The sequence below is a fragment of the Nocardia sp. NPDC056064 genome (genome assembly GCF_042266925.1).
In the GTDB taxonomy this organism is placed as follows: domain Bacteria; phylum Actinomycetota; class Actinomycetes; order Mycobacteriales; family Mycobacteriaceae; genus Nocardia.
This window is the reverse complement of record NZ_JBHJWO010000001.1, coordinates 4,813,955-4,871,625: the sequence shown is the minus strand read 5'-3', so window position 1 is coordinate 4,871,625 and position 57,671 is coordinate 4,813,955. Positions and strand designations below refer to the sequence as shown.

Here is a 57,671-nt window from a genome sequence, read left to right as displayed (position 1 = left end):
TGACCTGCTCGTTGGACTTGGCCAGACTCGACATCAGCAGACCGAACACCACACAGCACACCGCGGTCATCGCGATGTCGATGTACAACTCGATGCTGCCGTTCGGGATCAGCGAGCCCGCACCCGGCGGCTTCTTGCCGACCAGGGTGATGCCGATCAGCACCGCCGACTGCAGGAACGCGACCACGCTGAACACCGCGATCTTGGCCAGCAGATACGCCGAGGGCATCAGCCCGACCGCGCGTTCGCGCTGGAAGATCGACCGCTCACCGACCAGATCACGCACGCTCAGCGTGGCACCCATGAAGCAGGCGCCGAGGATGAGCACCACCAGCAACTGCTGGGTCTCGCTGCCGCCCGAGCGCGCGAAGGACCCGTCGGCCTGGGCGACGAGCGCGCCCGCGGCGAAACCGTTCTTGCCCGGCACCACCAGCGACAGCGCGCCGAGGATGAACGGCAGCACCACCAGGAACACCAGGTAGCCGCGGTCGGCGAAGATCAGCCGCAACTGCCTGCGCGCCAGCGTGGAGAACTGCCGCATCCCGTTGGACTGCGGTGGCGCGCCCATGCTGCCGCGTTGCGGTGGTGCCGGCGGTGGCGGCGGCACATAGGCCTGGCGGGAGCGATAGGCCGCGAAGGCCTGGTCCGGATTGGCCGCCACATTGGCGAAGATCTCGGCCCAGTCGCTGGTGCCGAGCGCGGCACCGACGCCACCGGGATGCCCGGCGAAGGCGGTCTTGCCGCCGGGGGCCAGCAGCACCACCTGGTCGCACATGTCCAGGCAGGCCACCGAGTGGGTCACCACGATCACCACGCGACCGGCGTCGGCCAGCTCGCGCAGCATCTGCATCACCTGGCGGTCCAGCGCCGGGTCGAGGCCCGAGGTGGGCTCGTCGAGGATCAGCAGCGAGGGGCCGGTGAGCAGCTCCATCGCCACCGAGGCGCGCTTGCGCTGACCGCCGGAGAGCCGGTCGACGCGGGTGTCGGCGTGCTGGGTGAGCGAGAGCTCCTGCAGCACGCCGTCGATCACCTGCTGCCGGTCGGCCTTGGTGGTGTCGGGCGGCAGCCGCAGTTCGGCGGCGAAACCGAGAGCCTGGCGGACGGTGAGCTGACGGTGCAGCACGTCGTCCTGCGGGACCATGCCGATACGCGAGCGCAGCGCCTCGTACTCGGCGTGCAGGTTGCGGCCCTCGAAGGTGACCACACCGCCGGAGGGCTGGGTATTGCCCGCGATCAGCTTCGACAGCGTCGACTTGCCCGCGCCGGAGGGGCCGATCAGCGCGGTGAGCGTGCCGCGGCCGGCCTGCATGTTGACGTCGACGAGCAGCTGCTTGTTGCCCTCGACGGTGAAGCCGACCCCGTGCACCGTCAGGCCCAGCTCGGCGACCGGCTTCTGCCGGTGCGTCAGCGCGCCCTGGTTGACGACGAAGTCGATGTTGCCGATGGTGACGATGTCGCGCTCGCGCAGCACGGTGCGCTGCTGACGGTGACCGTTGACGAAGGTGCCGTTGGCCGACCCCAGGTCCTCGATGGTCAGACCCTCCGCGGAGGACACCAGGCGCGCGTGCCTGCGCGAGGCCAGCGGATCGTTGACCACGATCTGGTTGTCGGAGGTACGGCCGATACTCAGGCCGCCTGCGGGAATGCGGTCACCGCGGGCGACGGGTTCGGTCGAGGCCGCCTTGCGCACCGGCGGCAGCATCGAGGAGTCGGCGCGGCGGGTCATGTTGATGTTGTCCTGCGGCGCCTTCGGTTGCGAGGGCAGCTGCGAGGTCGGAACGTACTGCGGCGGTTGCTGCGGCCGCTGGGCCTGCGGATTCGGTCGCGCGGGCGGCGGGAACTGCGGACGTTGCGGCGGGCGTGGCTGTTGCTGCTGCGGTGCCGATTGCGGCTGCGACGGCGGTGCGAGCACGGTGGCCGCGTGCCGCGACCCCAGCGCGGCCGGGACCAGGTGCAGCAGCGGACCGCTGATCGCGTCGCCCAGACGGACCTGGGTGGGACGGTCGATCGACACGGGCTGGCTCAGCCTGCGCGCGTCGACGAAGACGCCGTTGGTACTGCCGTTGTCGGCGAGCACCCAGGCGCCGTTCTGGAAACGCAGGGTGGCGTGCACGCGCGAGACCAGCGGACTGTCCACGAACAGGGTGACCTCGGGCGCCCGGCCCATGGTGATCTGCTGGCTCGCTTCGAAGACTCGTTCGGTTCCATCATGGCGCACGGTGATGGTCTGCGCCCCCGGTGAAGACATGGAGCGGATACTATGCCATCGCCCGGACATCGGCGGTGCCCCCGAGACGGCTTCAGTGCCGATCCGGTGATCGACCTGCACACGGATCCGGCCGACCAGGGGGATAGATGCCGAAAGGCCAAGTGTTCGTTGTGATCACCGCCGTGCTATGCGCGCTGGCCGGTGTGGGGTGCACGCGAGCGGTCGACGGCCACGGGGTCTCGATCTACGACGACCCCTTCCAGGTCGCCGGTCTGCCCACCACCGGCGGACCCAACGGCCCACGTCCCGGCGTCCCCGACGCCGATCTCACCGCCACCAACGGCGACGACGGCGAGGTAGACCAGCTGGCCCTCAACGCGATCGCCGACATCCAGGCGTACTGGCAGTCGGTCTTCGGCACCGAATTCCGCGACCAGACCTTCGACCCGGTCCAGAAACTCATCTCCTGGAACGCGCGCGCCCCGCGCAGCCAGGCGGTCGAGTTCTGCAAGGAGACCACCTACCACCTGGTCAACGCCGCCTACTGCCGCAGCGACAACTCCATCGGCTGGGACCGCACCATGCTGCTGCCCACCATGAGCGAGACCTTCGGCCAGATGTCGGTGGTGATGGTGCTGGCCCACGAATACGGCCACGCCATCCAGACCATGGCCGGGCTGGCCACCAAGAAGACCCCGGTGCTGGTCAAGGAACAGCAGGCCGACTGCTTCGCGGGCGCCTTCATGCGCCACGTCGCCGAGGGCAAATCCGAGCACTTCACCATCAACACCTCCGACGGCCTGAATTCCGTTCTCGCCGCGACTGTTTCGATCCGCGACTCCGACCCCGACGACCCGGAGAGCGTGCACGGCTCGGCCTTCGAGCGGGTCACCGCGGTGCAGATCGGCTTCACCGACGGCCCGCGCGGCTGCAAGGGCATCGACTCCGACGAGATCGAACAGCGCCGCGGCAATCTCCCGCAGAGCTTCTCCGGCGACACCGGCCGCGGCGAGTACCCCATCTCCAAGGACAACCTGGTCGAGCTGAGCAAGGCGCTGCAGGCGATCCTGCCGGTGGAGGACAGCCCCAGCTACGACTACTCCGGCGCGCGGATCGACTGCGCCGACGGCGCCGCCACCGAACCGGTCACCTACTGCCCCGCCACGAACGTGATCGCCACCGACGTCGCGGGCCTGGCCGAACGCGGCGCGGTCGACACCGAGGACGACGGCCCGCTGCCGGTGAAGGTCAGCGGCGACTACAACGGCTACGTCGTGTTCATCTCCCGCTACACCCTGGCCGTGCAGCAGAGCCACGGCCAGGCGCTGACCGGCGCGAAGACCGGCCTGCGCGCCGCCTGCCTGTCGGGCGTGGTCACCGGCAGGCTCGCCGAGCCCGACCGCCCGGTCAGCCAGGGCGATATCCAGCTGTCCGCGGGCGACCTCGACGAAGCGGTCTCCGGCCTGCTCACCGACGGTCTGGCCGCCAGCGACACCGAGGGCAACACCGTCCCCAGCGGTTTCTCCCGCGTCGACGCCTTCCGGGCCGGTGTCCTCAGCGGCGAGACCACCTGCCTCTCCCGCTACAGCTAGACCTCAGCCGAACGGGGGCGGGGCGGCGGGTTCGTAGCGGAGGACGCGGTTGCCGATCATGACCTCCGTGCCCGGGACCAGCACCATCGGCTGGTTCGGGGTGAGGCGGATCCAGTCGCGGTAGCCGGGCAGGCGGGAGCGGGTGCCGTTGGTGGAGCCGCGGTCGAGCAGTTGCACGTCCCAATTCACCAGGTGCACTTCGGCGTGCGCGCGGGACATGCCACCGGAGGTGTCGTCCACACGCAGCGGGATCAGGCCGCGCTGGGCGGCTTCGGAGTTCTCCGGGTCACGGCCGATCACGGCGTCGGCGGCCAGCAGGAAGGTCATCCCGTCGTCGAGGACGAGCATGCCCAGCGGGGGCCGCACGACCTCCGAGAGCGCCTGGGTCTGGTCGACCGGCATCCCGCACACGGTGCAGAACGCCGCGCGCGGATCGCTGGGATGGGCCCGCGCGCACTTGAATCCCATCACCTTGACCGCGAGCACGGTCGAGCGCGCGGTGGCTTCCAGCCTGCGCTGCAGGTCCGGGTCGGGTTCCGGGGCGGGATTGGTGCCCGCCTGCCGGGTCTCGGCGTGGTGCGGGTCGACCGTGGCGTGGGCGGGCCCGGTCGCGCTGGTGACCGCGTCCATCATCGAGGTCGCGGGCTGCATTCCGGTCGCGGGCGCCTCGGCCGGTCGCGAATCCTGCTGCGGCGCGGGCGGTTCCCGGTCGATCCGCGCGGTGGGCGGCGGCGGGCGACGGACCGCGCCCGCGGGTTCGGCGGTCCGCACCCGGCTGCGCACGTCGTTGGACCACACCACGGCCCCGCCGGCCTGGGCGATGCCCTCGACCAGCCAGCCGATGCCGCGCTCCGGCGGCAGGTCGGGAATCCGGCCCTTGGCGTCGTCGATGAACAGCGCGACGCCCCTGGCGGGCTCGGAGGCCACCCGGTCCACGGTGAACGCCGCGTCACTGCCGCGGTAGTACTCCGGGCCATGTTCCCCGGCGAGCACGGCCGTCACCGCGCCGTGCAGGAAGATCGCGATACCGCCGTTCTCGGCGGCCGAGAGCACGCCGAAATCGATCGGCACGCCGGGCGAGATCTGCTCGGCGTACTTCATCAGCCAGCGGGTGGCCTCACGCGCCACCACCGAACCCGGACCGCCGGGCGCCTCGTCGGCCGCGGCGCGCACCAGCTCCGCCAGCGATTCCAGCGCGAGGGCGGCGGTGTCGCCCGGGCCGGGTCTGCCCTGCCCCCGGTGCGCCACCACGATCACCGCGCCCGCGACGTGCGCGACCGCGTGACTTCCGGGCACCACTTCGACCTGCCGATCCCTCACAGGTATCGGCCTCCACCGGAACCACACAGCAGGGTCGTCGCCATAGCTCCCAGACTATGGCAAAGGTCCAGACATAGGTCCCCCTGGGCGGGATTCCTCCGGTAACTTCACAGGTATCGCGCGAGAACGTCGAGGGGGCGCTGTGATGAGCTGTTCGACCAGGATCCGGCTCGCGGCCGCGCTCTGCTGCGCCGCGCTCGTCACCCTCACCGGCTGCGCGGTCGGCGGCACGGCGGTGCCCGGCGAAGCCGATGTGCGCGGCCTGGAGACCGGCACCTATGCCGTCGATCGTCATCATTTCGACGACAAGGCCGGCACCAAAGGCGCTCTCGTGGAAGGCATGCGGATGTCGGCGGCCGTCGCACCCGCGGTCCGTATCGATTCCTCGCTGACCTACGGGCGCGGTGGTGCCGTCGCCGGGGATGTCACGCGCGCACTGGATTTCGTCGCCAATGTGTCCAGACCCGTTCTGGAGAAACGCAAGTACGTCACCGGTTACGCCGCGCTCGGCGCCGACAAACCCGACCCGGCCGACTCCACACGTCCGCCCGCCGACGCCACCGCCGTCAGCGTCTTCGTGCTGCGCTTCCCCGACACCGCGGCCGCCACCCTCGCCGCGCGCGAACTCGAGGACGTCGACCTGGCCGTCTCCCCCGACAACCGCAAGCTCACCTCGACCCGCTATCCGGCCGCCTACCTGCACTGGCGCCCCGGCGTCGCGACCGTCGGCGCGTTCCACGCCTACGAGCAGTTCGTGATCTCGCTGTTCATCCAGCGTCCCCGCGCCGAGGCCACCGACCTGACCGACTGGGTCGACCGGGCGCTGGCCGCCGAACTCGCCCAGCTGTCCCGGTTCACCGCCACCCCGGCCGACAAGCTCGCCGACCTGCCGGTGGACCCCGACCGCCTGCTGTCGCGCGCGATCGTCGAGGACCGTCGCGGCCTGCGTCCCGACCAGAACGTCTTCGGTGTCTACAGCACCAACCACCTGGTCAACCGCGCCTACGACCAGACCACCCGCCAGGAACTCGTCGACAGCACCGGCGCCGACCAGATCGCCGTCGTCGACGGCGGCTCGATCACCCGCACCCGCGACCAGGCCGCCTCCGAAGCCCTGATGAAGGGCCTCATCGACAGCTCCGACCGCTACGACCCGCTCCCCGCCCCCGGCGATATCCCCGGCGCCCAGTGCCTGAAACTGCGCACCCCGGAGGACGACACCGACAACTACCGCTGCTACGTCCCCTACAAGCGCTACCTGGGCATCGTCAGCGCCGAACGCGAACCCGAAGTCCGCCAGAAGATCTCGGCCCAATACGCCCTCCTCGCCAACAGCCTGTGACCCGTTTGTCCGGATCGCGGTGGCCGCTCCCGACCGCTCGGCACGCCACACGATCGTCACCGGCACCGGGTCGTCGGGGCTGGTCCGTGCGGGGGTCACACACCCGGTGACCCGCGACTTCGTCGGACCGGTGCCGTACGATTCGGCCGACGACCGATTCCGGGGAGGGAGATCGACGTGGGAATTCCTGTTCCAGCCAGGGCTGCGTGCGCCCTGCTCGCGGCCGTGCTCGCGACGGGGATGATCGCCGGTTGCGACTCCGGCCCCGACGCGCACGCCGCCACCGACCCGCCGGTCGATCTCACCACCCTCGACGTCGGCAACTACGCCACCGAACCGCGTGAGGTCGGGGTGGTCGCCAATCAGGACCAGGCCCGCTTCATCGAGGCCGAGCGTCTCGGCGACCATGTGCCGACGCCCGCCGACATCGACCCGCGATTCATCCACACCAATCCCACGATCGCCTCGGTGTTCCTCGATCCGGAGGCCGCGCTCGGCAAGATCATGGCCGTCGACCGGTTCGCCGAGGCCGCGCCCGATTTCATCGGCGGATTCGTCAGCTCCGCGCAGACCGAGCCCAACAACCAGGGCATCGACATGGTCAACGCGGTGATGATCTTCCCCGACGAGCAGAAGGCGGCCACCGCGGCCACCGAGCTCGAACGGCTCGACTTCGGCTACGCCCCCGGCAACCAGCCGATCGAGATCCCCGGCTACCCGGGCGCCGAGGCGCACTGGCAGCCCGACCAGCAGTCGATCGGCTCCTGGTTCGCCACCGGCCACCTGGTCGTCTACACCTGGCTCTACGACTACCTCAAGATCTATCTCGAGAAGGTCGACAAGCAGGCCCTGCTCGACCTCACCCGCAAGAGCCTCGACACCCTCGTCCCCGAGCTGACGAAGTTCACCCCCACCCCCAGCGACCAGCTGATGAGCTTGCCGCGCGACCGCGAGGGCATGCTCGGCCGCACCGCACCGCGCCCCCGCGAGGACTCGTGGATCAACCCGCCGGGCGTGTACGCGGGCCGCACCGCCCGGCACTTCACCTCCGATCCGGTGGCGATCGCGCAGGTCATCGAGGAGGCCGGCGTCGACCTGTACGCCTCCGACGGCGCCGATGTGTACCGTGCCCGCGATGTCGCGGGCGCCCAGGCCGTGCGCGACGAGCTCGGCGGCCTGACCCGCAAGTTCACCGCCTCCGAGCCGCCGAAGAACCTGCCCTTCGCCCAGTGCAAGGAATACATCGGCAGGCAGCGCTTCGCGATCCGCTTCTACTGCGCCGTCTCCTACGACCGCTACGCCGCCTACGTCTGGTCGCATCAACTCCTCGACGCCCAGCAGCGGATCTCCGCCCAGTACGCCCTGTTGGTGAATGCCGCATGAGAACCTCGACGCGCCTCGCGACCGCCCTCGTCGCCACCGTCCTGACCGCGGTGCTCGCCGCCTGCGGCTCCACCGTGGCAGGCTCGGCCCTGCCCGCCGAGACCGATTTCCGCACCCTGGACACCGGCTCCTACCCCACCGAGCCGATCAACGCCCACGACGACGACCCGGTCCTGCCGTTCTACGAGATGTACGAGGTGGCCGCGATGCGGATCGCCGACTACGTGATCACCGCCCACGACATCGACCCGCAGATGGGTTTCGGCAAACGCGCGCGCACCGCGTCCGCGGGTGTGATGCCCTGGGCGCTGGGTGACGACACGGTGATGTCGGGGATCGCCAAGAAGCACAAGATGCTCTACGGCTTCGAGTCCAACGGCGCGGCCAGGGACACCAGCGTCAACACCCTCGGCGGCTGGCCCTCCAAGCAGGCCAACAACCGGCTCACCGCCACCACGATGGTCTTCCAGTTCCCCGACGCCGAGCGCGCGAACGCCGCGGCCCGCGAGTTCCACGACGCCGACTTCGCCGCCCAGGAGGGCAAGAACCAGCCGGTATCGCTACCCGGATACCCTGCGGCACTGTCCCATTGGCGCCCCGACTCGCCGTTCCTGCGCACCCTGCTCCCGCACGGCCCGTTCGTGATCGCCTTCCTGCTCTCGGTCGACAAACCCGACCAGCACGCCCTGACCACCCTCGCCGAAACCGCCTACGCCAAGCAGATCGAGGCCCTGGACAAGACCACCGCGCTCACCGACGAAGAGGTCATGACCCTGCCCTGGGACCCCGAGCACGTGCTCATGCGCGCCCTCAACCCCGAGCAGCTGTCCAGCCCGGAAGGCTCGGGCCAGTACCTGCTCGTCGGCAAGCAGGGCATCCTGCACTACTCCGGCGATCCACTGCCCAGCGACCGGCAGTACGTCGACGAGCAGCTCACCAAGATGAACGCCGAGCAGATCGCCGTCTCCTGGGGTTCCTACGTCATCCGCACGCCCGACGAGGACAGCGCCCGGCGCGCGGTCACCGAGAAACTGTTCCCCTGGCGTACCGACATCGAGGCCGCCGCCCCACCCAATGTTCCCGATTCCGCCTGTGTGGAGAACACCCGGCTGTCCGCGTCGAAACGCTACAGCTGTGTGCTCGCTTACCACCAGTATGTCGGAATAGTAAGCAGCAACCAGCTTTTGGATGCCCAGCAACGTGCGGCAGCGCAATATGCGGTTTTCGCCAACACCCGATAATCCCGCACCTGCCCGTCCCCGCCGAGTCCGATATGCTCCAGCCGGGAAAAGCGGCAGGGTGCGGCACCGAGTCAGGAGATCGTGAAAGATGGCGATGAGCCCCGGCACCATCGTCGGCGGGTACCGCGTGCAGCGCGTGCTGGGCGCCGGCGGTATGGGCACCGTATACCTGGCCAAACACCCGAGCCTGCCGCGCATGGACGCCCTGAAGGTGCTCAGCGCCGAGCTCAGCCGCGACCCGGAATTCCGCGCGCGCTTCGAGCGTGAGGCCAATCTCGCCGCGGGCCTGGACCACCCCAATATCGTCTCGGTCTACAACCGTGGCGAAGAACACGGTCAGCTGTGGATCGCCATGCAGTACGTCGACGGCACCGACGCCGCCGCCGAACTCGCCCGCGACCGCCACGCCATGACCCCGCTGCGCGCCCTGCGCATCACCACCGAGGTCGGCAAGGGCCTGGACTACGCGCACCGGCGCGGCCTGCTGCACCGCGACGTGAAACCGGCCAACTTCCTGCTGTCCAGCACCGACGGCGACAACGAGGACGAGCGCGTCTTCCTCACCGACTTCGGCGTCGCCAAGTCCACCGACGACGCCACCGAACTCACCCAGACCGGCAGCTTCCTGGCCACCATCGCCTACGCCCCACCCGAGCAGCTCAGCGGCGCCCCCCTTGACCACCGCGCCGACATCTACAGCCTCGCCTGCGCCTTCTACAAACTCCTCACCGGCCAGAACCCTTATCCCGCGGCACAACCCGCCATGGTCATGATGGGCCACCTGCACGAACCCCCACCCCTGGCCACCAAGGTCAACCCCGGCCTCCCCCACGCCATCGACCACGTCTTCGCCCGCGCCCTGGCCAAAAACCCCGCCGAACGCTTCGCCACCTGCCGAGAATTCACCGACGCCGCCGCCAACGCCCTGGTCCCCGGCTTCAACCCCACCGGCCACAACACCTCCCCCACCTACCCGATCCAGGTGATGCCGCCCCAGCACACCACCGATCCCCGCGTCTCCCTGTCGGGCCCCAGCCAGATCTTCCAGTCACCGACACCCCCACCGACCGCGGCCGGCAAGTCCCGGCGCCTCGTCATGCTCGGCGGCGCGGCCGCGGTTATAGTCGCGCTGGCCGCGGGCATCGGCATCTGGGCGAGCAATGATTCGGACAGCAGCGCCGACCCGTCCACGGCCGCCGCCACCGAAACCACCGGGACACAGACCCCGCGCGAACGGGCTCGCAGCGAGAACCCGGCTTTCGAGGGCAAGACGGTGACCCTGATCGATGTCCTGTCCAAGCGGGAGATGGCGATCTACCTGCGTTCGACGCCGCAGACACAGTTCCTGGAAAGCCTCGGTTTCGTCTACAATCTGGAATACACCAAGACCGGCGAGGAAATCTCGCCCCGGCCGATCGACGACATCTTCGACCGGGTGAAGGCTGACGACGACACTTACATTCTCGCGGTTCGCACCGATGAGAAGGCCGGGGGCGGCGGGCTTTCCGGCCTACCCGATGATCTCGCACGGTCCAGGGCCACTGTGATTCCCATCGATGACCCCGCCACGATCTCAGCGCTGCGCAACTGGAGTGAAGGCTCAGATCAGGTGCTGCTGCAGAAGCTGGTACCGGTGCTGCAGAACCGGATCAAGTGATCAAGCCCTCCGGTTACCAAGTCGTGCCCACATAGCCGGGATGCTATGTTGACGCGAGCGATGCCGACGGCCGGATAGGGGCCGGGTGCTCGCCACCGGGGGATCCAGCTCTGACCGATCTGTCCTCCACCTGCGCATATACCAATGGAGGGGATCAATTGCGGGCACTATTGACCAATGCGGCGGCGAGCCTTGCGCTGATCACATTCGGTGTCAGCGGATGTGGTGGTGAGGCAGCGCCCGAGACTCCGCAGACCGCACCCATCGATCTTGCCGCACTCGACGTGGGGAGTTTCGGGACGACTCCGCGCACTATCGGAATTCCGAATGTCGACCGCGCCCGGCTGAGCGAAGGACAACGACTCGGCAACTTCCTGCCCACCCCATCCGAGGTGGACAGCCGTTTCGCCTTCCAGTCCGGAATAGAATCGACCTCGGTATTCGGATTCATTGAACGGGTGTACACGATCGGCGATTCGGATAAGTTCAAAGAAGATACCCCCGGCTTCGTCGCAGGCTTCTACAGCTGGGCGATCTCGCACGAGGATATCTTGATCGCCGAAAGCATCTCCAACACCACGATGATCTTCGACAGCGAAGCATCGGCCACCGCCGCCGCAGTCGCACTTGCACGTCGCAAGATGGCGAGCAAGGATACCTTTGTACCGGTCGAGCTGCGCGATTTTCCCAGCGGTCAGGCATTCTGGGACCCCACCCGACAGGAAATCTTTACTTTCCGGGCATATAGACAGTTTGTCGTCTATACCACCCTCAAAGACAACGCCATGCTCGAAGTACAGACAACCAATCTCGATGCCCTGACGTCTCTGGCGATCAAGAACTACACCGCCATCCAGGAAAGTCTCCAAGAATTCGTCCCTACGCCGCCGGAAAATCTGACCGAAATTGCGATGGATCACGACGAGTTGCTGGGCCATTCGTTGGCACGCCCGGAGAACGAGATCAGCAAGAATCCACCGGGCATATACGACGGCCGGGGTGCGCTCCACCTCAGCAGCACGCCCATCGAGGACAAGAAGCTCTTCGAGGAGGCCGGGCTCGAGTGGCTCGGAGTGAACGGCGCCGAGATCTATCAAGCCAAGGACGCCCGTGGCGCCGACCTCATCGCCACCGCCCACTCCGCCTTGAACAAAACACTTCGGTCAACCGACGCGCCCAAGGGCCTGCCTGCGACGAAATGCAGTGAAATGAAGGTCAAGAAGTCCCTCGCTGATCGATACCACTGCACGCTCGCCTTCGACCGCTACGTGATAGAAACCCGATCCAACCAGCTGATCGATGCGCACCAGCGACTCTCGGCGCAGTATGCCCTGCTGGCCGCCAAGGTCAAGTAGTCCGCACAACCTGGAGATAGAGCGATGAAATTTCGAGGTATGCGAGCCGCAATCGCACTGACCGCCTTGGCCGTTACTGCCTGCGGGCAGACTGTGACAGGGAATTTCGCGGCAGGAGAAATCGATGTGCGAAAGCTCGAAGTCGGCAAATACCCGACCGAGCCGATGGAATCGTACTACTCCTATTCGCACGGAGTCCGAGGTGGGACCAGCCTGGCGATCAGTAGACTTGCCCAGCATGTTGTCATCGGCACCGACATCGACCCGCGACTCCGGTACGGTGCCGGGATCCAGGAGGTCGCCAAACCGGACGACGTCACCGAATCCATGGCTGAGCCCAGCAAAGAGGTTGCCGAACGAAACAAGATGCAGTTCGGCTTCATCTCCGGGAGCAGCGATATCGAGCCGATCCCCTTCCAGAAGGTCCCGGAATCCGCGACTTTGGTCACCGTGACAGTTCTGCAGTTCCCGAGCGCCGATGCGGCGACCACCGCAGCCCGTGAGTTTGAAGAGGTCGACTTCAACGTCAACCCGGTCGAGAACCAGCGTGTGCCAATCGACAAATACCCTGCCGCACACACACATTGGCGGCCGGGCACACCGAACATCGGTTCGACGATCGCACACGGCAACTACACGGTGACAGTCTTCGCCGCGACGTCGAGCGCCGATCTTCCGCTGCTGACCTCCCTCATCGAGAAGACCTACACTGCTCAGTTCCCGATGCTCGACAGCCTTCGGCCGCTGTCGCCCGAGGAGGTGCTGCGCACCGACCTCGATCCCGAAGGCATGAAGCGTCGAGTTCTGAATCCCGCGAAGCTAGGGGTTCCAAACGTTGGCTCGATGGCCACATACAATCTGCAAGGGTTTCTGCACTTCCAGTCCGATCGGGAAGCGGCGAAGAAGCTGTTCGGCGAGGTCGAGTTGTTCACCTTCGGGGAGGGATACTCCTCGTGGACGTTCAGCTACTCCAAGGGCGTGGCGCAGGGGTTCGGCACCGGGTCAGGCGAATTGCTCGATGGGTCGATGGTGTTCCGCAATCGCGACGACGAGTCCGCGCAGCGGCTGTGGTCGGCATTGATTCCCGAACCCGATGCCGCCATGACGCCGAACGGCGTTCCCGACAGCAAGTGCTCGGAGGTCCCACGCCCTGGCTCGTCAGCCAAGATGTTCGCCTGCATCGTACGATACCGCAACTACGTCGGCAGGGTCTGGACCACGCAACCCGAGGATGCGCGCCAGCGCGCAGCAGCCCAGTACGCCGTGCTGGCCAACAGTCAATGATGCTGCCGACAGAGTGATCGCGAAGTCGGCCATCGTTTCGGTAAGGTGTGTCGGGTCAGCCCACTCACCGTCAATCGGTCAGCACAGTGGGAGGAGGGGACCAGGGGCTGACTACTGGACTCGGTCCGCATCGGCTACGCCGAGCAGGAACCGGCCCGCCGACCGGGGGTCGACGCCACACCGCAGGGTGCACGCGAACCCCCGTCAGCACATAGCCCAAACTTTCTGGCAATTGCATGGAACCGATCGCCACCGGTCGACGTCCAAGTATATGAACTGGGAAAACCGATCCCAGACGAGCAGCCAGGATCGAACCCGAAAGGAAGCCAAACATGGCAGGACAGCTCGACGCGAGCAACGAGAAGATCGGCGCCTTCGCGAAGGACATCAAGCAGAAGCACCTCGATCTGCTCACCGCCATCAAGACCCTGAAGGCCAAGGAGGACCAGACCACCGCGACGTGGAGTGGTTCTGCCCGTACCGCGTTCGACTCGTTCATGGAGCGGTACTACTTCCAGGCCGACAAGCTGAACGACAAGCTGCTCGAGACCTCGGAGCAGCTCATCAAGGCCGGCTCCAAGTACGAGGAGCAGGACACCGACTTCGCCCAGCAGGTGAAGGCTCAGGTTTCCAGCCTCGACCTGCCCGCGCTCTGATCCACTTTCTCGATCGACACTCTTAGACAAGGAGCTCAGATGGCTGCCAACGACCCCACTCGGATTTCCGCGAATTTCGGCGAAGTCGAGGCCGGTGCCCAAGCGATCGTCAGCGAGGCACGCAACGTCATGACGATGCTGGAAGACTTCCACAAGTCGGTCACCGACTTCGTGACCAACAACTGGAAGGGTGACGCTAACGACGCGTTCACCTCGCTGCAGACCCAGTGGAACACCCACGTCCAGCAGCTGAACACCACCCTCGAGGGTGCCGGTACCCTGGTCAGCTCCGGTAACTCGGACCTGCAGGGCACCGATACCGCGCTCGCGGGTCTGTTCTGATCCCAGCGGTACTCCAGTCAGGCCCCGGCTCGCGCCGGGGCCTGACTTGTTTTCGGGGGTATGCCGCTGCGCTTCGGAGGTTTGCGGCGAAATGCGGTGGCATACTGTCGGATTGAGATCGGTAGGTGCTATCGGCGAGGGGGTTCGTGTGGGGACGGTTGGGCAGCGGTTGGTGGGGGCGGTGGGGACCGTCGGGGTGGCTGCGGCGGTGAATGCCGGGACGTGGCTTGTTACCGACCACGGGAGCGTTGCTTGGTGGGTGTCGGGGGCCGTGTTGCTGGTTGTGGGGGTGGTTGTGCAGTGGTGGCTGCCGGTGGGGGTGGCGGGTTCTCGGCGGAGTTCGCAGGTGGTGGAGGATGCGCAGGTTGGTGGCGGGGTGCGGCTCACCAGCGCGGGGCCGAGCGATCAGGTCGTGAAGGGGTCGCGGGTTCGGGGCGATGTGGTTCACGAGGCCGGTGACGTGTAGGTGTTCGGCCGGGGATCTCGGACGTCGATTCAGAACTCGCATGTCGGGGGCAGTGTCAATCACACGCATGTCCACAACGTTCACCATCACCACCACGGCGGACGTCGTGGCGGTTATCGGCGGCCGAGCCGACGGCGGTCACGGACTCCGTCGAGGCAGGTGCTCAGCTGGCTTCTGTTGATCGCGTGTATCGGCGCGGTAGTGCTCCACGTGTGGTTGGCGGGGCAGGTCGATCCGGCCGCGGAAGCGCCGAGCGCGACTATCCATGCCTGGACGCACACGCCCAGTGCGCTGGCCCAGCAGATTCTGCTCGGGGGTTGTGCCGCAGTACTTCTCGTCGTCGCGGTGCTCACCCACGGGTTCACGGATACCGGAGGGTGGCGGCTGCCGCTCTATGTGGTCGCTGTCGTCGTGTCGGTGCTCGCACTGGTGCCGGTGGTGGTCTCTCTGGCGCTGCTGGGGATCACGATCGCGGTGAGCCTGGTGGCGCCCATCATCGCGATGGCGGTTCTGGTGTCTGCCATGAAACGTCGCTGACAGGCGCCGACCATACGCGGCGCCATGGGAGGCGCGCGTCCTGTCGACACCTCCGCGGAGCGGACCAGGCAGTGGTTCGCTGCGCACTTGCACGACCGGATGCCCGGAATCGGCGATGCCTCGCGGGACAACACCGAGACAATGCCATCTATAGATGGTCGACGTAGGCGTGGTGAGTCGGGAATCTCGGTGGCGTGCCAGAATCCGCCGTCGAGAAGCAGCTCGTGGCGATTCTGGGGCAGCATCTGGCGGCGCTGCGGACTGCCAGGGGGCTTACGCAGGAAGAGGTCGCGCTGGCGGCGGGGATCAGCCGGCAGCATTATCAGCTGCTCGAGATCGGATTGCGGGCGCGTAACCCGAAGAAGCCTGCGAATCCGACGTTTTCGACGTTGGTCGCGTTGAGTGACGTGCTCGGTACGCCGCTGCCCATACTGCTCGACGAAGTGTTCAGCCGCGCGGGATCTGACGCGTAGACACCCATAGTCGCATTGTCGCCATAACACAGAACCCGGCATGATGCCATCTATAGATGGTCGACGTGGGCGGAGCGCCTGGGAAGCCTCATTGAGGTGTCCGAATCCGCCGTCGAGAAGCAGCTCGTGGCGATTCTGGGGCAGCGGCTGGCCGCTCTACGCGAGGCCAGGGGGCTCAGTCAGGAGGAGGTCGCGCACGCCGCGGGCATCAGCCGTCAGCACTACCAGCTACTCGAACGTGGCTGGGGCGTGCGCAGCACGCAGTCACCGGCGAACCCGCGCCTGTCGACGCTGATCGCCTTGAGCAAGGTCCTCGGTACTACCGTGCCCGACCTCGTCGACGAGATGTTCGGCCGCACAGCCAGCTGAGCCACGGCGGAGCACGGACGCACCGTCAAGCCTTCGGCAAATCTCGCCACACCCTCGGCAACTTATGCCAACAAACTTGGCATGTTGTGCCTATATGCAAAAAATACCGCCGAAACTTTACAAGTAAGGCCGTTTATGGGACGTTCATCACGTGACAACGTGGCAGCCAGAGCGGCCTTACAATGATCTTCCAGCGGTGCCTGACGCCGACTGGCTCGAATCCCATCACGTGCTCAAGGCTGCCATCCGTGCGAATCGAGCGCTGGCTCAGCTCGACCAAGCTGCCCTGGCAATGCCGAACCCCACCGTTTTGATCAACACGATTCCGCTGCTCGAGGCACAAGCAAGTTCGGCTATCGAGAATATCGTCACCACGACCGATGAACTGTTTCGGCACGTAGACGACGACGTGAACGCCGACTCCGCCACCAAAGAGACGCTGCGCTACCGGCACGCGCTCCGGGCAGGCTACGACAACGCGATGTCACGTGGGCTGACCGCATCGACCGCGACGCTGGTGTGTAGCACCATCAAGGGTCGCGACATGCAAGTGCGATCGCTGCCAGGCACCAGGATCGCAAACCCCGCCACCGGGGCTGTCATCTACAGTCCGCCCGAGGGACGCGAGGTGATCACCGCGAAGCTCACCGAGTGGGAACGCTTCATCCATTCGACGGACGACATCGACCCGCTGATCGCCATGGCCGCCGCCCACTACCAGTTCGAGGCCATTCACCCGTTCTCCGATGGCAACGGCCGGACTGGCCGGATTCTCAATGTGCTCATGCTCTGTGAGGCGGGTCTACTGCACCTGCCCGTGCTGTACCTGTCGCGCTACATCATCGACACCAAGCAGGAGTACTACCAGCGATTGCGTGACGTGACGGCTGACCGAGCCTGGGAGCCGTGGCTGCTGTACATTCTCGCCGGAGTGGCCGAAACCTCCGCAACGACGCTGCGGAAGATCGGCAAGATCCGCGAACTACAGGACGATTTTTCGAAGCGTGCTCGAGCGGTGTCGCGAGGCGGCGCGGATTCGGAGTTCCAATCCGTGCTCTTCGAGCAGCCGTACTGCCGCATTGCCACGGTGATGTCGCGTTGCAACGTCTCTCGACCTACGGCGACGGGATGGCTCAACGGGCTGGCCGAAGCGGGGATGCTGCAGGACAAGAAGCTCGGCCGGGACCGGATGTTCATCAACCGCGAGTTCCTGCAACTGCTGACAGCCCCGTGAACGTCCAGCTCACAACCCCACCCGTACGCCGCTGACGACCTGTTCGCAGGCCGACTGCACGCCCTCCCAGCCGTTTTCGGCGTATTGGCAGCCGACGCTCACCTGGATGCCGCGGTCGACGATGACGTGCCAGCGGACGGTGGAGCCGTCGGCGGGGCGTTCTTCGTAGGAGAGGCCGGGGCGGCCCGCGAAGACCACGTCGCGGCGGACTTCGGTGACGGTGCCCGCGGGCTTCTTCTTGATCTGGGCGGCGAGGTCGGCGGCGATCTCGTCGTAGCCCGCGCCCGCGTTGACCGGTTTCTGGGCGATGGTGATGCGGCGGCGGGCGCCGTCGTCGGGGACCAGGTCGGCGCGCAGGGTGGGGTCCGCGGCGGCGGAGCGGTGCCAGCCGGCGGGGACGTCCACGACGACGCGGCCGACTGTGACGGTGGTGGGCACCGGGTTGGTCGTGGTGGTCGACGGACGGACCAGGGTGGTGGTCGGCGCGGTGGTGGTGGTCGCGGTGGCGGCCGTGGCCTCCTTGTCGCCGGAGCCGCCGAACAGGAAGAAGCCGCCGACCGCGGCCGCGGCGATGACGACGGCCAGGGCCGCGGCGCCGTAGTAGAGCGGGCGGTTGTCGACCGGGTTGGTGGCCGCGGCACGCTCGCGCAGCGGTTGCATCCACTCGGCGGCGGGCGGGATGGTCGGGGTGTAGGCGGGGCCCTGGGGGGCCGGGCGCGACAGGTCGGTGCCGGTGAGCGGGCTGACCGTGGTCTTCGCACCGCACACGCTCTCGGCGGCGGCGGTGATCGCCGACAGCACCGCCGGGTCGGTGGTGCCGAACACCTGCACCACGTCGGCGGGGCGATCGATGAGCAGCCGGGTGAGCAGGCCCTCGAGCCGGTGCCAGCCGTCCTCGGTGGCGAGTTCGGCCGCCGACAGGGTGGGTTCGGCTTCGACGGCCTCGATGACGGTGCCGTTGGTCTCGTAACCGACCGCGGTCGCGGTGGTGGAGAGCAGACCGAACTCGATGATCGCGGTGCGACGGCTGCGCCGGGTCGCGTCGTCGACGTCGGAGGCGCGCACGGCACAGGACTCGAACGCCACTTCGTGCGCGAATTGCTGTGCGACGGAACCGAACAGGTCGAGCGCCCGCTGGCCCCAGACCGTCGGGTGGATGACCACGATGCGGTCGCAGGGCCCCGCGACGCCGAGGTTGTCCATGATCGCGCCGAGCACCGCGGACAGGGCCTGCGCGGCGCTCGGCATGCCGGGCGGCATGGCGATGCGGTCGGCACCGAGGTACTGGATCGCCGAGACCACCTGGGTGGGTGGGGTCAGCGGTTCCCCGACGACGAGATCGGAACCGTTGCTGCCCAACACGACCGACGGCGGACCGTCCCAGTGCGTGGTGGTGCCCCGGGCCCAGACTTTGGCTTCGCTGACGACCAGCTCGACGGTGGTCATTCCGGCTGCGGCATCCAGGCGGTCTGGACCAGGCCCTCGCTGTTACGCGTGACGTAGGTGCCGCGGCCCGGCGGCTTGGGGCCGGGGCGGGTGGTACCGACCATCACGCCCTCGTCCTTGCTGCAGCTCATGACGAGCGCGGCCGAGCCGAGGTCCTTCATCCGCGCCAGCGTCGCCTCGTACATGGCACGGCTGGCGCCACCGGAGCGACGGGCGATGATCAGGTGGAAGCCGAGGTCACGCGCGTGCGGAAGATGCTCGACCAGCGCGGCGACCGGGTTGCCCTGCGAGGTGGCGACCAGGTCGTAGTCGTCGACGATCACATACAGCTCCGGGCCACTCCACCACGACCGCTCGCGCAGCTGCTGCGGGGTCACCTCCGGGCCGGGGGTGCGCTTGGCGACGTAGGCGGCGAGGTCGTTCATGTTGGTGGTGAATTGCGGTGCGGTGGAACCGTATCCGGCCTGGTAGCCCTCGGGGATCAGGCCGAGCATGGTGCGGCGGTAGTCGCCGACGATGAAGCGGGCCTCGTTGGGTGTGTTCGAGGCGGCGATACCGTCGATGATCGAGCGCAGCAGCGTGGTCTTACCGGACTCGGAGTCACCGATGATGATGAAGTGCGGGCTCTCCGCGAAATCGATGTAGATCGGGGCGAGCTCGGCCTCGTTGATACCGATCGGGATGCGCAGGCACTTGGTGGCCGGATCGACCCGCGAGGGCCAGTTGCCCGCCAGGTACAGCAGCTGCTCGCGCGGCAGCTGGTCGGGCAGCATGCGGACCTGCGGGGCCGGGCGGCCCGGGGTCATCCGGGCGATGGTCTCGACCGCGGCGGTGACCGCCTGGCCCAGGTTCGACTGCTCGGCGGAGCCGTCGATGCGGGGCAGACCGGTGAGCATGTGCAGGCACTCGGCGGTCATACCGCGACCGGGGCGGCCCTGCGGCACCAGCGAGGCGAACTTGCGGCCCAGGTCGGAGTCCATCGGGTCACCGAGACGCAGCTCGATGCGGGTGCCGATCTGGTCCTTGAGCGCGGGCCGGGCCTCGGCCCAGCGGTTCAGCGCGATCACCACGTGCACGCCGTAGGACAGACCCTGCACGGCGAGGTTCATGATGGTCTGCTCGAGCGCGTCGAAGTCCTGGCGGATCGAGCCGAAGCCGTCGATCACCAGGAAGACATCGCCGAACGGGTCCTCGTGCGCGCCTGCCGCGGCCGGGCTGGACGCGGGATCGGTCGCGCGCAGCCGGCGGAACTCGGTCATCGATTCGATGCCGAGCTGCCGGAAGCGGGCCTCGCGGGTGCGGACGATGGTGGTCATCTCGGAGACGGTGCGGCGCACCAGGTCTTCGTCGAGGCGGCTGGCCACCGAGCCCACGTGCGGCAGGCCCTGCAGGCTGGCCAGGGTGCCACCACCGAAGTCGAGGCAGTAGAACTGCACCTGCTCGGCGGTGTGGGTGAGCGACATCGCCATGATCATGGTGCGCAGCGCGGTGGACTTACCCGACTGCGGGCCACCGACCACGGCGACGTTGCCGCGCGAACCCGACAGGTCGACGACGAACGGGTCGCGGCGCTGGTCGTAGGGCCGGTCGACGATGCCCATCGGGGCACGCAGGGTGGCCACCGGCAGCACCTCGCCGGTGAGGATCGAGCGCGGGACCAGCTGGTCGAGGGTGGGCGCCTCGTCCAGCGGCGGCAGCCAGATCTCGTGCGCGGGGCGGCCGTGACCGGCGATCCGGGCGACGAGCATGTTCAGATTCGACATCTGCTCGCCCTCCTCGCTGATCGGCTCGGGCTCGAAGCTCGACTCCACCGGCACCGGCACCCGGTCGGAGGTGCGGAAGCCGACGTGCGAGGCGTTGAACGGGCGGGCGTTGACGTCGATCTCGCCGCCGACGATGCCCGCGCTGGTGACCTCGCGCGCCGAACCGCCACCGACATAGGCGCCGGAGACATAGGACGCCTGGAAGCGCTGGATCTCGCCGGAGTCGGACTTGAGGTAACCGCCACCGGGCGAACTGGGCAGGTTGTAGGCGTCGGGGACACCGAGGACCTGGCGGGACTCGTTGGCGGAGAAGGTCTTCAGGCCGATGCGGTAGGACAGGTGGCTCTCCAGGCCCTTGAGCTTGCCCTCTTCCAGACGCTGCGAGGCCAGCAGCAGGTGGACCTGCAGCGAGCGGCCGAGGCGGCCGATCATGACGAACAGCTCCGCGAAGTCGGGGTGCTGGGTGAGCAGTTCGGAGAACTCGTCGAGCACCACGAACAGCGCGGGCAGCGGGTCGAGATCGGCGCCGGCGGCGCGGGCCTTCTCGTATTCGGAGACGTTGGCGAAGTTGCCCGCCTGACGCAGGACCTCCTGGCGGCGGTTCATCTCACCGGCCAGGGCGTCCTTCATACGGTCGACGAGGTCGGCCTCGTCCTCGAGGTTGGTGATGACCGCGGCCACGTGCGGGACGCCGTCGAGGCCGAGGAAGGTCGCACCACCCTTGAAGTCGACCAGGACCAGGTTGAGCTGGTCGGGCGAGTGGGTGGCCAGCAGGCTGAGGACCAGGGTGCGCAGGAACTCGGACTTGCCGGAACCGGTGGCGCCGATGCACAGGCCGTGCGGGCCCATGCCGTTCTCGGCGGCTTCCTTGATGTCGAGCTCGACCGGGGCACCGTCGGCGCCGAGACCGAACGGGACGCGCAGACGCTCGCGGCCGTAGCGGGGACGCCAGGCGCTGGCCGGGTTGAAGTTGCCGATGTCGCCGAGGTTCATCAGCTGGGCCCAGCTGGAGATGGTCTCGGTTTCCTCGGTCTCGATATCGCTGCTGCGCTGGCTGGCCGCGCGGTACGGGGCGAGCCTGCGGGCGGCCTGCTGGGCCTGCTCGGCGCTGACCCGGTCGATGGTGGCGAAGCGTTCCTGGTTGCCGGTGGCGCCGCGGCCGAGGCACTCGCCGTCCTCGACGACCATCTTGATGCCGCGCGAAACCGCCAGGCGCGGTGCGTAATTGCACAGGTCGATGATGGTGACACCCTCGAAACCGGACTCGCGCAACTGGTCGTCCTCGGCCTCGAGCAGGCCGCCGTCGACCACGATCACCACGTGCACGAGGTTGGGGTTGTTCGGCTGGTTGCGCGAGTAGCGCACGCGGTTGCCCAGCAGCGGGTGCAGGCTGCTCAGCGCCTCACGGATGGAGCCGTAGAACATGCGCTGGGTGCCGATGCCGTCGGTCACCTCGGGGTGCTGGGTGTGCGGGAGCCACTTGGTCCACTCCCACTCGCGCGCGGTGTCCGGGCCGCAGACCACGGCGACGAGCACCTGGTCGGGCGCCTGGAACATGCACAGCTGCAACAGCATCGCGCGCGTCATGTCGCGGGCCTGGGCGCGGTCGCCGTCGAGGGCGATGGTGCCGAAGCCCTTCACCGCGATGGCGGTGGGCAGGTCGGGGACGGTGGAATGCGCGCGCACGAAGCGGCGCAGGGAGACCGCCGCGATGGGCTCGAGCTCTTCCACCGGGCCGGTCTCGGGGGCGACCAGCCGGGTCGCCAGGCGCTGACCGCCCAGACCGATGCGGGCGTGGCAGAAGTCCTTGTCGCCGGAGCGGCGCTCCCACATGCGGCTGGTTCCGGCCAGCATCCAGATCAGGCCGGGCTCGGGGTGACTCCACTCGACGGCGGCGCGCTGCTGGGTGGCGGTCTCGTCGACGTCCTTGCGGACCTGGTCGAGGTAGCGCAGGTAGTCCTTGCGGTCCTCGTTGGCCTCGGCCGCCTTGGCACCCTTGCCGTTGCCCTGGCCGAACATGGTGACCATCGACATGATCATCATCAGCGGGAACATCATCGACATGGGGTTGGACAGCATGCCGCTGCCCTGGGTGAACATCAGCGCCATCATGCCGACCATGCCGACCACCATGACCACGGGCATCAGCTTCATCAGCAGGTTGCCGGGGGTGATCCGGGGGATCTCCGGCGGCGGCTGCAGGGTGACCTCGCCACCGGGCGTGCGCGGCATCTCGCGCCGGGCACGGCGCTGGAACCGAACTGTGCTCATGGTCGAAGACTCCCCCTGCTTGACTACTCGCTGTCTGTCCGCACGACGGGCTCAGTGTAGAGGTAGCGGCCGACATGTCGTATGGTTCGTCAGGCATTCTGCTGTCCGAGCGGTGGGTTCCGCAAACTGTCGACCATCTCCAGTGGTCGAGCGGAAACACGAGGTAGAGACGGAGTTGGGGGAGTTTTGACGCACGCGCGACTCGATCATGTGGATGAAGACTCCGCGCGCGGTATCGTTCGCGCGCCGGACCTTGCCCGGGTGACCATTCTGGCCAAGCACACGCAGGTCGACATGGCTATTCCGGTCGATGTCCCGGTGGCGCTGGTGATTCCGAGCGTGGTCGACATGGTCGCTCAGCACAGCCGGTCGAATACGTTCGACAACGAGGGTGAGCGCTACGAGCCCGCCGAATGGGTGCTGGCCCGCATCGGTCATCCCCCGTTCTCGAACTCGCTGAGCCTGGGCGAGCAGGGCGTGCGCGACGGCGAACTGCTCATGCTCGAGAGCGCCTCGCACACCGCGCCCACCCCGCTGTTCGACGACATCATGTACAACGTCGCGATCGCCGACGCCGAGCACTACCGCAGCTGGACGCCGAAGACGGCCCGGATCACCGGTTCGGTGCTCGCCGCGATCACCATGCTGGTCGGCTGCTTCGGCCTGCTGGCCGCGCCGGACGCGCTGCCGTCCTGGATCACCGGCTCGGTGGCGCTGTTCGTCGCCATCCTGTGTGTGGTCGCTGGCACCGTGCTCAGCCGCATGTACGGCGACACCTCGGCGGCGCTGGTCCTCGGCGGCTGCGCGCTGCCGACCGCGTTCACCGGCGGCATGCTGCTGGTGCCCGATCACTACGGCTGGGCGCATCTGCTGCTGGGCGGCGCGCTGCTCGGCGCCACGGCGGTGCTGGCCTGGCGGGTGACCGGCGTCGGCCTGGCGCTGTTCATCGGCACGGCGACGATCTCGGTGTTCATCGTGCCCGCCGCGCTGGTCGGCCTGCTCACCGATCAGCCGGTCAAGGCCGTCGGCGCGGTCGTGGCCGCGCTGGGGCTGGCCGCGCTGTCGCTCGCGCCGCGGGTGTCGATGGCGCTGGCCAAGCTGCCGCTGCCGCCGGTCCCCTCCCCCGGCACTCCGATCGATCCGACCGAGGACGATCCCGACGACCATCGCGCCCTGCCCACCCTCGACGCCCTGCGCGCGCGGTCGGAGCGGGCCCGCAACTACCTGGCCGGACTGGTCGGCGCGACCACGCTGGTCACCGTCGTCGGCGCGCTGCTGTCCACCGACGCCGGAGCCGACGATCCGTTCTGGCCCGGGATCGCGCTGGCGCTGGTGTGCTCGGTGGTGCTGATGTTCCGCAGCCGCACCTACGCGGGCGCCGAGCAGGCCATCGTGCTCATCGCCGGCGGCTCGGCGATCGTGCTGCTCATGCTGGTCGGTGTCTCGGTCGAGATGGAACAGCCGCTGCTGGTCTTCGGCGCGGCTGTCACGATCCTGATCGCCGCGCTGGTGATCGGCCTGATCGTGCCCAACCAGTCGGCCACCCCGCCGATGCGGCGCGCGGCCGAACTGCTGGAATACGCGTTCGTCGCCGCGGTACTGCCGCTGGTGTTCTGGGTCGCTGATCTCTACTCGCTGGTCCGCGGGCTGTGAGGCTGGGCCTTCGGCTGACGGCGGTCACGCTGGCCGTCGGCTTGAGTGCCGGGGTCGGGCTCGGCGGGACCGCGTCAGCCGACCGACCGCCCGCGATCGATATGGGCCTGCTGCCCGCCGGTGACCCGGCGGCGCCGCCGGACAAGACCGAGCAGGGCAGCGGCGTGAACGGCATGTGCTTCCGCACCCAGCCGACCACCGAAGTGGCCGTGCCGACCAGCCAGCGCTCGCTGGATCTGGATCGCGCGTGGGAGTTCTCGCGTGGTGCGGGACAGCTCGTCGCGGTGATCGATACCGGCGTCGCGGCGCATCCGCGGCTGCCGGATCTGTGGCACGGCGGCGACTACGTGGCGGCGGGTGGTGACGGCACCGACGACTGCGACGTGCACGGCACCGTCGTCGCCGGGATCATCGGGGCGACCAAGATCGACGGCCAGGGTTTCGCCGGTGTCGCGCCGGAATCGCGCATCCTCAGCATTCGCCAGACCAGTGCGCTGTGGCAGGCGGAAGGCGCGGGACGCAACAAGTCACCCGATGACTTCCCCGACAGCTATGGCAAGGTGTCCACGCTGGCCGCGGCCATTCGGCGAGCCGCCGATTTCGGCGCCACGGTCATCAACATCTCCCTGGTCGCCTGCACCGACGGAACATCGGTGAAGGACGCGGCCTATGGCGCACTCGGCGCCGCGGTGCGGTACGCGGCGATCGAGAAGAATGTCGTCATCGTCAGCTCGGCGGGCAATTCCGACACCTGCAAGAACGGCAATCCGACCCCGGATCCGCTCAAGCCAGCACAGGACCTGTGGGAGTCCATCCGGACGTACGTGAGCCCCGCCTGGTTCGACGAGTACGTGCTCTCGGTCGGCTCGGTCGACAACAACGGCGCACCCTCTTCGTTCACCGTGCCCGGTCCGTGGGTCGGCATCGCCGCGCCTGGTGAAGGCGTCACATCACTGGACGCGCGCACGACCGGAATCTCCAACGGCAAGTACGACAACCAGGGCAAGTACCTCGCCTACAGCGGCACCAGCTTCGCCTCGCCCTACGTGGCGGGCGTAGCCGCGCTGGTCCGGGCACGTTTCCCCGAGCTGTCGGCCAAGCAGGTCATCGAACGCCTCGAAGCCACCGCCCACGCACCCGCTGAAGGCTGGAACCCCTATATCGGTTACGGCACAGTCGATCCCATCGCCGCCCTGACCAACGAGGTCCCGGCCGCACTGCCCCCCAAGCAGTCCTCACCGCCCCGCAGCGTGCAGCTCGCGGTCCCCGCCCCCGATCCCGCACCGGACCATCTGGCCCGCAACGTGGCCCTGATCGGCACCGGCGCCATCGCCCTGATCCTCACACTCGGCGTCCTGGCCTCGTTCCCGATCCGCCGCAGGTTCGGGATGACCTCGGACGACCTGTAAGAGATCGCATCCGGAATCGGGCTGTGCTTCCTCTGGAGCACAGCCCGATTCCGTTGGGTAACCACCCGATTCCGGTTCGATGAGACCGGATCACACACCGCTGTCGTGCGCCCGGGCAGACGACCGGACCTACGAATAAAGCCCGCAGCCGGTCGGCGTGACCGGCTGCGGGCTGTCCCCCGACAGGATTCAGTTGACCTGGGCGACAGGCTTCTTCGCGGGTGACGGGTCGGGGGCGATGCCGTCGTGGGCGACCATGGCGTCTTCGCGGCCGAGGCTGGGGCCGCCGGCCAGGAGGCCGATGATCGGCCAGGGGGCGGGTTCGGCGGTGATCTTCTCCAGGCCGAGGGCCTTGACCGCGTCGGTGTTCTTGATGCCGAAGCGCACGCCGGTGTCGGCGATGTAGAACAGGCTGTCCTTGCGGCGGCTGTCGGGTTCGATGCCGGTGGCTTGGACGTAGGCGCCGGAGGCGGGCGGGATGTAGACCGAGTCGGCGTTGGGGCCCACGCCGTCGGCCTGGGCGAGGTCGACCAGCTTGGCCTTGTCCGGGATCGGCAGGTCGATGCCGGTGAGCAGCGAGAGTTCCGCGCGGGCGGTGCCGTCGGCGTTGTCGGTGGCGCCGGCGATGGGCTTCCAGGACATGCAGCTGACGGGCTGGTCCTTGTCAGCAACCAAGCTCGGCCGCTCGGTCGGGTAGTTGTGCACCTTCAGCGTGTTCGACGTCGGCGCGTACGTGCGGTCGGTCGTCTGAATGGTGGTGCCGTTCATGATCGTCGGATAGAAGTTGCGGATGATCTGGGCGGTCAGCGCCGAGATCGGCTGCAGCCCGTCCTGGAGCACCACGTAGTTCTGGTTCGACTCGTTGAAGACCTGGACCACATCACCGATCCGGTGACCGCTCACGTTGTAGGTCGGCACGCCACCCGGATTGTCGATCGTCGGTGTGATGATCGGCAGCACCTCGGGAATCGCGTTGAGCAGGCCCTCGCTGATAGTGCGTGGTGTTGCGCCGCTGATACCGAGCGCCTGGACGACGGGGGCGTCGTCCATCTTCACGCGCGCCCGCTTGCCGTCGTAGACCAGGTAGAGCGAGTCCTTGCCCTGGACCAGCAGCGCCTTACCGGCCTCCAGCGTGGCCGCCTTGGCACCCAGATCCGGCGAACCCGCCAGCACCGAGGTGGTCAGGTTGGCGCTGCCGTCGGCCTTGAGCCGGTCGCACACCGTCCAGGTCCGGCCCTTGCCGTCCTTGTCGTAGAGGATCGACGAGGGCGCGCCGGGAATACCGATCAGCTGACCGCGTGGCTTCTTGCTCAGCTCGGATTCCTTGACCACCGCCGCCTTCGACGCCTCACCGGCGGCCAGCCGGGCCGAGGCGAGGTTCAGCGCGGGATGCACGACATTGTCGATGACCACGTAGACGCCGCCGGATTCCTTGGCGATCAGGATCTTGTTGTCGCCGATCTTGTCCTGCGGCTTGAGCAGCGCGAGCACGCCACAACCGGCCAGCACGACGATGCCGAGGACCAATCCGACCACGTAGGCACGGGTCTGGGCGCGCATCGGATCGTGCAGCATGCGCACGTCCCGGCGCACCAGGGCGTGCTCCATCCGCCGCACCAGGAAGCGGTACCCGCTGACCTGCCAGCGCGTTGTGGGTTTTGAAGGCATGGTTCCTCCCCCGAACAGTGCTCTCGTCCGGGCAACACAGTACAGTTCCCCGCAGCACTTGTTCGCATTCGGCCATCGGCCGATCGACAATCGGGTACCTGGGGGAGGAACGAATGGCCGAGTTCACCGGTACGGGACCGCGCCCGCTGTTCGGTCGGATCACATTGCCGCACCTGCTGACCGCGCAGGTCATCGGCCTGATCGTCGGGGTGGTCGCGCTGGTGTGCGGGCTGAATCCGTGGATCGCGCTCGGCATCGCCGTGGTGGTGGCGCTGATCCCGCTGATCCCGCTCGGCAAGCGGACCCTGCTCGACTGGATCGCCACCCTGCGCCGGTATCTGGGCAAGCGCGAGTACACCCTCGGCGACACCGTCGACTTCCGTGACACCGACGGCCGCTCCCTCGGCCTGTACTGGGACGGCAGCCGCGTGGTCACCGTGGTCGAGGTGCTGCCGCCTCGCGGCGGGCTGACCCGCATCGCCCGCACCACCGTGCACGCCTCGCACCTGCTGCCGCTGCCCGAACTGGCCGCCTGCCTCAACCAGCACGACATCCTGCTCAGCGGCATCGACATCATCAGCCACGGCCACCGCAGCCGTTCCGGCACGCCCGCGGGCGCGATCTACGAATCGCTGCTCGGCCCGCTGCCCGCGACCGCGCATCGCACGGTGTGGCTGGCCATCAGCTTCGACGCGGTGCGCTGCCCGGACGCGGCCGAACGTCGTGGCGGCGGCACCGACGGCGCCTCGCGCGCGGTCACCATCGCCACCCAGCGCATCATGCGCACGCTCGAGGACGCCGACTGCAACGCCCGCATCCTCACCGCCCCCGAGATCCGTAAGGCCGTGCAGCAGATCACCACCGGCCTCGACCCGCGCACGCTGAGCCAGCGCTGGAAGTACGCCGAGATCGGCAACGCGGTCAATATCGGCAGTGCGGTCGACCCCAAGCAGCTCGGTTCGGATCTGCTCGCTCAGCTGTGGGTGGCGCCCTCGCGCGGCACCACGGTCTCGGTGCGGCTGCGGCCGGGCAGCGACGCCGAGTCCGTGAGCGTGGGCGCGGCCTGGCGGCTGACCGCCCGCGAACTGCCGGAGAAGACCAAGAACAAGGGCATGGTGTCGATGAACGGGCGTCATCGCGACGCGCTGCTCGCGCACCTGCCGATCGCGGTGCCCGGCCTGGACGACACCATCCCGACCACCGAGTACCCGATCGACGTCATCGGCGCGCTGCACCTGCCCTCGGCCGGGTGCGGGCAGCTGCTGGGTTCCGACGACGAGGGCAACGGCGTCGCGGCCAGGATCATCGGTTCGGGCATCTCCACCGTCTATGTGGCGGGCGAGCTGTATCTGGCCCAGCAGCTGGTGTTCCGCGCGCTGGCCGTGGGTGAGCGGGTGCTGGTGCGCACCGACCGCGCGCAGGCGTGGGAGCACCTGGTGAACACCGTCGGCAACCCCGAGCGGCTGACCATCGCGGTCGAGACCCACCAGTCCGACGCGGGATTCACCGCGACCATCGTCGACGGTGTGCTCGCGCCCGCCCCGCACGCGGGTGTCACCACCATCTACCTCACCGGCGATCCCAACGGCTGGCCCGCCTCGCGGCCCGACCTGGAGATCTACCAGCCGGGCGCGGTCGGCAACCGGGTGGTGCTGCGCACCGGCACCACGCGGGTGAACCTGAGCCTGGTGTCCATCCCGCGCGAGGCGACCTATATCGGTCAGCCGCGCGGGCAGCGCCAGATGGCCAACGCCTAGCCCGGATACGGATCGGCGGTCCGCGCCGCGCGCAGAGTCCGTCCCCACCAGGCCAATTGGCCGAGCATCCTGGCCGAGGCGTCGATCGCGGCGCGGTCGTCGGTGCCGCCCGCGGCGTCGAAGCGGCGCTTGGCCTGGGCGAAGCTCACCGACTCGCGCACCGGGACCATGTGCAGTTCGGTGATCACCTGCCGCAGCTGTTCGACCGCGCGCAGGCCGCCGGAGAGCCCGCCGTAGGACACGAATCCGATCGGCTTGGCCCGCCATTCGTGCTTGACGCTGTCCAGCGCGGTCTTCAGCGACGCCGGATAGCCGTGGTTGTACTCCGAGGTCACCGCCACGAAGGCATCGGCGGTCCCGATGCGGTCCCGGAACTGCCGCACCGCCTCCGTTTCGGTGAGATCGACGGGCAACGCGAGCTCGCGCAGGTCCAGTACGCCGACCTCGAATTCGGATCGCCGCGCGGCCTCGGCGAGGAACCAGTCCGCCACCACCGGCGCGAACCGCTCGGGCCGGACGCTGGCGACGATGACCTCCAACCGCAACGGTGTCTGCATGCGGTGAGCCTATCCGCGCGCGTCGCGCTTGACCTTCACGCATACGTGAAGCTTTAGCGTCGGGCCATGATCGAGACCATTGCCCGCACCACCGGTGCGATCCAGCTGATCTCCCGCCCCGCGGGCTTCCCCGAGCCCGCCGATTTCGCGCTCGTCGAACTGCCCGTCACCGGACCCGGGCCCGGCCAGGTGCTGATCCGCAATCTGTTCACCGCACTCGATCCCGGCATGCTCATGCGCATCGGCGACTATCCGGGAATCCCGATGCCGCCCTTCGGAATCGGTGAACCGCTCAGTGGCGACGCGATCGGCGAGGTGGTGCTGTCCGGGGACGAGGCGCTGCCACCGGGGACGCTGGTGGTGCACCGGCTGGGCTGGCGCGACTACGCCGTGGCCGACATCGCGACGGTGCGCGCCGTCGACGCCGATGCCTACGACTCGCCCTCGACCCATCTCGGCCCGGGCCTGGTGGCCTATGCCGGGCTGACCGCGGTGGCCGGAATGCGTTCCGGCGACACGGTGTTCGTCTCCAGTGCGGCCGGGGCGACCGGTGGGCTGGCCGGTCAGCTCGCCCGGCTGCTCGGCGCGGGCCGGGTCATCGGGAGCGCGGGATCGGCGGCGAAGGTGGCCTACGCCGTCGGCGAGCTCGGCTTCGACGCCGCCTTCGATTACCACGACGGGCCCGTCGCCGACCGGCTGCGCGCGCTCGCCCCCGACGGGATCGACGTCTATTTCGACACCGTCGGCGGCGAGCAGTTGCGCGCGGCCATCGAGGTCATGAACCCCGGTGGCCGCGTAGCCCTGTGCGGCGCGCTGGCCCGTCAGCGCGCGGGCGGCACCCCCGATACCGGGCCCGGCGATCTGCTCCCGGTAATCGGCAAGCGCCTCACCCTGCGTGGCTTCACCGCCTTCGATCATCTGCACCTGGCGCCGGAATACGGTCGCCGCCTGCGGGAATGGCTCGCCGATGACGCCATCGTGCGAACCGAGACGATCGTCGACGGCCTGGCGAACGCCCCGCGCGCGCTGCTGGATCTGGTGCGCGGGGAATATCGCGGGAAGGTTGTCGTGCGCCACACGCGTTGACCTGACCACACAGCGGCGAAGGGATGATCCATGCTCATCGGGGAACTCGCAGCGCGCACCGGGGTGACGCGGCGGGCACTGCGCTTCTACGAGGAACTCGGCCTGCTCACCAGCGACCGCACGCCCGCGGGCTATCGCACCTACGGCGAGGACACGGTGGCGCGGGTGCGCAATATCCGCGAACTGCTCGAGATCGGCTTCACCGTCGAAGACGTGCGCGCTTTCCAGCCGTACCTGGATCGTGAACTGCCGGAACGGTTTCCGTTCGAGCCGCGCTGCACCGACGGCTACGCGGCCATCGGGCGGCCGCGGGTGGCCGAGCTCGAGCGGCGCATCGCCCGGCTCACCGAGTTGCGCGACCGGATGGTGGAACGGATGCCGTGGCTGGCCCAGGACGATCCGGCCCGCTGACCTGCCCCACACCGCGCGCGCTCGATCGGGCACGATGGTCCGGGTCGTGTTCGTAGACGGGGTGGTGACGCGAAGGGGGCAGTGGTGATCATCGGGCGATGGCAACTGGTGGAGACACTCGGCCCACCGGACAGCTGGTCGATGCTGACGGCGGGGACGACGCCGCGGGAGTGGGCGTCGTATCAGCGCGCCGTCCCGCCCCGGCTGCAACCACTGGTGACGACCGCGCACGCCTCCGGGGAGCGCGTCGATCAGGTGCTGCCGAAATCGCGGAATGCCTGGTCGGAGGCGGTCTTCCGGGCCGAGCCGGTGCGGTGGTCCGATGGTGGGGTGCACGCGGTGCTGGTGTGGGTGGGCGAGCGGGCGCCGGCGGAGCGGCTCGGCGTCGCGCCGTTCCGGGTCGACGCGCACGCCCGCGTCGTGCGCACCATGCCCGCGGGGCTCGGCCCGCACTTCGGGGCCACGCCGGTCGAATACACCGGGGCCGAACAGTTCCAGCGCATCGAGCGCTTCGACGGCGCGCTCGATGTCGTCGCGGCGCTGACCCGCTCGGAGCCGGGCAGCCGGTGGTCGGCGATCGCGACGGTGCACTCCGGCACGGGGCCGCGTTCGCTGCTGCTGGCGGCGCGCAACAGTGCCGCCGACCGGTTCGACTGGCGTGGCCTGGCCGTCGACGTCACCGACAGCGTTGTCCCGCAACCCAAGTCGTTCGAGGCGGCGACCCTGGAACTGCTGCGCGACACCCAGCCGGGGCTGTATCTGGTCATCCTCGACACCGCGCAGGTGCGCATGGTGCGCTGGGTGACCGAGCCGGTGCCCGGGCTGCGCTGGCGCGGCGCCGACGAGCGGACCGTGCCGCATCCCGAGGACCGGGCCAGGATCGCCGCCGCCCGCGCGCAGATCATGGCGGGCGCGGGCCGGGCCGCGCTGCCCGCGCTGCGGCTGGCCGCCGAGAACGGCGGCTGGCTGACCGCCGACGTGGAGGTCTCGCCGCTGCCCGGCAGCGACGTGGTGCCCGCCTTCGTGCTGGCTCAGCTGCAGGTCACCACGCCACCCGCGTGAGTCAGGGCAGTTCGAAGGGCAGCGAGACCCCGGCGTGCACGCGGCAGCGCTCGCAGGTGTCGGTGCCGTCGACGGCCGAGACGGCCCGGCGCATCAGTTCCTTGAACGGGCCCAGGTTCTTCTTGAACTCGGCGAACACGTCCACCGCGTGCACACCGTCGCCCTCCTCGAGGCCCGCGTCGAGGTCGGTGATCAGCGCGACCGCGCTGTAGCACATCTCCAGTTCACGGGCGAGGACCGCTTCGGGGTGCCCGGTCATGTTCACCAGGTCCCAGCCCTGCCCGGCGAACCAGCGGCTCTCGGCGCGGGTGGAGAAGCGCGGGCCCTGCACCACGACCATGGTGCCGCCGTCCTCGACGCGCAGGTCGTCACCGGCCGCCTTCACGGCCGCGGCACGCAGCTCGTCGCAGTAGGGGTCGGCGAAGGAGACGTGCACGCCGCCGCCGTCGAAGTAGGTCTGCGGGCGGCCCGAGGTCCGGTCGACGAGCTGATCCGGCACCGCGACGGTGCCCGGCCCCCAGTCGGCGCGCAGGCTGCCGACCGCGCACGGCGCGAAGACCCGGCGCACGCCCAGCGAGCGCAGCGCCCACAGATTGGCCTGGTAGGGCAGGGTGTGCGGGGCGAACTCGTGCTGCTTGCCGTGGCGCGGCAGGAAGGCCACCGGCCGTCCGTCGACCTCGCCGATCGCGACGGGCGCGCTCGGGGCGCCGTACGGGGTGTCGACCTCGACGTGGGTGACGTCGTTGTCGAAGAAGTCATAGAAACCGCTGCCGCCGATGACGGCGAGGGCGGGCCGGGGAAGCGAACTCATGTCCTGATTCTCCCGCCCGGCCCGGCCGGGCGCAGCACCGGGACCTGACCTGACAACCCCCGCCCGATTCTGTACCCTAGGGGGGTATCAGCTCGCCCGGCGAGCACCTAGGCAGGCGAGGAGACCCCGGTGACCGCACCCACCCCCGAGACCGACCCGAGCTGCGAGCACGCGGCCCACGGCTACATCACCGCCAAGGACGACTACCTCAAGCGCCTGCGCCGCATCGAGGGCCAGGCCCGTGGCCTGCAGCGGATGGTCGAGGAGGAGAAGTACTGCATCGACATCCTCACCCAGGTCTCGGCCATGACCAAGGCACTCCAGGCCGTCGCGATGGGCCTGCTCGAAGACCACATCAGTCACTGCGTGGTCGACGCCGCCGTCGCGGGTGGACCCGAGGCCGAGGCCAAGATCAAGGAAGCCACCGACGCGATCGCCCGCCTGGTGCGCTCCTGAGCGAGGCGATCAGGTGTGCGCCGGTTCCCGGCGGGTGATCCGGCCGCTGGGTGTCCGGCAGGAAGCCGGGCGGTCGGAGTAGGGTGCCGGGCGCAGGGAACGGTTGATGTCCAGATCGGCGAAGATCACCCCCTCCTCGCCCTCGCCCAGCGGCGGGGCGAGTTCCAGCCCGCCGGGGCCGAAGATCCGCGAGACGCCACCGCCGCCGTGCAGCAGCCTGCGATCGGGCCTGCGCGCGTCGACCACCTCCCAGCCCGCCACCGGCACCACCGCGACCGGGGCGATCACATGGGTCGCGCCGTCCATGGCGTAGCGCACGCTGGCGGCGGTGTTGAGTTCGGGACCCCACTCCTTGCCCTCGCCGTAGTACACCGTGAAACCCGACCACGCCGCGATGTGGATCTGCTCGCGTTGCTCGTGCATGCGGCCGCGCAGCTCGGAACGCAGGTGGTCGGCGCCGCCGAGCACACCGACGCGGCCGTATTCGGTGTCGCGGATCAGCAGGCCGCCGTCGGACGGGCTGAACACGGTGCGTTCCAGGCCGGTCGGTTCGGCTTTACGGACCACCGCGATGTCACCGTCGCCGTCGATCAGCGCCTGCGCCATGAATACCTCACGCCCGGCGCGTTCGGCGAAACCGATCGAGACGTGAATGCCTTTCCGGCGCGCGGCGTATCCGATCGCGCGAAGTTCCGGGCCGTCGGCGGTGAGCGCGTTGGACAGATACCGGGACAGGAACTCCTCACCCCAGTCGACCGAGTTCAGCCACATCCACCACGGAAATCCGGGCAGGAATGTCTCCGGAAAGGCCACCAATCGCGCACCCCCGTCGGCGGCCGCATCGATGTATTCGATGGCCTGCTCGACCCCGGCAGACAAGTTCAACCACTTCGGCTCGGCTTGCACCGCAGCCACGCGTACTCGGCTCATCCGTGACCCCTGTCGCTCATCCCTGAAAAGTGTTCGATTCACTCTCTCTCAGATAGGCGCGCACCAAACTGTCATACCGTGCCAGGCGACTGACCGTCCGTGCCAACCCGGCGAAATGCGACTGTCGAGAATTCGGCACGTCAACAGTATTCGCCCTGATCGTATTCCGGGCAATCTCCGGTAATTCGCCGCGTGTGCTCAGGCGGTCACGCCGCGCAGCCGGCCGCCTCCCGGCGCCGCGGCCGCGAGCATCCGGTACTCCCCCGGCGTCATCCCCATCTCCAGCCGGAACGCCCGGAAGAAGTGCCGCTCGGAGGCGAATCCCGCCGACAGCGCGACCGAGGAGGCCGGGCGGGCGGGATCGCGGGTGAGCAGCGCGCGGGCACCGTCCACCCGCATCCGCCGCAGCACGGCGCTGAGGCTCTCGCCCACGTCGTCGAAGAGGCGGTAGAGGGTGCGGCGCGAGACCAGGCAGGACCGGGCGATCTCGTCGACGGTCAGCGCCGGATCGGCGCAGCGGCTGCGCATGAACGACAGCACCTGCTCACGGGTGAGCGCCTGCGCGGGCTGGCCGGTCGGCAGGTCACCCACCGCCAGGCGCACCGCCGAGGACAGCAGGCCGACCGCGTTGCCCGCCAGCACCGCGGCCTGACCGGGAGCCTCACCCTGGATCCGGGCGAGATCGCGGAAGAACCCGGCCACCACGCCGCCCGCGCTGTCGGCGGCCACCCGCACCGCGGTGGGCAGATGCGCGCGATCGGTGCCGAACTGCTCCTCGACCACGGTCATCGGCAACCGGATGACCACCTGCGCCCAGTCCGCGGCCGTGAGGTCCCACTGGTAGGGCCGGGAGGTGTCGTAGAAGACCATGTCACCGGGGGTGACCTCGGCGACGCGACCGTCCTGGTGCAGCGAACCGACCCCCTCGGTCAGGATCGAGACCAGCAGGAACTCGTCGTCGGAGCGCCCGATACAGCGCGGGGTGCGGCGGACGAACTGGCCGCTCGACCCCAGCGTGGACAGGTCGAAATCCGGCATGCTCGCGCGGTCGATCCAACCGTGGAAGCCCCCCTGACGGTCGGCGTCCACGGCCAGCGGCACATAACTCGCCGAGAGCATCGACTCCCACTGCGCGAAAGATTCGTTCGCGACGCGAGGCCCCGACGACACCACGCCAACCACCTCGCTCCCCAATCCGAATCGATCAGCAAACAATGGGCGTCGCCCGGAAACCGGGACGCTCCTGGCCGCTGAGCCTGCCAGATGATCCAGCCCCTTTCCACCGAAACCGATTCATCCGTCGTCGCGGCGCCGACCCGAAGATTCGACTAGCACGACCTATTGCAGGTGATATCCATTGGGAGAACAGCACATTCGACAACCACGACGTGAGGCAGATCACTCCGGGCGAGCGCGCAATACCGCTTCACGCGGCCGCGCCACCATCACGAGCAACAATCCGGTATTCGCCCGGGGTCATGCCGGTGGCGGCGCGGAAGACCCGGTAGAACTGCCGCTCGGTGCCGAAGCCGGACGCGGTCGCCACGGCCGCGATCGAGGAGACCTCCCCCGCTGCCAGCAGCGTCCGGGCCCGCTCCACCCGCAGCCGGCGCACCAGCGCCCCCAGTCCGCCGTCGAGGTCGTCGACGAGCCGGTACAGCGTGCGCCGCGAGACCCGGCATCCCGTCGCGATCCGCTCCACCGAGAGGCCGGGGTCGGTGAAGTGGGCGTGCACGAAGTCCAGCACCTGCTGACGGGTCACCGCCTCGGCCTGGGCGCGGCCCGGTTCCCGGCCGGCCGCGATGGTGGCGGCCGCGCCGAGCAGATCGATCCCGGCGGCGGCGAGCACCGCGGCCGCGGCGGGATCGGTGGCGTGCAGGTCGGCGACGCGGCGGAAGAACCTGGCCAGCGTGAACCCCACCTCGCCGCCGCCGATCACCCGCCCGGCGGGCAGGGCCTCGGCGCGCACCCCGAGGAAATCCACCACCCGCTGGCGGGGCACCCGGATCGTCAGGTCCTCGATCGGGCCGTCCGAGCGCCAGCTGATGGGCTGGGTGGTGTCGTAGAAGACCATCGCGCCCGGGGTGAGCTCGACCCGGTGGCCCGCGTGCTCCACCTGGGCCGAGCCGCCGAGCACGACACTGCCGATGACATGGAATTCCCCGGCCCTGGCGATGTGACGGCGATGCCGCCGCAGCTCGTGCCCTTCGACCGCCACCGTCCCGATGGCCACCTCGCCGAAATCGGCCGATCTGATCCGCCCCGCGAACGGGCGCGGCACCGTCGGCGCGATCGCCACCTCGGTGAGCGCGCCGGTGACCAGATGTTCCCAGTACCCGAACGCGTCCGGCGCCGCGATCTGCCCGGTCGAGCAGACCTCGGGGAATCCCTCGAACGCCATGGCGAGATCATGGCACGAACTCAGCCCAGCGCCTTCGCCTTCAGCCGATCGAATTCGTCCTGGGAGATGGCACCGGTGTCGAGCAGTTTCTTGGCATCGGCGATCTGCGCGGCCGGGCTGGTGCCCGCGGTCTCGCGAATGTAGTGATCCTGCGCGGCCTTCACCTGTTTCGCCTCGACCTCGGCGCGCTCGGCCATACCGCCACCGCGCACGATCAGATACACCAGCGCGGTGAGCAACGGCAGGATGAACAGGAACACCACCCAGATCGCCTTCACCCAGCCGGAGGTCTTCTTGTCCCGAAAAAGGTCGGAAATGATCATGAAGAGCAGCAGCAGATACGCCACGAATGCGAAGCTCATGATGATGAGCCAGACAACGTCCCAGAACGACATGGTGTTCCCCTGAATCGTTTTATCCGGCAATGATTTCCCGGGCGATTGCCGATGCACCCGCCTTCGAATGCCGAAGTTAGCACCGAATTGTTATTGCGACCAAGGAGAACCGCCGTAACGGCTCCCACCTGCGGAAGCAATTCATCGCCAGCGTTAGCCGACGGTTTGCGAAACCCAGCGGAACTGCGCGGCGTGTCTCGAAGCCGCATCGATATCGGGGTGTGCCTGGCCCCTACCGGGTCGGCGGCGCACAATGCGGCGCCCGCGGGAACTCAGTCGCCGCAGCAGCCCTCGCCCGTCGCGGGCACGGTGCGCACCTCGCGGGTCTCGGCGTTGCGGGCGGCCAGGTCGGCGTCGGCGGGATAGTCGACCGCGACCAGGCTCAGGCCGTGCGCGGGCGCCACGGTCACCGAGCTCGACCGCTCGGTCTCGGCCAGCAGGCCGCCCACCCACTCCGGTGTGCGCCTGCCCTCGCCGACGGCCAGCACCGCGCCGACCAGGCTGCGCACCATCGACCAGCAGAACGCGTCGGCGCTGACGTAGGCGCTCAGCAGCTCGCCCTCGCGCACCCAGTCGAAACGCTGCAGTTCGCGCACGGTCGTGGCGCCCTCGCGACGGCGGCAGAAGGCGGCGAAGTCGTGCAGGCCGAGCAGGTGCCGCGAGGCCGCGCGCATGGCGTCGAGGTCGACGCCGGGCTTGCAGGCCACGACGCTGCGGGCGCGCAGCGGGTCGGCGCCGTAGGGGGCGGTGGTCAGCCGGTAGACGTAGTGGCGGCGCATCGCCGAGAAGCGCGCGTCGAACTCGGCGGGCGCGGGGCGCGCGTCGGTGATGCGCACGTCCTTGGGCAGGAAGCGGGCCATCCGGTGCAGGAGCTTGGGGGCGTCGAGTTCGGCGGTGGTGTCGAAATGCGCGACCTGGCCCTCGGCGTGCACGCCTGCGTCGGTGCGCCCGGCGACGGTGAGCTGGATCGGCTCCCGGAAGACCTTCGACAGCGAGTCCTCCAGCACGCCCTGCACCGTACGCAGGCCCGGCTGACGCGCCCAGCCGGTGAAATCGGTGCCGTCGTAACTGATCCCCAGACGCACCCGGGTCGTCTCGCCGGTCTCCTGCATCGCTTCCTCTCCCACGAAAAGAACCGAGCCCGCCACCCACGCGGGGTGACGGGCTCGGCCGGAACTACCTGGGAATCAGGCGTCCTTCTTGTCCTCGGCGGCCTCATCGGCGGCCGGAGCCTCGGCGACGACCTCTTCGGTCTTCTCCTCGGCGACCTCGGCGGCGGGCGCCTCGGTCTTCTGCGAAGCGGCGACGCGACGGGCCCGGTCGGCCTCGTTGGTCACGGTCTTCTCGCGGACGAGCTCGATGACGGCCATCGGCGCGTTGTCACCCTTGCGCGGCAGCGCCTTGGTGATGCGGGTGTAGCCACCCTCGCGACCCTCGAACGAGGGGCCGATCTCCGCGAACAGCGCGTGCACGATGTCCTTGTTGCGGATGACCTTCATGACCTCGCGACGGTCGGCCAGGGTGCCGCCCTTCGCCTTGGTGATGAGCTTCTCGGCGTAGGGGCGAACCGCCTTGGCCTTCGACTCGGTGGTCGTGATCCGACCGTGCTCGAAAAGCGCCGTGGCCAGGTTGGCGAAGATCGCCTTCTGGTGCGACGCCGACCCGCCGAAGCGAGCACCCTTCTTGGGCTTGGGCATTGGATTCTCCTTGGGAAAGGTCTACCGGGGTGCCCCCCGATGACCTAGAGCTGTTCGGTCTCGGCGTAGTCCTGCTCGCCGCCGTCGGTGTCACTGAAAGTGCCGGAATCGCTCCAGGTGCCGGTGCTCGCGTCGTAACCCACCACGGAGGACGGGTCGAACGAAGCGGGCGAGTCCTTCAGCGAGAGGCCGAGCGCGTGCAGCTTGACCTTCACCTCGTCGATGGACTTCTGGCCGAAGTTGCGGATGTCCAGCAGGTCCGACTCGGTGCGGGCCACGAGCTCGCCCACCGTGTGCACACCCTCGCGCTTGAGGCAGTTGTAGGACCGGACGGTGAGGTCCAGGTCCTCGATCGGCAGACCGAAGGAGGCGATGTGATCCGCCTCGGCCGGGCTGGGGCCGATCTCGATGCCCTCGGCTTCGACGTTGAGCTCACGGGCCAGCCCGAAGAGCTCGACCAGGGTCTTACCGGCCGAAGCCAGCGCGTCCCGGGCCGTGATGGAGTTCTTGGTCTCCACGTCGAGGATGAGACGGTCGAAGTCGGTGCGCTGCTCGACACGGGTGGCCTCGACCTTGTAGGTCACCTTGAGCACCGGGGAGTAGATCGAATCCACCGGGATCCGGCCGATTTCCGCACCGGTCGCCTTGTTCTGCACGGCGGGCACGTAACCGCGGCCCCGCTCGACGACGAGCTCGATCTCGAGCTTGCCCTTGTCGTTCAGGGTGGCGATGTGCATGTCCGGGTTGTGCACGACGACGCCGGCCGGCGGGACGATGTCACCGGCGGTGACGGTGCCCGGGCCCTGCTTACGCACGTACATGGTGACCGGCTCGTCCTCTTCGGAGGACACGACCAGACCCTTGAGGTTCAGGATGATGTCGGTGACGTCTTCCTTCACACCGGGAACGGTGGTGAACTCGTGCAGGACACCGTCGATGCGGATGCTCGTGACCGCGGCCCCCGGGATGGAGGACAGCAGGGTACGACGCAGCGAGTTGCCGAGGGTGTAACCGAAGCCCGGCTCGAGGGGTTCGATGGTGAACTTCGAGCGGTTCTCCGCCACAACCTCTTCGGTCAGTGTCGGACGCTGGGAAATCAGCATGAGGATCTACTTCCTGTTCAGGGCATCCGCTATTTGATGCCTCGTCAGTGAGTGCGGGGGTCGCCGTGTGCGCGACCCCCACCAAAAGCGCTTACTTCGAGTAGTACTCGACGATGAGCTGTTCCTGCAGCGGCACATCGATCTGCGCGCGCTCGGGCAGCTGGTGCACCAGGATGCGCAGACGGCCGGGGACGACCTGCAGCCAACCCGGGACCGGACGGTCGCCGACGGTCTCGCGCGCCACCTGGAACGGCAGCGTCGGCAGCGACTTCTCCTTGACATCGATGATGTCGTACTGGGAGACCTGGTAGCTCGGGACGTTCACCTTGACGCCGTTGACCACGAAGTGGCCGTGGCTGACGAGCTGACGAGCCTGACGACGGGTGCGCGCCAGACCGGCGCGGTACACGACGTTGTCCAGACGCGACTCGAGCAGACGCAGCAGGTTGTCGCCGGTCTTGCCCTTGAGGCGGTTGGCCTCTTCGTAGTAGCGACGGAACTGCTTCTCCATGACGCCGTAGGAGAAGCGAGCCTTCTGCTTCTCCTGCAGCTGCATGAGGTACTCGGATTCCTTGATCCGCGCGCGGCCGTGCTGGCCGGGCGGGTAAGGACGACGCTCGAACGCCTGGTCGCCTCCGACGAGGTCGACGCGCAGACGACGCGACTTGCGGGTGATGGGGCCTGTATAACGAGCCATTTTTTAGCTGTTTCCTTTCCCGCTAGACGCGACGGCGCTTGGGCGGCCGGCAGCCGTTGTGGGGCTGGGGGGTGACATCGGAGATCGAGCCGACCTCGAGGCCAGCGGCCTGAAGCGAACGGATCGCGGTCTCGCGGCCCGAACCCGGGCCCTTCACGAACACGTCGACCTTCTTGACGCCGTTCTCCTGCGCCTTGCGGGCAGCGTTCTCGGCAGCGAGCTGCGCGGCGAACGGGGTGCTCTTACGCGAACCCTTGAAACCGACGTGGCCCGACGACGCCCACGAGATGACATTGCCCTCGGGGTCGGTGATCGAGACGATCGTGTTGTTGAACGTGCTCTTGATGTGCGCGTGGCCGTGCGGGATGTTCTTCTTATCCCGGCGACGCGACTTCTGAGTCTTCTTCGGGCCAGCGGCCCGGCTCTTCGGAGGCATACGCTATCCCTACTTCTTCTTGCCGGCGACGGTCTTCTTCGGACCCTTACGCGTACGCGCGTTGGTCTTGGTGCGCTGACCACGAACGGGCAGGCCACGACGGTGGCGGATGCCCTGGTAGCAGCCGATCTCGATCTTGCGGCGAATATCGGCCTGGACCTCGCGGCGCAGGTCACCTTCGACCTTGAACTCCGACGCCTCGATGTAGTCGCGGAGCTTGGTCAGGTCGTCGTCGCTGAGATCCTTCGAGCGCAGGTCCGGGCTGACGCCGGTCTGAGCCAGGATCTCGGTGGCGCGGGTGCGCCCGATTCCGAAAATGTAGGTCAACGCGATCTCCATGCGCTTTTCGCGCGGGAGATCGACGCCCATCAGACGTGCCATGTGGCAGGTTCCTTCTGGTTGCGGAGGTCTGCTCCCTGTCCGTCCCCCCGTCTTTCAGGTGGGGGCACCGGCCTCCGTACCGGTGGTTGGCGCGCACAAGTACGTGCGTGCTGGAGCTGGGAGTTCTTCTTTTTCGGTCAGTCCGATCAGACGATCGGTGCCCGGCGGTGCTGCTGGATCAGCCCTGGCGCTGCTTGTGGCGCAGGTTGTCGCAGATCACCATGACCCGGCCGTGACGGCGGATCACCTTGCACTTCTCGCAGATCTTCTTGACGCTCGGCTGAACCTTCACGTCCGTCCAATCTTTTCTTGGTCCACAAGGTCTGTGAACACAGTTTTTCCCCAGCCGACGACTGGGGAAGTCTTGTAGCGCGCTCCGGCCGGGGCCGGAACACCAGGCGACGCCGCGTGCCGGTCAGGCTCGCGGCGTCGAGCAGGTCTCACTTGTAGCGGTAGACAATCCGGCCGCGTGAGAGGTCGTAGGGCGACAGCTCGACGACCACGCGGTCCTCCGGAAGGATACGAATGTAGTGCTGCCGCATCTTTCCGCTGATGTGCGCGAGAACCTTGTGACCGTTCTCGAGCTCGATCCGGAACATCGCATTGGGCAGCGGCTCGACAACTCGACCCTCGACCTCGATGGCCCCGTCTTTCTTCGCCATATCCTCCGCGATCCCGGTTATGCTTCTAACCTGAGTTTGGATTGCCTCGTAGCTGCTCGCTGACACGCGAGCAGTCGGCGCATGGGTGCACCGCCGCTCAAGCTTACCGGGCCGGGTGTCCAGAGGCAAAAAGGCCCCGCCCGTACCGCCCGCCACGGCCGCGGAGTTGTCGCGTAAACTCGGCGCCGTCCAGATGTGGGTCGAGCAGATCGGGGGACCCTGGTGAGCGAGGCGCGCCGGTGAGCCGCAACAACGACAGTCTCCCCATGTTGCCGCCGTGGCTGTCGGAGAGCGACGTCACACAGGTCGGTTACGAGGCTCCGGTCGAGAACCTGCCCCAGGACGATCTGATCGACGAGGCACCCAAACGCCGCCGCTTCATGAGCCGCGGCGACGATTCGGGCCGCAAGGACAAGCGCCGCCGTCGCAAGGACCGCGAAGCCGAGGACGTCGCCCCCGAGCCCACCCAGGGTCAACAGGGCTGGTCCGACCACGCTCAGCCGTCCCCCGCCACCCAGAACCAGGCTGCCCCGCCGCAGTCCGGCACCCAGGACCCCACATCGGGCTCCCCCACGCCGAACCAGCAGGGCTGGACCGCCAACCCACTCGACCCGAACGAACAGCCCCCTTTCCAGGGCTCCGCGCACCCGACCCCCGGGCCGTCCACCGGCCAGGCACCCTGGGCCACCGACCAGCCTTCCCCTGCCACCCCGGACCAGGCACCCTGGAACACCGGCCAACCGCCGACCGGCGGCACCCCCGGCACCCCGACCCAAGCGCCGTGGAGCACCGGCCAGCCCTCGCCGCCCAGCGCCGCCGACCAGGCACCGTGGAGCACTGGCCAGCCCCCTACCGGTGCCGCGCCGAGCACCGCGAACAGCTCTGCCACAGCCGACCGAGCACCGTGGAGCACCGGCCAGTCGACCCCGGCACCGGGGCCGGATGCCGCCGATCAAGCGCCCTGGAACGCAGGCCAGCCCCCGATCGGTACGGCTCCGAGCACACCCGGTGTCACCCCGGCTGACCAGGCGCCGTGGAACACGGGCCAGCCCCCTACCGGCGGCGCGCCGAGCACACCCGGCGTTACCTCGGCTGATCAGGCGCCCTGGAACAACGGCCAGCCAGCCCCGGGTCCGAATTCCGCCGACCAGGCGCCCTGGAACACAGGCCAGCCTCCTACCGGTGGCGCGCCGAGCACAGTGCCCGGTGTGAACCCCGCCGACCAGGTGCCGTGGAGCACAGGTCAGTCGTCGGCCCCGGCGCCCGGACCCGACTCAGGTAATCAGGCACCGTGGAACACCGGCCAGCCCTCAGCAGCGACCTCGGCGCCGGAATCCGCGGCGGCCGCGCAGTCGGGTCTGCCGACGCGCACCCCGGCCCCGCCGTCGAACGGCTTCACTCCCCTGGGCCCGTCCGCCCAGCGTCAGCGCCCGGACCTGCCACCACCACCGCCGCTCCCGGACCCGCCGGCCCCTCGCCCCACCGAGGCCCCACCGCGCCTCACGGCCCCCGCCACCTCGCCTCAGCCGTCCACCGGCTCGACGAGCGGCGCGCCCGCCACCGACTCGGCACCACCCGTAGCCCCGTCTGCCACAGCGGCGACCGGTGGCGAGGCCACACCACTCGGCCCCGACCACTCTGCTGCCGCCAGCACCGCACCGAACAGCACTGCCACAGCGCCCGCTGACACCCGCACCCCTGGCCCGACGAGTTCCGGTCCCGCTCCGCAGCGCCTGACGGACCCCTCGGCCACACCCGAGTCCTCCCCCCGCGTCGCCGCCGCCGAAGCGGCACTGGCCGCCGCCGCCCAGGCACCCCAACGCCTCACCGACCCGTCGGCCCCCGCCGAGTCCTCCCCCCGCGTCGCCGCAGCCGAAGCAGCTCTCGCCGCCGCGGCCCAGGCACCCCAGCCGACCAGCGACCCGTCTCCCGCTCCGGAGTCGAGCCCGCACATCGCGGCGGCCGAAGCAGCACTGGCGGCCGCAGCTCAGGCGGCTCAGCAGACCGACGACCCGTCGAACACCGCTGAATCCAGCCCCCTTACCGCCGCATCCGAAACCACACAGTCGGCCACGGCCCAGGCCCCCCAGCGACTGACCGCCCCGTCGGTTCCCTCGAACACCGATTCCTCTGCTCCCACCGAATCGGCTTCCTCGGTCCCGGCGGAATCGTCCCCCCGCATCGCCGCGGCCGAAGCCGCCCTGGCCGCCGCGGCTGAAGCTGGTCAGCAGACCGGCGACCCGGCGCCCACCCGCGAGACCAACCCGCACATCGCCACCGCCGAAGCCGCGTTGGCGGCCGCAGCCGCAGCTGGACAGCGGACCGGCGAATCCTCGCCCACCCGCGAGTCCAACCCGCACATCGCCACTGCCGAAGCCGCCCTCGCAGCAGCGGCGGCAGCCGGACAGCGGACCGACGATTCCTCCGCCAACCGCGAGACCAACCCGCACATCGCGACCGCCGAAGCCGCTCTCGCAGCGGCAGCGGCGGCCGGGCAGCGGACCGGTGATCCGTCGGCCGCGCGTGAGGCCAACCCGCACATCGCCATTGCCGAGGCGGCTCTCGCGGCCGCGGCGGCGGCTGGTCAGCGGGCCGCTTCCGCTGACCGGGGCACCGATGGCGTCGCGGTCGACGATGCGGAAGAGGCCGGGCGGGCGCCGCGGCGGCTCGGCGATCCGGCGGCCGGGCGGCACAGCGCCGGGGATTCCGGTCGGGAGGAGGGCGTGTCCGGTTCGCGGGTTCCGGCAGGGCCCACGCAGTCGGCGAACGCGTTCCGGCAGGCGGGGGCCGATGTGCCCGACCCGGTCACCTCACCCGCCGACACCAAGGCCACCGAGGTGCACCCGACGGCATCGGCCGGCCAGCGCCACGCCGACCCGGAACAGATCGGCGCCGGGCAGCCATCGGGCGCACCCGCGCGACCCGCCGACGCACAGCTGCCGCACCAGCACTCCCCCTACAGCTCCGCTCCGCAGCGCGCACCCGGTCCCGACGAGCAGTCGCCGTACGCTTCGGGCCAGGCTCCCGCGGCTTACGCTGCGACGCAATACAACTCGATCCCGGGCGACCCCACGCACGACGTGCAGGCCTCGCCGGACGCGCAGACCCAGATGTTCCGCACCGAGGACGCGCGCGTGCAGCCGAGCCAGGCACCGGCCGGCGATGCCCCGCCGTGGCAGGGCGGGCCCGGACAGCAGGGCCAGGCTCCGCAATCCGACTACAGCGCAAACGGTTACGCCCAGGGCGCGGTCCAGCAGAACTACAACGGCGCACCCCAGCCGTTGCAGGGTCAGCAGGCGCCGGGCGAGCACGCTCCCCAGCAGTACCCGAACGGCGCACCCCAGCAGGCCCCGGACGGCGGTCGAGCCCCGTATCAGGGCTACCCGCCCAACAATCAGGCCCAGCCCCACCAGCAGGCCCCGCAGCAGTACCAGCAGCCGGGTCAGCACCAGCAGGGCTGGGGCGGCAACCCGCAGCAGCCGGGTTTCCAGGCCCCGTCCCTGGACAATGTCCCGGTCAAGCGGGCGAAGAAGGCGCCGGGCAGTGGCTGGCGCAAAGCGGTGCACCATGTTTCGGGTGGTGCGATCAACCCGGGCATGTCCGCCGAGGAGTTGCGTCTGCAGGAACTGGTGGCGCGCATCCGCCAGCCCGTGCGCGGTGACTACCGGATCGCGGTGCTCTCGCTCAAGGGCGGTGTCGGCAAGACGACGACCACCACCGGCCTCGGCTCGATCTTCGCCTCCATCCGCGGTGACCGGGTGATCGCCGTCGACGCCAACCCCGACTTCGGCACCCTGTCGCAGCGCGTGGCCCTGCAGACCCGCTCGACCGTGCGCGATCTGCTGCTCGATCCCTCGATCGAGCGCTACTCCGATGTCCGCAGGCACACCTCGCAGAGTTCGAGCCGCCTGGAAGTGCTTGCCAGCGAACGAGATCCGGCCGCGTCGGAGTCGTTCAACGACGAGGAGTACCGGGCGGTCGCGCGCATCCTGCAGCGCTTCTACAACATCATCCTCACCGACTGCGGCACCGGTCTGATGCACTCGGCGATGACCGGTGTGCTGGATCTGGCGCACTCGCTGGTGCTGATCTCCTCGGCCGCGATCGACGGCGCACGCAGCGCCGCGGCGACGCTGGACTGGCTGTCGCTGCACGGTCACGACCATCTGGTGCGCAATGCGGTGGTGGTGATCAACCTGCCGCGTGAGGGTTCACCGAATGTCGGCGTGCAGCAGCTGCGCGAGTACTTCCTGTCGCGCTGCCGGGCCGTGCACATCATCCCGTTCGACGAGCACCTGTCCGAGGGCGCCGAGATCGATCTGCACCGCCTGCACAAGACCACCAAGCGCGCCTACGTGGAGCTGGCGGCGACCGTGGCCGACGAGTTCGGCGTCAGTCACCACCGCTTCGGCTGACACCCAGGCTGCCGGACTACCACTCCGGCAGCCTGCGCTTGCCGGCCAGTACGTCGCGGACCAGGTCGTCGTAGGCGTCGGCCAGTTCGGCCAGGTGGTGCCAGGCCGAGTGCAGCAGCTCGTCGTGGGCGGCCAGGGTCATCAGCGCGTGGTGCGCGCGCACCGAGGACTCGGCCAGCCGGTCGATGACCGCGCCGATGGTCTCGGTGTGCAGGGTGGCGCCGAGCCGGTGCTGCGGAACACCACGCAGCACCCAGTCATCGATCGCCAGGACCAATTCGCTTCGGCGGCAGTCGATCTCACGCATGACCAGCGGATCGGTGTCGACGAAGCCACCCCGGCCGACGACCCGTTTCTCGTGCAGCACAGCAAGATCGCGCGCGAACCACAGCAACGGTCCACCGACCACTCGATGTCCGCGACACGCCCGGACGAGGAGATCGGAGAGTGGGAGCAGACCGGCACTCGCCGGCGGCCCGGCGGTATCGACACACCGGAGTGTGTCGGGGAAAGCCATTACGACCGTAGAACTCTCCGAACCAGCCACGTTGCCTCGCCGTCATCGCCGCACAGCACCGGATCAGGACGTTCATTACAATAAACCTCGCAAGCTTCCTGTCAAGCATTACTCGGCCGTAGGTAACCCAGACGAGTACACTTCGTTACCTGCACGACCTACCGAGGAGCACGATGGCGGACGGTCCTACCTACCTCCGGATCGCGAACCTCCTCCGCGAGGAGATCCGCGCGGGCACGTGGAAACCGGGCGACCGGCTGCCCAGCCATTCCGAACTCGCCGAGCAGATGCAGGTCTCGATCACCACCGCGCGCAACGCGATTCAGGTGCTGGTCGCCGAAAACCTCGTCTACACAGCGACTTCCCGCGGCACGATCGTGCGAAACCAGGAAGTGCTCGAATCCGTGGTCACCGACCACATCCGGCGCGACCGGCCCAAGTCCTCGCACGACATCTTCTCCGAGATCGCGCGCGCGGCCAACCGGGAACCGTCCAAGGAGTTCAGTACCCGGATGGAGCCGGCCGACGCGCAGGTGGCGCAGTGGCTCGGCGTCCCGGTGGACTCGTGGGTACTCGCCCGCACCGTAGTACAACACCTCGATAACGAACCGTGGTCGTGGGAGGTGAGTTTCTACCCACGCGATCTGGCCGAGGCGGCCGGTCTCGATTCCCCGCGCGACATCCCCGAGGGCACCACCCGCCGCCTGGCCGACCGCGGGTACGGCGAGACCGCGCATCGCGACACGGTGCTGGCCCGCCCGGCGACCGCGGAGGAGGCCGCGGTGCTCGGTGTCGCCACCGGCACGGTCCTGCTCGATCACCTGCGTATCGGCGCCAACCACGAGCGGGTCACCCGGGCGACCCGGCATCGTTCCCAGGCGGGCCGCAACCGGCTGGCCTACCAACTCGGCGACGCGGCGGGCACCGACGTCATCGCCAGGACCCTCGGCATCGCACCCGGGCCTGCCGTCGCCCTGCCATGACCGTGGGCATTCGCCCGGCCATCCTGGGCGACCTGCCGCTGATCTGCCGCCTGCGCGTGCAACGCACCGCCTGGCTCACCGCCCGCGGCTCGGACCAGTGGACGGTCGCGGGCCGCGGCCGCCCGATCGAGATCTTCGCGGGTGCGGTGGGCCGTTCCCTGGACGCCGGTGAGACCTGGATCGCCGAGGTCGACGGCGAACCGGCGGGCACCATCACCGTCAACCACCGCGCCGACCCCGACCTCTGGTCATCGTGGGAACTGGCCGAATCGGTGATCGTGCATTTCATGATCGTCGACCTGCGTTTCGCGGGCCGCCGGGTCGGTCACCACATGCTCGCCCACGCCGCCCACCTCGCCGCCCGCCAGCGCCGCCCCTGGGTCCGCCTCGACGCCTGGACCACCAACACCGAACTCCACGACTACTACCGCCGAGCCGGTTTCGTCCTGGCCCGCATCGCAGGCCCCATCGCCAGCGGCCCCTCCAAAGCCCTCTTCGAACGCCCCACCACCACCTGGCCACCCCACCGCGCCACGCTCCCCCACGCCGTCCCCGTCACGACCCTGCGCGACTGACGCCCCGAACCGGCCGCGCCCGGAGGAATCAGTGGAATCCGGCCTCGGCGAAGCTGCACCCACCACGCTCGGCATGCGAAAGTACCTGACCGGGAACCAATGCCGGTGCCCGGCGGAAGTATTGACGGAATCCCGGTGCGTAGAACTTCAGCTCGAACGCATGCCCCTCGATACGCCAGAACGAGAACCCGCGCGATACGCCATCAGGTGTCTCCCGGTGCAGGTCGGCGATCTCCAGACAGAGGGACCGCGCACGGAAGTCGAGGTCCCCGGCGAGGTCCCAGACCTCGTCGAACACGAGCGTCACCGGCGCCACCCAGAAGGAGAAGTAGACCGCGGGTGGAACCGGGTGGACCCAGCGGACGATGTAGTCGAGGTCGAGGACCAGCCGTGGCAGGACACCCTCGCCCGGCTGGACGCACAGGGCGTGGACGGTGGCGTCGTGCCAGCCCATCGACTCGAAGTCGTCGTCGGTCCACACGCTTTTGACCAGGCCCGACTCCGGGTGGATTTCCTCCTGCACCGCTGCTAGACCGGGGGGAGGTCGGCGATGTGGACGAGTTCGATGCCCTGGCTGCGGGAGACGAGGGTGCCGCGGCCGGGGGGCATCTTGCTCGGACGGACGTCGCCGATGAGTTTGCCCTCGTCGCGGGAGCCGCTCATGATCAGGGTCTGGACCGAGAGGTTCTTCATGGCGCCCAGGATCGGATCGTAGAGGGCGCGGGAGGCGCCGCCGATGCGACGGGTGACCACCAGGTGCAGGCCGATGTCGCGGGCCTGCGGGAGGTATTCGAGCAGCGGGGCGAAGGGGTTGCCGGAGCCGGTGACGACCATGTCGTAGTCGTCGACCACCACGTAGATCTCCGGGCCGGTCCACCAGCTGCGGTCGCGCAACTGCTGCTGGGTGATGTCGGCGCCGGGGATGCGCTTGGCCAGGTAGGCGGCGACCTCGGCGATCATCGGCCCGCAGGTCTGCGAGGAGGTGGAGTAGCCGGCGAGCTGGTCGCCTTCGAGGACGCCGAGCATGGTGCGCCGGTAGTCGATCAGGATGACCCTGGCCTCCGACGCGGTGGACTGTTCGGCGATGCTCATGACGATATTGCGCAGCAGCGTGGTCTTGCCGCATTCCACGTCGGCGAAGGCCATGAAGTGCGGTTCGAGGCCGAAATCCAGGACCAGCGGCTGCAATTCGGATTCGCCGAGACCGACGACGACCTTGGTGCGGTCCAGCGTCACACCCTGCTGACGCGCCGCGTCGAGCACCTGCTCGCGCGGGAAGCTCAGCGGCAGCATGCGCACCTCGGGCGCGCGCCTGCCCGGATACAGCGCGATCAGTTCCTCCCTGGCCCGGCTGACACCGTCGGCGATGGTGGACGGATCGGAGTCGGAGTCCAGGCGCGGCAACGCGATCAGCATGTGCAGCTGCTCGGGGGTGAGACCGCGGCCGGGCCTGCCGACCGGAACCTGGTGCGCGGTACGGCGATTCATCTCCGAATCGCCGGGGTCACCGAGGCGCAGTTCGAGGCGGGTGCCGATCTGGTCCTTGACGATGGGGCGGATCTCGGCCCAGCGCGAGGCACCGAGCATCAGGTGCACACCGAAGGACAGGCCCTGGGTGGCGATGGCGTTGATCAGCGGTTCCAGCATGTCGAACTCTTCGCGGATCGCGCCCCAGCCGTCGATCACCAGGAAGACGTCACCGAACTGGTCGGCCGCGAGCGGGTCGCCCGGCGCGGCGGTGGTGCCGTTGATCTGGCGGGCCTCGAGCGCGGAGAACTTGCGTCTGCGGAACTCGGCCATCGACTCGATGCCCAGCTCGGCGAAGCGTTCCTCGCGCTGACGCATGAGGGTGGTGAGTTCGGCGATAGTGCGCCGCACCCGGTCGCCGTCGAGCCGGCCCGCGACCGAACCGACGTGCGGGATGCCTGCCAGACCGGCCATGCTGCCGCCACCGAAGTCCAGGCAGTAGAACTGCACCTGTTCGGGGGTGTGGGTGGCGGCCGCGGCCAGGATGATGGTGCGCAGCGTGGTCGACTTGCCCGACTGCGGACCGCCGACGACAGCCACATTGCCCTGCGCGCCTGCCAGATTGATGGTGAGCACGTCACGCCGCTGCTCGTAGGGCTTGTCGATGACGCCGATCGGCATCCACAGCTGCCCGTGCCGGTTGACCGGCGAACGCCAGTCGGGATCGGGCAGGAGCATGTCGGCGGTGGGCGATTCCTCCAGCGGCGGCAGCCACACCTCGTGGGCGGGCCTGCCGTGCCCGGTCAGCCGCTTGACCACCACGTCCAGCAGCGAGTCCGGGATGCCCTCCTCGGCGACCGGGCCGCTGGGCGGCGGCGGGGGCAGTTCGGGCCTGCCGCGCAGGATCGGGTCCTGCTCGGCGGCAACCTCTTCCGGCTCGGCCACCTCGACCGGTGCGGCGGTGAACACCACCGGCCGCTGGCCGCCGACGGGTGCGCCGTCGTCGTCGACGACCGTGCCGACCGGCGCCACATACGGGCCGGACACATAGCTGGCGTTGAACCGGAGTGGCTCGGAGGCATCGCTTTTCAGGTAGCCCGCGCCGGGGACGCTGGGCAGGTGATAGGCATCGGTGATACCGAGGACCGCGCGGGATTCGTTGGCGGAGAACGTGCGCAGGCCGATCCGGTAGGACAGGTGTGACTCGAGGCCACGCAGTTTGTTCTCCTCGAGGCGCTGCGAGGCCAGCAGCAGGTGCACGTGCAGCGAGCGGCCAAGGCGGCCGATCATCACGAACAGTTCGGCGAAATCGGGCTTCTGCGAGAGCAGTTCGGAGAACTCGTCGACCACCACGAACAGCGCGGGCAGCGGATCGAGCGGCACGCCCGCGGCCCTGGCCTTCTCGTAGTCGGTGACATTGGCGTAGTTGCCCGCCGAGCGCAGCAGTTCCTGGCGGCGGTTCATCTCACCGGCCAGCGCGTCCTTCATGCGGTCGACCAGCGAGAGTTCGTCCTCGAGGTTGGTGATCACGGCCGCGACGTGCGGCAGCGAGTCCAGGCCGAGGAAGGTCGCGCCACCCTTGAAGTCGACGAGCACCAGATTGAGCGCGTCGGGTGAGTGCGTGGTCACCAGCGAGAGCACCAGGGTGCGCAGGAATTCCGACTTGCCGGAACCGGTGGCGCCGATGCACAGGCCGTGCGGGCCCATGCCGTTCTCGGCGGATTCCTTGATGTCGATCTCGACGGGGGTGCCGTCGGGCGTGATGCCGATGGGCACCCGCAGCCGCTCGCGCGCGGTGCGCGGGCGCCACACCCGGGCCGGGTCGATCTGGGCGGCGTCGGGGATGCGCAGCAGTGCCATCAGCCCCGGGTCGCTGGTGGTGCCCTCCCCCAGGCTGACGATCTGGGCGGCGGTGGCCAGCCGGTAGCGGGCCAGCGCACGGGCGAAGGACTCCGCCTCGGCGGGGCTCACCTCGTCGGCGGTGGCGAAGCGTTCCACCCCGGCCGCGCTGCGCGCCGAGACCGCGCCGTCGCCGACCACGAGTTGCAGGCCGCGCCGGGCGGCCAGGCCGTTCTCGGGGGCGGTGAGGTCGAGCACGGTGACCGAGTCGAGCCCGGATTCGCTGATGATGCGTTCGTTGCCGCTGATGTAGCCGTCGTCGATCACCACCACCACGTGCAACCGGCCCTGGGTGGGCTGCGGATTGCGCATGAACCGGCCGCGTTCCATCAGCTCGGCCTGCAACGCGGATTCGAATTCGCCGAGCGAGGTGTACATCATCCTGGCCGAGCCGAGACCGTCGCGCACCGACGGATGCTGCACGTGCGGCAGCCATTTCGCCCAGGACCAGTGCGTGTCCGGGTCGGCGCAGACGATGGCGACGGCGAGGTGGTCGGGGCCGTGGAAGGTGGTGAGTTCCATGAGCATCGCGCGCACCAGTTCGCGGCCCTCGTCGAGGTCGCCGCCGATATTGATGGCGGGGAACGCGCGCAGCGAGACGGCGGTGGGCAGCCCGTGCACCACCGAGTGGGTGCGCACGAACCGGCGCAGGGCCACCGTCGAGACGGGTTCGAGGTCTTCGAGCGGGCCGGTCTCGGGCCGGGCCAGCTTGGTGGCCAGGCGATGACTGCCCACGCCGACCCGCACGTGGCCGAAATCCGGGTCGGCCGGACGGCGCTCCCACATCCGCCTGCTGCCGATCAGCGAGGGCAGGTCGGCCGGTTCCGGATGACTCCAGCCCAGCGTCTCGAGCTGCTTGATCCCGGTGCCGCGCACGTCTTTGCGCACCTGATCGAGATAGCGGAAGTAGTCCTTGCGTTCCTCGTTGAGCTCGACCGCGCGCTTGGGGCCACCGCCGCGCATGCCCGCCATCATGCCCACCATCGACATGAGCATCATCATCGGGAACATCATCATCATCGGATTGGCCAGCAGATTGCGGCCCATCGAGACCATCATCGCGATCATGCCGACCACCGCGACCACCATGATCACCGGCATCAGCTTCATCATCAGCGGCGAGGGGATGGCGCGCTGGATCTCCGGCGGCGGGGTGAGCGCGACTTCACCACCCGGCGCGCGCGGCGGCGCGATCCGGGGACGGCGGACGAAACCTTCGGTGGCCATCGCTCCCTACTCCTCGAATTCCTGATTGAGATCGGCGCGGCGCCCCCGGAACGGGAAGCCGAAGGCGGCGCCGATACCCAGCGCGGCCAGCAGCGTCAGCGAGCCGGCGATCGCGATCCGGCGCGGACGCGGGTCGGGTTCCGGTGCCGCGTAAGGCGTCTCGATCGGATGACCCACATCCGCGCCCCGGCTCGGTGGTTGCTCGGCCAGTGGCGCGGTGAGCGCGGCCAGCGGGTCGATCAGGCCCGCGCCGATGGCGTCGTCACGGCCGCGGCCCGGCGCGTGCGCGGTGCGGGTGATCCGGTCGATCACCTGCTGGGCGGACAGTTCCGGGAACCGGGAACGCACCAACGCGGCCAGGCCGGCCACATACGGTGCGGCGAAACTGGTTCCGTCGACGGGCTGCACGCCGTCCATGGTCTGCACGCCGTCGACCAGGCCCGTGCCGCCGGGCTTGCTGTCGAGCGAGACGATATCGCGCCCGATCGCGGCGGCCCCGAGCCACGGCCCGCGCAGCGACAGCGCTGAGGGCTTGCCGTCGGCGTCGACCGAGCCGACCGCGAGCACGTACGGGGTGAACCAGGCGGGTGAGGGAATGGTGGTCACCGAACTCCAGCCGGTGCCCTCGTTCTGGTTCTGGCAGGGCCCGCCCTGTTCCACATTGCCCGCCGCCGCCACGACCACCACATCGCGGTCGTAGGCGTATTTCACGGCGGCGCCGAGCGACCCGTCGGCGGTGTCGGAACCGGCCGCGGTGCAGGCGACTTCGGAGATGTTGATGACGGTGGCGCCCAGGTCGACGGCGCGGACCACGGCGGCGGCGAGGGTGAGCACGCTGCCGTAACCGTCGTTGCGCAGCTCGCCGGACCGGTCGGGCTGCCGGTCCTTGGTGTCGTAGGCGAGGCTGAGCTGACGGATGGTCAGGATCTCCGCCTCGGGGGCGACGCCGACGAACGCATCGTCAGGTGACGGTCGCGCGGCGATGATCCCGGCCACCAGCGTGCCGTGGCCGTCGCAGTCGACGGTGCCGTCGGAATCGCTGACGTAGTCGCCGCCCGCCTGCAGCGCGGGCAGGCGCGGATGCCGGTTGACGCCGGTGTCGATCACCGCCACCTTCTGGCCCGCGCCCCGGCTGAACTGCCAGGCCGAGGGCAGGTCGAGCACCCGCTGCGCCATCGGCGGTTCACTCGGCGCGCTGCCGCGCAGCACCGGTTCGGCGCAGAGTTCACGCTGTTCGGTGGGCTCGAGCGGGGCGGGTCGGCCGCTCAGTGCCAGCGCGGCCTCCAGGGCGACAGGGTCGATGCTCGGTGGGGCGACGGCATTCGCGGGTGCCGGGAATCCGGCGGCCGCGCCGAGCACGGTCGCCGCGCAGGTCAGCCGCAGCAGCAGGGACAGCCGGGTCATATGTTGCGAGCGGTCGAGTACACATCCATGACCCACAGCGCGAGCGGGATCATCGTGATGATCAGCAGGTACTCGACGATCTCGATCATCCGCCTGGTCACCGGGGTCACCTCGACGTGCGGGCCGATCACCCCGAACACGATCACCGCGCCCGCGGTCGCCAGCAGCAGCGCCACCGCGGCGAAGTGCAGCGAGTCGTGGCCGAGCCCGAGGCCGGTGAGCAGGGCGAGCACGGTGAGCGCACCGGCGGTGATCAGCGTGGCGGCCTGGACCAGGTCGGCGTAGGAGCGTCCGCGCAGGCACAGCACGCTCGCCGCGACGACGGCCAGCGCGACCCCGCCGGAGTGGAAGGTGCCCAGCGGGTCGGCCGCGCCGACGGCGCCGACCAGCGCGGCCAGGGCGCAGGCGATCACCAGCCCGGTCTGGATCTGGTTGGCGACGCGGGCGCGTTCGCCCAGGCCCGCGGCCGAGGGCAGGGCGATGGCGCCGATCGCGCCGATGCCCTCGATGGTCGGGCGCTGTTCGTGGTCGGCCGGGTCGATCGCGCCGCCCGCGGTGGGCACCGGCGGGATCGGCAGCCGCGCCGCCACCGCCGCCAGCCGCGGCACCGACGAGAGCAGGATCACCGCGGCCACCAGCACCCCGGCGAACAGCTTGGCCAGCCCCGGATGCCAGAGCAGATAGATCAATCCGGTGACCGCGCCGAACACGCTCAGCGTGATCGCCGCGGCGAAGAGCCCGGCGCCGACCGCGGTGATCCGGTAACCGAGCACCCCGGCCACCAGCAGCACCACACTGCCCAGCAGCACCTGGCCCGCGCCGAGCGGGCCGGGCACGATCAGCGCGCCACCGCCGAACAGCAGCAGCAGCGCGTCGAGCGAAAGCCAGTGCGCGGTGACCGGATCGGTGAACTTGCGCGCGGCGATCCCGGCCGCGGCCATGGCCGCGATCCCGGTGCCGAGCAGCGCGAAGGCGGGGACGAGCGGGTCGCCGCTCGAGCGTGAGACCCCGAGCAGCACGAGTGCGGCGAGGATGGCGACGGTGGCCAGCACCAGGCCGGTCCAGCGGGCGGCCGAGCCCGACCAGCCCCGGAATTCGCCTGCGGTGAGCCGGGATACGGCGTCGATGACATCGTCGAACAGCGCGGGTGACTCCTTGCGGGTCACCGGGCTCAGCACCAGCAGTTCGCCGTCGTAGACCTCGGCCTCGGTGAGCGTGCGGCTCGGCGCGAGCGGGTCCTGGCCGAGCCGGGCCAGGGTCCAGTGCTGGGCGCGCACGGGCGCGGAGTCCTCGTCGCCGTCGGGCAGACGCGGGTTGCGCGAGCGGATCAGGGCGACCAGATCGCCGATGAATCCGGCGATCGGCACGGTGGCGGGAAGACCGATGTCGAGCTGCGTATCACCCCCGATCACCGAAACTCGGCACAGCTCGGGCTCATTGCCTAACAACGTCGACACCAGTGATGAACTCTCAGTTGTAGCTGACTACTTCCGTTGCGACCACACGGCAGCGTTACCTAATCTAACGGACAGGGCAAACCGGCGCGATCGAAGTCTGAGCCGCCGGATTGAACAGCAGCTGTCCACCAGAGGAAGATTTCGGGGTCCGACACCACATGCCAGACATTCGCCAGGCCCAGCGCGCGTTCGACGCGGGCGTCCTCTCGCTCGGTCTGTCCATCGACGGTCAGGAATCCGCGCGCGACGAGGAGTACGCGAAGCTGGCCTTCCAGCGTGCGACCGAATGGGATTCGTCGATGTGTGACGCGTGGCTGGGCCGCGCGGCCGCGGGCGAGATCACCAAGGAGGTGCTGTTCAATCTGCACCGCACCAGCCTCGATTCGCTCGGCCGTGAACAGCGCAGGCTCGGCCTGGCGCCGCGGGCGATGGCCGGACGCTTCCTGCCCGGTCTCTACATCGACTATCCGCTGGCCGGGCTCACCGAGATCTGGCTGGCCTGGGCGAGTCAGCTGATCGCCGACAAGGACTACGACCAGGCCGAGCAGGTGCTCGACAAGCTGGCCGAACTGCGCGCCGGCCGCGCCGAGGACCCGGACAAGCAGATCGACGACCGGATCAGCGCCTACATCCGCGGCATCCTGCACTACAACACCCAGCGCTGGCCGGATGTGATGACGGTGCTGGCCGGTTCGGCGGACTGGAAGGACCCGTACCTGGCCACCGGCGCGAACGTGATGGTCGGCACGGCCTGCGCGCAGCTGGGCCTGTTCGGTGAGGCGATCCGGCGGATGGAACAGGCCGAGGCGGGCCCGATCCCGTCGGCGAAGTTCACCGCCATGTACAACCGCGGCCTGTGCCTGCGGGAATCGGGCAACGAGGCCGAGGCCCAGAAGCTGTTCGAGCAGGTCTACTCCCAGCTCCCCGATTTCGCCGCCAACACCTCGGCCATGCGCGACCGCACCTTCCGCATCGTGATCACCAGCCGCGAGGTGATCGACGCGCGCACCGACAAGTGGGACCCCACGTCGGCGCCGTCGCTGGCCGCGATGGACGAGGCCGCCGCCGAGGACCGCGCCAAGACCGTGCTCGCCGAGGCCCGCGCGCAACTGGACAAGCAGGTCGGCCTGGCCTCGGTGAAGAACCAGGTGGCCAAGCTGCAGTCCTCGGCGCAGCTGGCCAAGATCCGCGCGGGCAAGGGCCTGTCGAGCCAAT

Annotated in this window: 48 protein-coding genes (2 of these 48 running past the window's edge); 24 read left to right on the top strand and 24 right to left on the bottom strand. The window is 68.9% G+C overall.

The window, feature by feature from the left end; translation table 11 throughout:
- A protein-coding gene (locus ACFC06_RS22530) for an FHA domain-containing protein (RefSeq protein ID WP_375934440.1) crosses the window boundary here: on the bottom strand, positions 1-2,248 show its 5' portion. The gene continues 296 nt to the left of window position 1, outside the view; the window shows 2,248 of its 2,544 coding nt (coding positions 1-2,248); it begins with the start codon at positions 2,246-2,248; its stop codon lies beyond the left edge, outside the window.
- A gap of 107 nt (positions 2,249-2,355) precedes the next feature.
- Between ACFC06_RS22530 and ACFC06_RS22525 the strand changes: the two genes are divergently transcribed.
- Positions 2,356-3,801 (top strand): neutral zinc metallopeptidase, encoded by a 1,446-nt coding sequence (locus tag ACFC06_RS22525; protein WP_375934437.1) that lies wholly within the window; start codon positions 2,356-2,358, stop codon positions 3,799-3,801.
- A gap of 3 nt (positions 3,802-3,804) precedes the next feature.
- Here the strand turns inward: ACFC06_RS22525 and ACFC06_RS22520 are convergent, their stop codons facing one another.
- Positions 3,805-5,121 carry an FHA domain-containing protein gene (locus ACFC06_RS22520; RefSeq protein ID WP_375934434.1) on the bottom strand — a complete coding sequence of 439 codons (1,317 nt, stop codon included), beginning with the start codon at positions 5,119-5,121 and terminating at the stop codon, positions 3,805-3,807.
- A 145-nt stretch (positions 5,122-5,266) separates the two neighbouring features.
- Here ACFC06_RS22520 and ACFC06_RS22515 point away from each other — a divergent pair, with 145 nt between their 5' ends.
- The 12 genes from ACFC06_RS22515 (at position 5,267) to ACFC06_RS22460 (ending at position 17,460) form a co-directional block, all read left to right on the top strand.
- Entirely contained in the window at positions 5,267-6,463 is a 1,197-nt protein-coding gene (locus ACFC06_RS22515) for a hypothetical protein (protein ID WP_375934431.1), read from the top strand.
- A gap of 177 nt (positions 6,464-6,640) precedes the next feature.
- Entirely contained in the window at positions 6,641-7,846 is a 1,206-nt protein-coding gene (locus tag ACFC06_RS22510) for a hypothetical protein (RefSeq protein ID WP_375934428.1), read from the top strand.
- Entirely contained in the window at positions 7,843-9,087 is a 1,245-nt protein-coding gene (locus ACFC06_RS22505; RefSeq protein ID WP_375934425.1) for a hypothetical protein, read from the top strand. The genes ACFC06_RS22510 and ACFC06_RS22505 overlap by 4 nt, the downstream gene beginning before the upstream one ends.
- Positions 9,088-9,175: 88 nt before the next feature.
- A complete protein-coding gene (locus tag ACFC06_RS22500) occupies positions 9,176-10,744 on the top strand; it encodes a serine/threonine-protein kinase (RefSeq protein WP_375934422.1) in 1,569 nt (522 codons plus the stop codon).
- 158 nt (positions 10,745-10,902) lie between these two features.
- Complete coding sequence (locus ACFC06_RS22495; protein WP_375934419.1) at positions 10,903-12,099, top strand: hypothetical protein; 1,197 nt, start codon at positions 10,903-10,905, stop codon at positions 12,097-12,099.
- A gap of 39 nt (positions 12,100-12,138) precedes the next feature.
- Positions 12,139-13,383, top strand: coding sequence for a hypothetical protein (locus ACFC06_RS22490; RefSeq protein WP_375934416.1), 1,245 nt, complete (start codon positions 12,139-12,141; stop codon positions 13,381-13,383).
- Between the two features lie 332 nt (positions 13,384-13,715).
- A complete protein-coding gene (locus tag ACFC06_RS22485; protein ID WP_375934413.1) occupies positions 13,716-14,039 on the top strand; it encodes a WXG100 family type VII secretion target in 324 nt (107 codons plus the stop codon).
- A gap of 39 nt (positions 14,040-14,078) precedes the next feature.
- On the top strand, positions 14,079-14,381 hold the full coding sequence (locus tag ACFC06_RS22480; protein ID WP_375934411.1) for a WXG100 family type VII secretion target: 303 nt from the start codon (positions 14,079-14,081) through the stop codon (positions 14,379-14,381).
- Positions 14,382-15,006: 625 nt separating this feature from the next.
- Complete coding sequence (locus tag ACFC06_RS22475) at positions 15,007-15,384, top strand: hypothetical protein (RefSeq protein ID WP_375934408.1); 378 nt, start codon at positions 15,007-15,009, stop codon at positions 15,382-15,384.
- A gap of 194 nt (positions 15,385-15,578) precedes the next feature.
- Entirely contained in the window at positions 15,579-15,857 is a 279-nt protein-coding gene (locus ACFC06_RS22470; RefSeq protein ID WP_375934405.1) for a helix-turn-helix domain-containing protein, read from the top strand.
- Between the two features lie 96 nt (positions 15,858-15,953).
- Entirely contained in the window at positions 15,954-16,226 is a 273-nt protein-coding gene (locus tag ACFC06_RS22465) for a helix-turn-helix transcriptional regulator (RefSeq protein WP_375934402.1), read from the top strand.
- A 196-nt stretch (positions 16,227-16,422) separates the two neighbouring features.
- Positions 16,423-17,460 carry a Fic family protein gene (locus tag ACFC06_RS22460; protein ID WP_375934399.1) on the top strand — a complete coding sequence of 346 codons (1,038 nt, stop codon included), beginning with the start codon at positions 16,423-16,425 and terminating at the stop codon, positions 17,458-17,460.
- A gap of 9 nt (positions 17,461-17,469) precedes the next feature.
- Here the strand turns inward: ACFC06_RS22460 and ACFC06_RS22455 are convergent, their stop codons facing one another.
- Complete coding sequence (locus ACFC06_RS22455) at positions 17,470-18,906, bottom strand: type VII secretion-associated protein (protein WP_375934396.1); 1,437 nt, start codon at positions 18,904-18,906, stop codon at positions 17,470-17,472.
- Positions 18,903-22,940, bottom strand: coding sequence for a type VII secretion protein EccCa (gene eccCa, locus ACFC06_RS22450; protein WP_375934393.1), 4,038 nt, complete (start codon positions 22,938-22,940; stop codon positions 18,903-18,905). The genes ACFC06_RS22455 and eccCa (ACFC06_RS22450) overlap by 4 nt, the downstream gene beginning before the upstream one ends.
- A 186-nt stretch (positions 22,941-23,126) precedes the next feature.
- Here eccCa (ACFC06_RS22450) and eccD (ACFC06_RS22445) point away from each other — a divergent pair, with 186 nt between their 5' ends.
- Entirely contained in the window at positions 23,127-24,593 is a 1,467-nt protein-coding gene (eccD, locus tag ACFC06_RS22445) for a type VII secretion integral membrane protein EccD (protein WP_375934390.1), read from the top strand.
- Positions 24,590-26,002 (top strand): type VII secretion-associated serine protease mycosin, encoded by a 1,413-nt coding sequence (gene mycP / locus ACFC06_RS22440; RefSeq protein ID WP_375934387.1) that lies wholly within the window; start codon positions 24,590-24,592, stop codon positions 26,000-26,002. The genes eccD (ACFC06_RS22445) and mycP (ACFC06_RS22440) overlap by 4 nt, the downstream gene beginning before the upstream one ends.
- Before the next feature lie 189 nt (positions 26,003-26,191).
- Here the strand turns inward: mycP (ACFC06_RS22440) and eccB are convergent, their stop codons facing one another.
- Positions 26,192-27,670 carry a type VII secretion protein EccB gene (gene eccB, locus ACFC06_RS22435; protein ID WP_375934384.1) on the bottom strand — a complete coding sequence of 493 codons (1,479 nt, stop codon included), beginning with the start codon at positions 27,668-27,670 and terminating at the stop codon, positions 26,192-26,194.
- Between the two features lie 113 nt (positions 27,671-27,783).
- Here eccB and eccE point away from each other — a divergent pair, with 113 nt between their 5' ends.
- The gene (gene eccE, locus ACFC06_RS22430) at positions 27,784-29,427 is read left to right on the top strand and encodes a type VII secretion protein EccE (protein WP_375934381.1); all 1,644 of its coding nucleotides are present in this window, start codon (positions 27,784-27,786) and stop codon (positions 29,425-29,427) included.
- On the opposite strand, the gene ACFC06_RS22425 is transcribed toward eccE, so the two are convergent.
- A complete protein-coding gene (locus tag ACFC06_RS22425) occupies positions 29,424-29,984 on the bottom strand; it encodes an NADPH-dependent FMN reductase (RefSeq protein ID WP_375934378.1) in 561 nt (186 codons plus the stop codon). The genes eccE and ACFC06_RS22425 overlap by 4 nt on opposite strands.
- A 66-nt stretch (positions 29,985-30,050) precedes the next feature.
- Here ACFC06_RS22425 and ACFC06_RS22420 point away from each other — a divergent pair, with 66 nt between their 5' ends.
- From ACFC06_RS22420 to ACFC06_RS22410, 3 genes are all read left to right on the top strand, one after another.
- On the top strand, positions 30,051-31,070 hold the full coding sequence (locus ACFC06_RS22420) for an NADP-dependent oxidoreductase (RefSeq protein WP_375934375.1): 1,020 nt from the start codon (positions 30,051-30,053) through the stop codon (positions 31,068-31,070).
- Positions 31,071-31,100: 30 nt separating this feature from the next.
- Positions 31,101-31,481 carry a MerR family transcriptional regulator gene (locus ACFC06_RS22415; RefSeq protein WP_375934372.1) on the top strand — a complete coding sequence of 127 codons (381 nt, stop codon included), beginning with the start codon at positions 31,101-31,103 and terminating at the stop codon, positions 31,479-31,481.
- A gap of 84 nt (positions 31,482-31,565) precedes the next feature.
- The gene (locus ACFC06_RS22410) at positions 31,566-32,543 is read left to right on the top strand and encodes a GAF domain-containing protein (RefSeq protein ID WP_375934368.1); all 978 of its coding nucleotides are present in this window, start codon (positions 31,566-31,568) and stop codon (positions 32,541-32,543) included.
- Between the two features lies 1 nt (position 32,544).
- Here ACFC06_RS22410 and ACFC06_RS22405 read toward each other — a convergent pair whose 3' ends face one another.
- Positions 32,545-33,354 carry an S-methyl-5'-thioadenosine phosphorylase gene (locus tag ACFC06_RS22405; protein WP_375934365.1) on the bottom strand — a complete coding sequence of 270 codons (810 nt, stop codon included), beginning with the start codon at positions 33,352-33,354 and terminating at the stop codon, positions 32,545-32,547.
- A gap of 129 nt (positions 33,355-33,483) precedes the next feature.
- Here ACFC06_RS22405 and ACFC06_RS22400 point away from each other — a divergent pair, with 129 nt between their 5' ends.
- Positions 33,484-33,810: a metal-sensitive transcriptional regulator gene (locus ACFC06_RS22400; protein WP_375934362.1), complete on the top strand. Its 327-nt coding sequence runs from the start codon at positions 33,484-33,486 to the stop codon at positions 33,808-33,810.
- Positions 33,811-33,819: 9 nt separating this feature from the next.
- On the opposite strand, the gene ACFC06_RS22395 is transcribed toward ACFC06_RS22400, so the two are convergent.
- The 12 genes from ACFC06_RS22395 to infA all read right to left on the bottom strand — a co-directional run bounded on the left by ACFC06_RS22395 (position 33,820) and on the right by infA (position 42,512).
- Positions 33,820-34,725 carry a nitrilase-related carbon-nitrogen hydrolase gene (locus ACFC06_RS22395; protein ID WP_375934359.1) on the bottom strand — a complete coding sequence of 302 codons (906 nt, stop codon included), beginning with the start codon at positions 34,723-34,725 and terminating at the stop codon, positions 33,820-33,822.
- Between the two features lie 213 nt (positions 34,726-34,938).
- Positions 34,939-35,913, bottom strand: coding sequence for a helix-turn-helix domain-containing protein (locus tag ACFC06_RS22390; RefSeq protein ID WP_375934356.1), 975 nt, complete (start codon positions 35,911-35,913; stop codon positions 34,939-34,941).
- 253 nt (positions 35,914-36,166) lie between these two features.
- Positions 36,167-37,141, bottom strand: a complete 975-nt coding sequence (locus ACFC06_RS22385) for an AraC family transcriptional regulator (protein WP_375934353.1) — start codon at positions 37,139-37,141, stop codon at positions 36,167-36,169.
- Between the two features lie 20 nt (positions 37,142-37,161).
- Positions 37,162-37,536, bottom strand: a complete 375-nt coding sequence (locus ACFC06_RS22380; RefSeq protein ID WP_375935698.1) for an SHOCT domain-containing protein — start codon at positions 37,534-37,536, stop codon at positions 37,162-37,164.
- 272 nt (positions 37,537-37,808) lie between these two features.
- Positions 37,809-38,648, bottom strand: coding sequence for a tRNA pseudouridine(38-40) synthase TruA (gene truA / locus ACFC06_RS22375; RefSeq protein ID WP_375935695.1), 840 nt, complete (start codon positions 38,646-38,648; stop codon positions 37,809-37,811).
- A gap of 75 nt (positions 38,649-38,723) precedes the next feature.
- Positions 38,724-39,233, bottom strand: a complete 510-nt coding sequence (rplQ, locus tag ACFC06_RS22370) for a 50S ribosomal protein L17 (protein WP_375934350.1) — start codon at positions 39,231-39,233, stop codon at positions 38,724-38,726.
- 44 nt (positions 39,234-39,277) lie between these two features.
- Positions 39,278-40,336 carry a DNA-directed RNA polymerase subunit alpha gene (locus ACFC06_RS22365; protein ID WP_022567324.1) on the bottom strand — a complete coding sequence of 353 codons (1,059 nt, stop codon included), beginning with the start codon at positions 40,334-40,336 and terminating at the stop codon, positions 39,278-39,280.
- Between the two features lie 91 nt (positions 40,337-40,427).
- Positions 40,428-41,033 (bottom strand): 30S ribosomal protein S4, encoded by a 606-nt coding sequence (rpsD, locus tag ACFC06_RS22360; RefSeq protein WP_019045111.1) that lies wholly within the window; start codon positions 41,031-41,033, stop codon positions 40,428-40,430.
- Between the two features lie 22 nt (positions 41,034-41,055).
- Positions 41,056-41,469, bottom strand: a complete 414-nt coding sequence (gene rpsK / locus ACFC06_RS22355) for a 30S ribosomal protein S11 (RefSeq protein ID WP_019045110.1) — start codon at positions 41,467-41,469, stop codon at positions 41,056-41,058.
- A 9-nt stretch (positions 41,470-41,478) separates the two neighbouring features.
- Positions 41,479-41,850, bottom strand: coding sequence for a 30S ribosomal protein S13 (rpsM, locus tag ACFC06_RS22350; protein WP_019045109.1), 372 nt, complete (start codon positions 41,848-41,850; stop codon positions 41,479-41,481).
- A 178-nt stretch (positions 41,851-42,028) separates the two neighbouring features.
- Complete coding sequence (gene rpmJ, locus ACFC06_RS22345; RefSeq protein ID WP_011207363.1) at positions 42,029-42,142, bottom strand: 50S ribosomal protein L36; 114 nt, start codon at positions 42,140-42,142, stop codon at positions 42,029-42,031.
- 148 nt (positions 42,143-42,290) lie between these two features.
- On the bottom strand, positions 42,291-42,512 hold the full coding sequence (gene infA / locus ACFC06_RS22340; protein WP_003418601.1) for a translation initiation factor IF-1: 222 nt from the start codon (positions 42,510-42,512) through the stop codon (positions 42,291-42,293).
- 239 nt (positions 42,513-42,751) lie between these two features.
- On the opposite strand from infA, the gene ACFC06_RS22335 reads away from it, so the two are divergent.
- Complete coding sequence (locus tag ACFC06_RS22335) at positions 42,752-46,927, top strand: AAA family ATPase (protein WP_375934344.1); 4,176 nt, start codon at positions 42,752-42,754, stop codon at positions 46,925-46,927.
- Positions 46,928-46,943: 16 nt separating this feature from the next.
- On the opposite strand, the gene ACFC06_RS22330 is transcribed toward ACFC06_RS22335, so the two are convergent.
- A complete protein-coding gene (locus tag ACFC06_RS22330; RefSeq protein WP_375934341.1) occupies positions 46,944-47,294 on the bottom strand; it encodes a DUF4254 domain-containing protein in 351 nt (116 codons plus the stop codon).
- Positions 47,295-47,617: 323 nt separating this feature from the next.
- Between ACFC06_RS22330 and ACFC06_RS22325 the strand changes: the two genes are divergently transcribed.
- Together ACFC06_RS22325 and ACFC06_RS22320 are read left to right on the top strand one after the other, a co-directional pair.
- Positions 47,618-48,427 (top strand): GntR family transcriptional regulator, encoded by an 810-nt coding sequence (locus ACFC06_RS22325; protein WP_375934338.1) that lies wholly within the window; start codon positions 47,618-47,620, stop codon positions 48,425-48,427.
- Positions 48,424-49,002 (top strand): GNAT family N-acetyltransferase, encoded by a 579-nt coding sequence (locus ACFC06_RS22320; protein ID WP_375934335.1) that lies wholly within the window; start codon positions 48,424-48,426, stop codon positions 49,000-49,002. Before ACFC06_RS22325 ends, ACFC06_RS22320 begins: the two co-directional genes overlap by 4 nt.
- Before the next feature lie 28 nt (positions 49,003-49,030).
- Here the strand turns inward: ACFC06_RS22320 and ACFC06_RS22315 are convergent, their stop codons facing one another.
- The 4 genes from ACFC06_RS22315 to eccD (ACFC06_RS22300) are packed head-to-tail and all read right to left on the bottom strand — an operon-like array spanning position 49,031 to position 56,456.
- A complete protein-coding gene (locus tag ACFC06_RS22315; protein ID WP_375934332.1) occupies positions 49,031-49,525 on the bottom strand; it encodes a hypothetical protein in 495 nt (164 codons plus the stop codon).
- A 5-nt stretch (positions 49,526-49,530) separates the two neighbouring features.
- Entirely contained in the window at positions 49,531-53,595 is a 4,065-nt protein-coding gene (gene eccCa, locus ACFC06_RS22310) for a type VII secretion protein EccCa (protein ID WP_375934329.1), read from the bottom strand.
- 6 nt (positions 53,596-53,601) lie between these two features.
- Entirely contained in the window at positions 53,602-54,999 is a 1,398-nt protein-coding gene (mycP, locus tag ACFC06_RS22305) for a type VII secretion-associated serine protease mycosin (protein ID WP_375934326.1), read from the bottom strand.
- Positions 54,996-56,456: a type VII secretion integral membrane protein EccD gene (eccD, locus tag ACFC06_RS22300; protein ID WP_375934323.1), complete on the bottom strand. Its 1,461-nt coding sequence runs from the start codon at positions 56,454-56,456 to the stop codon at positions 54,996-54,998. The genes mycP (ACFC06_RS22305) and eccD (ACFC06_RS22300) overlap by 4 nt, the downstream gene beginning before the upstream one ends.
- 158 nt (positions 56,457-56,614) lie before the next feature.
- Between eccD (ACFC06_RS22300) and eccA the strand changes: the two genes are divergently transcribed.
- Positions 56,615-57,671: the 5' portion of a type VII secretion AAA-ATPase EccA gene (eccA, locus tag ACFC06_RS22295; RefSeq protein WP_375934320.1), read on the top strand. Its footprint extends 785 nt past the window's final position; 1,057 of the gene's 1,842 nt are visible here — the first part of the coding sequence; the start codon lies at positions 56,615-56,617; its stop codon lies beyond the right edge, outside the window.

Bases quoted from the DNA above. Each gene is read 5' to 3' on its own strand.
- infA (WP_003418601.1), bottom strand. From the start codon at position 42,512: ATGGCGAAGAAAGACGGGGCCATCGAGGTCGAGGGTCGAGTTGTCGAG.
- ACFC06_RS22365 (WP_022567324.1), bottom strand. From the start codon at position 40,336: ATGCTGATTTCCCAGCGTCCGACACTGACCGAAGAGGTTGTGGCGGAG.
- ACFC06_RS22505 (WP_375934425.1), top strand. From the start codon at position 7,843: ATGAGAACCTCGACGCGCCTCGCGACCGCCCTCGTCGCCACCGTCCTG.
- rpsK (WP_019045110.1), bottom strand. From the start codon at position 41,469: ATGCCTCCGAAGAGCCGGGCCGCTGGCCCGAAGAAGACTCAGAAGTCG.
- ACFC06_RS22485 (WP_375934413.1), top strand. From the start codon at position 13,716: ATGGCAGGACAGCTCGACGCGAGCAACGAGAAGATCGGCGCCTTCGCG.
- eccE (WP_375934381.1), top strand. From the start codon at position 27,784: ATGGCCGAGTTCACCGGTACGGGACCGCGCCCGCTGTTCGGTCGGATC.
- ACFC06_RS22325 (WP_375934338.1), top strand. From the start codon at position 47,618: ATGGCGGACGGTCCTACCTACCTCCGGATCGCGAACCTCCTCCGCGAG.
- ACFC06_RS22515 (WP_375934431.1), top strand. From the start codon at position 5,267: ATGAGCTGTTCGACCAGGATCCGGCTCGCGGCCGCGCTCTGCTGCGCC.
- eccCa (WP_375934329.1), bottom strand. From the start codon at position 53,595: ATGGCCACCGAAGGTTTCGTCCGCCGTCCCCGGATCGCGCCGCCGCGC.
- mycP (WP_375934326.1), bottom strand. From the start codon at position 54,999: ATGACCCGGCTGTCCCTGCTGCTGCGGCTGACCTGCGCGGCGACCGTG.
- ACFC06_RS22525 (WP_375934437.1), top strand. From the start codon at position 2,356: ATGCCGAAAGGCCAAGTGTTCGTTGTGATCACCGCCGTGCTATGCGCG.
- ACFC06_RS22455 (WP_375934396.1), bottom strand. From the start codon at position 18,906: ATGACCACCGTCGAGCTGGTCGTCAGCGAAGCCAAAGTCTGGGCCCGG.
- ACFC06_RS22480 (WP_375934411.1), top strand. From the start codon at position 14,079: ATGGCTGCCAACGACCCCACTCGGATTTCCGCGAATTTCGGCGAAGTC.
- ACFC06_RS22405 (WP_375934365.1), bottom strand. From the start codon at position 33,354: ATGAGTTCGCTTCCCCGGCCCGCCCTCGCCGTCATCGGCGGCAGCGGT.
- rpsD (WP_019045111.1), bottom strand. From the start codon at position 41,033: ATGGCTCGTTATACAGGCCCCATCACCCGCAAGTCGCGTCGTCTGCGC.
- eccCa (WP_375934393.1), bottom strand. From the start codon at position 22,940: ATGAGCACAGTTCGGTTCCAGCGCCGTGCCCGGCGCGAGATGCCGCGC.
- ACFC06_RS22425 (WP_375934378.1), bottom strand. From the start codon at position 29,984: ATGCAGACACCGTTGCGGTTGGAGGTCATCGTCGCCAGCGTCCGGCCC.
- ACFC06_RS22420 (WP_375934375.1), top strand. From the start codon at position 30,051: ATGATCGAGACCATTGCCCGCACCACCGGTGCGATCCAGCTGATCTCC.
- eccB (WP_375934384.1), bottom strand. From the start codon at position 27,670: ATGCCTTCAAAACCCACAACGCGCTGGCAGGTCAGCGGGTACCGCTTC.
- ACFC06_RS22320 (WP_375934335.1), top strand. From the start codon at position 48,424: ATGACCGTGGGCATTCGCCCGGCCATCCTGGGCGACCTGCCGCTGATC.
- ACFC06_RS22385 (WP_375934353.1), bottom strand. From the start codon at position 37,141: ATGGCGTTCGAGGGATTCCCCGAGGTCTGCTCGACCGGGCAGATCGCG.
- ACFC06_RS22380 (WP_375935698.1), bottom strand. From the start codon at position 37,536: ATGTCGTTCTGGGACGTTGTCTGGCTCATCATCATGAGCTTCGCATTC.
- ACFC06_RS22500 (WP_375934422.1), top strand. From the start codon at position 9,176: ATGGCGATGAGCCCCGGCACCATCGTCGGCGGGTACCGCGTGCAGCGC.
- rplQ (WP_375934350.1), bottom strand. From the start codon at position 39,233: ATGCCCAAGCCCAAGAAGGGTGCTCGCTTCGGCGGGTCGGCGTCGCAC.
- rpsM (WP_019045109.1), bottom strand. From the start codon at position 41,850: ATGGCACGTCTGATGGGCGTCGATCTCCCGCGCGAAAAGCGCATGGAG.
- ACFC06_RS22490 (WP_375934416.1), top strand. From the start codon at position 12,139: ATGCGAGCCGCAATCGCACTGACCGCCTTGGCCGTTACTGCCTGCGGG.
- truA (WP_375935695.1), bottom strand. From the start codon at position 38,648: ATGCAGGAGACCGGCGAGACGACCCGGGTGCGTCTGGGGATCAGTTAC.
- ACFC06_RS22415 (WP_375934372.1), top strand. From the start codon at position 31,101: ATGCTCATCGGGGAACTCGCAGCGCGCACCGGGGTGACGCGGCGGGCA.